A 54,746-nucleotide genomic window follows, 5' to 3' on the forward strand; every position below is an offset into this window, starting at 1 on the left:
TATGGCGGCGTGACTCACAACCAATGGCCTCCGGCAAACCCGGGGCGGTTCAGGTATCTCTGCATCGACCATTACCACGGAGTCTTTTGAGGCGGTCAGCCCCCAACCATCGCTCTGTCATTCACTTCACCCTGTTATTGGGCGCAGATGATACAGTGCAGTAACGATGCAGGGAAGCAATTGAGAACGAACCGGGTCCAGTGTCGCCGAAATGGGTGAAAAGCACCCCAACGGACCGAAGGGTCTCGTAACCCTCGACGTAGCCCCGAGAGCCGCCTGAAGGCGAGATTTATCGCGAAAACGTTGGAGCGGGCGAAGGGATTCGAACCCTCGACCCCAACCTTGGCAAGGTTGTGCTCTACCCCTGAGCTACGCCCGCTCTGGCGCTTCCGGCCGCGGTTGCCGCGGGCGGGTAAGCCGGGGCCTCTAGCATCGGCCCGTACGCATCGCAACCCGACAAAAAGCCTTGGCTTGGGCGGTGCCACACCCACATAAGGGCTTGGGCCGAGACGAAAGGACATGGCATTGGCGACCCTGGGCATGACCGCCGCCGAGAAGGAATCCGTCGAGGCATTCCGCCGCGACGTGGTCGAACCATCGATGACCGGCCTGGTCATCCTCGATTTCTGGGCCGAATGGTGCGGGCCATGCAAGGCGCTGGGCCCGGTCCTGGAAAAAGTCGCCGCCGATTATGCCGACAAGGGCGTCGTGCTGGTCAAGATCGATACCGACAAGAACCAGTTCATCGCCGCGCAGTTCCAGATCAGGTCGATTCCCACCGTCTATGCGATGTTCCAGGGCCAGCCGGTAGCCGACCTGACCAACGCGCGGACCGAAACGCAGCTGAAGACCGTTCTCGACCAGCTGCTCAAGCAATTGCCCGTCGGGTCTCCGGCGGCAGATGCCGCGGCAGAGATCGAGCCGTTGATCGCGATGGGCGAGCAGGTGCTGGCTGAAGGCGATGCCGACCGCGCCGCGTCGATCTTTGATCAGCTGGTCGAGATGGCGCCCGATCATCCGGCGATCCTGTCGGGGCTGATCCGCGCGCTGGTCGCGGCGGATCGCCTGGACCAGGCCGAAGCGGTGCTGGCGGCGCTGCCCGAGGCCATTGTCAAGGCCCCCGAGATTGGTCGCGCGCGTGCCGCGGTCGACCTCGCGCGCACCGCGCCGCCGGCCGACGACCTTGCCCCGCTGATCGCCGCGGTCGACGCGGCACCCGACGATCCCGAGCCGCGTTACGCGCTGGCCAACGCCCAGATGGCGGCGGGCGATCGCGATTCGGCGGCCGACAATCTGCTGGCGATCATCGCCCGGGATCGCGCCTGGCACGAGGGCGCGGCGCGCGCACAGCTCCTCAAGCTGTTCGAGGTGGTCGGGCTCGAAGATCCGTGGGTGTCCGCGCAACGCCGGCGGCTGTCGGCAATCCTGTTCACATGACCGGCCCTGTTCGCACGACCGGCATGCCGGCATGAGCGGGACGCGGCTGTCGGTATTCCCGCTGGCGGGGGCGTTGCTGTTCCCGCGCATGCACCTGCCGCTGCACATCTTCGAACCGCGCTACCGCGCGATGGTGTCCGACGCGATGGCGCGGGACCGGCGCATCGGCATGGTCCAGCCGCGCGGATCGGGCGCGACCCCGCCGCTGTTCGACATCGGCTGTGTCGGCCGCATCGCCGAGGTCGAGGCGCTCGACGACGGCCGCTACAACATCGTGCTGGAGGGGACGACCTTGTTCCGCATCCTGCGCGAGCTCGATGTCGCCACCCCCTTCCGCCAGGTCGAGGCCGAGCTGTCGCCGGCGGGCGATACGACGCCGACGCTGTCGCTGGGGCATCGCGCCGCGCTGGAAGACGAGGCGCGGCGGTTCGCCGATGCCCAGGGCTATGCGGTCGACTGGGAGTCTGTCTCGCGGCTCGACGACGAGGCGCTGGTCAACGGCATTGCCCAGATCGCGCCGTTCGATGCCGCCGCCAAGCAGGCGCTGCTGGAGGCGCCTGATCTCGCCGAGCGATCCGAACTGATCATCCAGCTCATGCAGTTCTTCGGCCGCCACGACGGTGAGGACAGCGTGACGTTGCAGTGACCTTGGGCAGTGACCGTTGGCAGTGACCGCAGGCAGTGACAGCACGGCCGGGAGCGCGGGCGCCGTGATCGACGACTGGTTGCTCGCGCGGCTGGTATGCCCGGTGACGCGCATGCCGCTCCGGTTCGACGCGGTCACGGGCGAGCTGGTCGCCGACCAGGCGGGCCTCGCCTATCCGATCCGCGATGGCGTGCCCATATTGCTGGTCGAAGCGGCGCGGCGGATTGGCGATGCTCCGCGCGACCTGGCGGCGCCGTCCACCCGGTAACGTGGCCGGAACGGCGATCCGTCTATCGGGTCTTTGCCTTCCTTGCCGGTTTCCCAGCCGCGGCCGACTTTGCCGCCGGCTTCCGCGCGGCCTTTTTCGCCGGCGCCCTGCCCGGCTTGACCGACGGCGTGGCGGCGCGGGCGTCGATCAATTGCGCGGCGTCGTCCAGCGTCAGCTGGTCTTTGTCGGCCGACTTGGGCAATGTCGCGTTCGTCTCGCCGTCGGTGACATAGGCGCCGTAGCGGCCTTCCATCAGCCTGATCTCGGCCTGGGTGCGGGGATGCGCGCCCAATAGTCGGAGCGGTTCGCGGCTGCCGCGCGCCGGGCGGCCGCCGTTCGCCGCCGCCTCGGCCAGCTTGACGACGGCGGCGTTCATCCCCGTCTCGAACACCTCGGCGGTCGATTGCAGCCGGGCATATTTGCCGTCATGCGCCAGATAGGGGCCATAGCGCCCGATCGAGGCCGTGATCGGCCTGGCCGTCTCGGGATGCACGCCGATCTCGCGCGGCAGGCTCAGAAGCTTCAACGCCCATTCCAGATCAAGCTCGGGAACGTCCTTGGGGATCGAGGCGCGCTTGGCCTCCTTTCCCTCGCCGAGCTGGATATAGGGTCCGAACCGTCCCGTCTTGCGCTCGACCTCCAGCCCGGTCGCGGGATCCTTGCCCAGGCTCTCCGGCCCGGTATCCTCGCTCTCGGCGCCGGCCTGGGCGAAGCGGCGGGTATATTTGCACTCGGGATAGTTGGAGCAGGCGATGAAGGCACCGAACTTGCCCCCGCGCAGCGCGAGCTGGCCCTGGCCGCAATTGGGACATAGCCGGGCGTCGCCGCCATCGGCCTTTTCCGGAAACAGATAGGGCGCGAGGAACTGGTCGAGCTGCGCGGTGACCTCGGACGGCTTGAACTCCATCACTTCGGTCGTGCGCGGCTTGAAATCCTTCCAGAACGTCTCGAGCACCTTTTGCCATTGCGCGCGCCCCCCCGATACCTCGTCGAGCTCGTCCTCGAGACCCGCGGTGAAGTCGAAGCTGACATATTTCTCGAAGAAACGCTCGAGGAACGCCGTCACCAGCCGGCCGCTCTCCTCGGCGAAGAAGCGGTTCTTCTCGATGCGGACATAGACGCGGTCCTTCAGCGTCTGGATGATCGATGCATAGGTAGAGGGGCGCCCGATGCCGAGCTCCTCGAGGCGCTTGACCAGCGACGCCTCCGAAAAACGCGGCGGCGGTTGGGTGAAATGCTGCTCGGCGGTCACCTCGCGGTTGGCCGGCACGTCGCCGTCGCGCAGGCGAGGGAGGCGGCGGCCGTCTTCGTCCTCACCGGTGTCGGCATTTTTGCCGGAGCCGCCAGCAAAAACGTCGTCGGTGCCTTCCTCGTACAAGGCGAGATAGCCGGGGAAGATCACCACCTGGCCCGTCGCGCGCAGCCCGTGGCGGCCGGTGCCGTCGGCCAGGTCGATCGTCGTGCGCTCCATCCGCGCCGACGCCATCTGGCTCGCCATCGCGCGCTTCCAGATCAGCTCGTACAGCCGCTTATGGTCGCCCGACCCGGCGCGGTCCCTGGCGAAATCGGTCGGGCGGATCGCCTCGTGCGCTTCCTGCGCGTTCTTGGCCTTGGTCTGGTACAGCCGCGGCTTGTCGGGGACGTAGCCGGCGTCATAGCGGTCGGTGATGGCGTGGCGGGCCGCCGAGATCGCCGAGCCGTCCATCTGGACGCCGTCGGTACGCATGTAGGTGATCGCGCCGTCCTCGTAGAGCCCTTGCGCGATCCGCATGGTGTGGCTGGCCGAGAAGCCCAGCTTGCGCGCCGCTTCCTGCTGCAGCGTCGAGGTGGTGAAGGGCGGCGGCGGGTTGCGTGTCGCGGGTTTGGTCTCGACCGAACGGACGGTAAAGCGCCCGTTCTCGACATCGGCCTTGGCGCGCATCGCATCGCCTTCCCTACCGATCGTCAGACGGTCGATCTTGTCCCCGTTCCATTTGACCAGCCGCGCGGTGAACGGCGTGCCGTCCTGTTCCAGGAGCGCTGCGACCGACCAATATTCCTGCGCGACGAATGCCTCGATCTCGCGCTCGCGACCGACGATCAGGCGCAGCGCGACCGATTGCACCCGTCCCGCCGACTTGGCGCCGGGCAGCTTGCGCCACAGCACCGGCGAAAGCGTGAAACCCACCAGATAGTCGAGCGCGCGGCGTGCGCGGTACGCGTCGATCAGATCCTCGTCGAGCGCGCGCGGATGCTTCATCGCCTCGGTAACGGTGGCCTTGGTGATCGCGTTGAACGTGACTCGCTCGACCGCCTTAGGCAGCGCCTTGCGCCCGCGCAGCACTTCCTGGACGTGCCACGAAATCGCTTCGCCCTCGCGGTCGGGGTCGGTCGCCAGGATCAGCCGATCGGCCTTCTTGGCCTCGTCGGTGATGGCCTTCAGCTGCTTGGCCTTGTCGGCATAATTCTCCCAATCCATCGCAAAACCGTCATCGGGATCGACCGACCCGTCCTTGGGCGGTAAATCGCGGACATGGCCATAGCTCGCGAGCACGCGATAATCGGCGCCGAGATATTTCTCGATGGTCTTGGCCTTGGCAGGCGATTCGACGATGACGAGTTGCATAAGCGGTCGGACTTGTCCCTACGTGTACGCGCGAGGGTGAAAAGGGGCGGGGGGCGTGTCAATCTCCGTGGTCGATTCAGGAGATGGGATGATGCGGCGGCAAGCGCTAGCGGTACTGGCGACGGCAATGGCGGCAACCGGGGCGACAGCGGCTGTCGGCGCTGCCGAATGGATCGTCGCGCCGATGCCGGCCGGCTTCATCGTCGGCTATCGTGCGATCCGCGGCGGCAATGCCGTCGAGGAACGCGTGCCGACCGGCGAGACCGTTGCCGACTGGACGCGGATGATCAGCGTCCAGCGATTTGCCGGCGCGGCGCCGCTCGGCGCGCGGGGGCTGCTGGAGCGGATGAAGACCGGGATCGTCCAGGATTGTCCCGGCGCCACCGCCAGCGCCATCATCGAGGGTGCCGAGCATAACCGTCGCACCGCGACGATGCGCGCCGACTGCCCGCTCAACGCCCAAACCGGCAAGCCCGAGACGTTCTTCGCGCGCGTCGTGCTGGGCGCCAACGACCTGCATTCGGTGCAATATGCCTTCCGCCACGTGCCGAGCGCGGCCGAGGCGGAGACCGCGCGCGCCTATCTGGCGACGGTCAGGCTGTGCCCGGCGATCGACCCCGCCTGCGCAAGGCAACCGTGAGCCGCGCCTCCTCCCCCCTCAACCCAGGCTGACCCGCCCTCCGGCATGGCGATCCAGCCGGCCGGCGAGTTCGAGTTCGAGCAAGGCCATGGCGACGATCGCCGGCGCCAGATCCGATTGGCGGATCAACTCGTCGATCGCCACCGGCGCCGGGCCGAGCAGTCCGATGATCGCGCGCCGGTCGCTTTCCTCGGGCTCCGCCGATCCTCCCGAGTCGAACCGCCCCGGATCGAACCGCCCCGGATCGAACCGCGATACCGGGCTGCGCACCATCCGTGTGTCGATGGGGCGGATCGCCTCGATCACGTCGGCGGCGGACTGGACCAATGTCGCGCCGTCACGGATCAGCTGGTTGCAGCCCTGCGTCCGCGGGTCGAGGGGGCTGCCCGGCACCGCCATGACGTCACGCCCTGCCTCACCCGCCAGCCGTGCGGTGATCAGCGATCCCGATCGGGGCGCCGCTTCGACGACCACGGTGCCGACCGCGAGCCCGGCGATCACGCGATTGCGGTGGGGGAAGTTGCGCGCCAGCGGCTCGGACCCGGGTGGTTGTTCGGCGATCAACAGGCCTTCATCGGCAACCCGCTCCTGCAACTCGCGATTCTCTGGCGGGAAGGCGATGTCGATGCCGCTGGCGATCACCCCGATCGTCCCGGTCGCCAGCGACCCCTGATGCGCTGCGGTATCCAGCCCGCGCGCCAGCCCTGATGCCACCACGATACCCTCGTGGCCCAGGTCCGCCGCCAGCCCGCGGGCGAAGCGGCAGGCGGCGGCCGACGCGTTGCGCGCGCCGACCATCGCCACCACCGTCCGCCCGGCCAGCGCCAGGTCGCCGCGCAGCGTCACCGCCACCGGCGCATTGTCGAGTTCGGCGAGGAGCGGTGGATAATCGGGATCGTCGATGAACAGATAGCGCGCGCCGAGCCGCTCGGTCGTGGCGATCTCGCGCTCGATCGCCCCGCGATCGGCGATGCGCGGCGCGCGCCCGCCGCCGCGCGCGGCCAGATCGGGAAGGGCATCGATCGCCGCCTGGGCGCTGCCGAACCGCGCGATCAGCGCGCACCAGGTGACCGGGCCGATTGTCGGCGTACGGATCAGGCGCAGCCGTGCGACGCGACCGTCGTCAGCCACTATCGGCGCCAATGCGCGGCTCGATGCCCTTGATCAACCGCTCGAGATTGGCGCGGTGCTTCCAGAGCACCAGCAACGCCAGCGCGAGCAGCAACAGGACATATTCGAACAGCCCGAACAGCGCCGCTGTAACCGGCGCCGAGATCGCCGCCGACGTCCCGGCGATCGACGAGATGTGGAACGCCGCCAGCAAGCCCAGCCAGACGATGGCGAACACCAATGCCAGCGGCCAGTAGAGGCCAAGCACGATGCCCATCAACGTCGCCACACCCTTGCCCCCCCGGAAACCGAGCCAGACCGGATAGAGGTGGCCGAGCAATACGGCGGCCGCGGCCGGGACAACATGTCCGCCGAACAGCCGGCCCGCCAGCCATACCGCCAGCCAGCCCTTGCCGAGATCGAGCAGGAGCGTGGCCGCCGCCAGCCCCTTGTGCCCGCTGCGCAGGACGTTGGTCGCACCGATATTGCCCGATCCGATGCTGCGCGGATCACCCGCGCCCGCCAAGCCGGTCAGGATGACGCCGAAAGGAAGCGATCCCAGCAAATAGCCTGCCATCGTCGCCCCCGCGGGCGCGGCCCACAAATGTTCGGTAGCCAATCAACCCCCCGTTCCGTTCGGAACATAGCCGATACGATTTTCCTGCGCTACTTGATCCGTGTTAGGGCGCACCCCGGTCGTTGCGCCGTGATCGCCCCGGCCCTACAGGTCCGGGCGATGGACGACCGGCCGCTGATGGTGTTCGATTCCGGGGTCGGCGGACTGTCGGTCCTGGGCGCCATCCGCCTGCTGCTGCCTCGGGCATCAATGGTCTATGTCGCCGATTCGGCCGGTTTTCCCTATGGCGTCCGCCCCGAAGCGGAAATCGCGGCGCGGGTGCCCGCCTTGCTCGGGCGGCTCGCCGAGCGGTATGATCCGCGACTCATCGTCGTGGCGTGCAACACCGCCTCGACCATCGCGCTGGCCGCGGTGCGCGCCGCGCTCGACGTCGCGGTGGTCGGGACGGTGCCCGCGATCAAGCCCGCCGCCGCGCTCAGCCGGACGCGGACGATCGGTGTGCTCGGGACGCAGGCGACGGTGCGCCAGCCCTATGTCGACGATCTCGCGGCGCGATTCGCCGCCGATTGCCAGGTGTTGCGGCACGGCTCGGCGGCGCTGGTCGAGCTGGCCGAGGCAAAGCTGCGCGGCGAGGCGATCGCGCTCGATTCCTATCGCTCGGCGGTCGCGGGGCTGTTTGACCAGCCGGGTGGTGACGCGATCGACGTGGTGGTCAACGCCTGCACTCACTTTCCCCTGGTGGCCGACGCGCTGGCCCGTGCCGCCCCGCATCCGGTGCGCTTTGTCGACGGCGCGGCGGGGATCGCGCGGCGCGTGGCGACGCTGACCCACGGACAGGAATGGCCGGCAACCCCATCGGGCCGCGCCGTGTTCACGCGTCGTGATGCCGCCAGCGATGCGTTGGCGCCGGCGCTGGCCGGCTATGGCCTCCTGCAGGTCGAGGCGCTTTAGGCCCATTTCGTCGTGGAAATCATCGGCTGCGCGCGCTATCGGGCGAAAATCATGAAGGCTACCGCCCCTGCGCGTGCGATCGACTATTCGCGGGTTTTCACCCAGGCAATCGACCGGCTTCATGCCGAGGGACGCTATCGGGTGTTCATCGACATCCTGCGCAACAAGGGCGTTTATCCAAATGCGCGCTGCTTCGCCGGCCACAACGGCCCCAAGCCGATCACCGTCTGGTGCTCGAACGACTATCTCGCGATGGGCCAGCATCCCAGGGTGATCGCGGCGATGGAGGATGCGCTGCACGATGTCGGCGCGGGATCGGGCGGCACACGCAACATCGGCGGCAACACGCATTACCATATCGACCTGGAACAGGAACTCGCCGACCTGCACGGCAAGCAGGGCGCGTTGTTGTTCACCAGCGGCTATGTCTCGAACGACGCGACGCTGTCGACGCTGGGCAAGGTCCTGCCTGGATGCGTGATCTTCTCCGACGTGCTGAACCATGCGTCGATGATCGCGGGCATCCGCAATTCGGGATGCGAGAAGCGCGTTTTCCGCCACAATGACCTTGATCATCTCGAGGAGTTGCTGGCGGCCGAAGACCCTTTGCTGCCCAAGCTGATCGCGTTCGAGAGCGTTTATTCAATGGAGGGCGATATTGCTCCCCTGGCCAGCATTTGCGACCTTGCCGACAAGTACAATGCGCTGACCTATCTCGACGAGGTGCACGCGGTCGGGATGTACGGCCCGCGCGGCGGCGGAATCAGTGAACGTGACGGCGTGGCGCATCGCCTGACCATCATCGAAGGCACGCTGGGCAAGGCGTTCGGCGTAATGGGCGGCTATGTCGCTGCCGACCAGACCATCATCGACGTCATCCGCAGTTATGCTCCGGGCTTCATCTTCACCACCAGCCTGTCGCCCGTATTGGTCGCCGGGGTGCTGGCCAGCGTTCGCCACTTGAAGGCATCGACCGCGGAACGCGACAGCCAGCAGGCCATGGCGGCGATGCTGAAAACGATGCTGACGGATGCCGGCCTGCCGATCATGTCGGGCAATACGCACATCGTGCCGGTGATGGTCGGCGATCCCGTCAAGGCAAAGCGGATCAGCGACATCCTGCTCGCCGAATACGGCATCTACGTCCAGCCGATCAACTATCCCACCGTGCCGCGCGGCACCGAACGTCTGCGCTTCACGCCAGGCCCGGCGCACACGCCCGCGATGATGCGCGACCTGACCGATGCGCTGGTCGAGATCTGGGGCCGACTTGAATTGCGCAAGGCGGCGTAGCCGTTTCTCTCCGTGTCAAGCAGGGGGCTAGGGTGCAGGCTTGCCGCCGATTTCACTCACGTTTCCGGCGAATTCCTCGAAATCCTTTGCTTCGCCGAAATCGCGATAGACGCTGGCGAATCGGATATAGGCCACTGAATCGAGGCTCTTCAGCCCCTCCATCACCATTTCACCGATCAGCTTCGACGATATTTCGGAATCGCCCAGTGTTTCGAGCTGGCGCTGGATGCCAGACGCCAGCTTCTCGATCCTCAGCGCTTCGATCGGGCGCTTGCGCGTGGCGATCGCGATGGACCGCATCAGCTTGTCGCGATCAAACGGCTCGCGGCGCAGCCCGCCCGATCCCTCGCTCTTGAGGACGACCAGCTCGCGCAGCTGGATGCGTTCGAACGTCGTGAAGCGCGCCGCGCAGCCTTCGCACTGGCGACGGCGGCGGATCGCGGCGCCATCGTCGGTCGGCCGCGAATCCTTTACCTGGCTGTCCTCATGGCCGCAAAAGGGGCACCGCATGCGTACCTATTGGTTCTTTCGCAGCGCGGCATAGCCCAAGCCGAGCAACGCACCGCCGAGCAGCGAGATCGGCAAAACAATCGCCGCCAGCGCGCCGACCGCCGCACCGCCGACCAGCTTGTTGCCGTTCTCGCCGCCGAGAAACTTCGCCGTATGGTCGACCGCGCTGTCCAGCAGATCGGTGACATCGTCGCCTACCGCGCGCACGGTGTCTTCAAAGGTGGTCTTTTTCGGCTGCTCGTCCATGTCACTTCTCCGGATAAATCGGGAACCGGTGACATAGCGTACTAACACGCTCACGCACAGTCTTTTCTACCTGGGCATCGCCTTGTTCACCATTTTTTGCCAGGCCGTCGAGCACGTCGGCGACCATGTGGCCGATCTCGCGAAACTCGCCGGGGCCAAAGCCGCGCGTGGTGCCGGCCGGGCTGCCGACGCGGATGCCGCTGGTCTTGACCGGGGGCAGCGGATCGTTGGGGATGCCGTTCTTGTTGCAGGTGATGCCGGCCCGCTCCAGCGCCTCGTCCGCATCCTTGCCGGTGACGCCGAGCGGGGTCAGATCGACCAGCGCCAAATGCGTGTCGGTGCCGCCGGAGACGAGATTGCAGCCGCGCTCCTTTAGAGTCGCCGCCAAGACCTTGGCATTGGCGATGATCGCCGCAGCATAGGATTTGAAGTCGGGCTGGAGCGCCTCGCCAAAAGCGACCGCCTTGGCGGCGATGACGTGCATCAGCGGCCCGCCCTGCAACCCGGGGAATACCGCCGAGTTGATCTTCTTGGCGATGGCCTCGTCATCGGTCATGACCATGCCGCCGCGCGGACCGCGCAGCGTCTTGTGCGTAGTGGTGGTGACGACGTGCGCGTGGCCGAACGGGGTGGGGTGGACGCCGCCCGCGACCAGCCCCGCGAAATGCGCCATGTCGACCATGAACAGCGCGCCGACCTCGTCGGCGATCGCACGGAAACGAGCGAAGTCGATTGCCCGCGGATAGGCCGATCCACCGGTGATAACCAGCTTGGGCCGATGCTCCCTGGCCAGCCGCTCGACCTGGTCGAAGTCGATCAGGTGGGTATCGGGGTCGACGCCATATTGGACCGCGTTGAACCACTTGCCGCTCATCGCCGCCTTCGCGCCATGCGTCAGGTGCCCGCCGGCATCCAGGCTCAGCCCCATGATCGTGTCGCCCGGCCTGGTCAGCGCGAGCATCACCGCGCCGTTCGCCTGCGCCCCCGAATGCGGCTGGACGTTGGCGAAGCCGCAATCGAACAGGCTCTTGGCCCGGTCGATTGCGAGCTGCTCGACCTCGTCAGAGGGGTGGCACCCTTGGTAATAACGTTTGCCGGGATACCCTTCTGCATATTTGTTGGTGAATACCGAACCCTGCGCAGCCAGAACCGCCTTCGACACGATGTTCTCGCTCGCGATCAGCTCGATCTGGTCCTGTTCGCGGGCCAGCTCGTGCGCGATGCCGGCAAATACGGCGGGGTCGGCTTCGGCCAGGTCACGAGTGAAGAAGCCGTCCGGCTGGACGTCATGGAGCGCGGCCGGGTTTGTACTCATGCGAGGTTCCTTGACTGGCTGGCGAGCACATCGATCCGATGCCGGAGGCGAGCCGCCGCGGCGTGGAGCGTCCGAACGCAAGGCTGCTCTCCCGGCGCTCTCCGCTTGTTCCTTACGCTCCATCAGGCGGTTGCGCTACCCTCACTGTGAGGCATCGGCGTGGCCAATCGCCGCGTCGGTGCCTGACCGACGCTAGACATTGCCGCGACACTGGTCGCCGGGCTAGGGTTGGACGATGACCAATCCTGCCGAGGCCCGCGCGCAACTGACCGAAGCGCTGATGCTTACCGGCAAGCAGGACCGTGTCGCGTTCCGGGACGTGTACCGGCTCACCTCGGCGAAGCTTTTCGGGATTTGCCTGCGTATCTGCGCGGACCGTCAAGCCGCAGAGGATGTGTTGCACGAAGTATATCTAATCGTCTGGCGCCGTGCCGGCGCTTTCGAGCCGGGTCGGGCTAGTCCGATCACCTGGCTGGCCACGATCGCACGCAACCGCGCGATCGACTGGCGGCGGGCCAATGGCCGTGCCTGGGTGGCGATGGACGACGTGCCCGAGATGGTCGACGCGTCGCCGCTGGCCAGCGACACGATCATCGCCGACCAGACCGCGCACCGGCTCGTCGATTGCCTGGATGAATTGGAAGAGCGGCCGCGCAGTGCGATCCGCAACGCCTTTTTCGACGGGGCGACTTATGCCGAGCTGGCAGTCAGGCAAGACGTGCCGCTGGGCACGCTGAAAAGCTGGGTGCGCCGCGGACTGATGAGACTGAAGGAGTGCCTCGATCGTGGCGACTAGCATCGACGATTCGTCGACTGTCGTCGCCGCTGAGCTCGCGCTGGGGCTGCTCGATGGCGCGGAGAGGGCGGAGGCGCAGCGGCGCGTGCTCGCCGACCCCGATTTCGCCCTGACCGTAGACGGCTGGCGCGTGCGCTTTGCCGACCTGTTCGCTTATTGGCCTGACCAGGCGGCGCCCGCCACCGCTTGGTCGCGCATCGTCGCTGCCATCGACGATGGGGGGCTGGGAGTCGCGGCGTTGTCGTCGCGCGCCGTCGCCCTGTGGCGCGGCGCGGCGCTGGCGGCGGCGCTGGTCGCGGCCAGCCTGCTGGTCGTCGTCGTCGCGCGGACGCCGTCAAAGTTGGTCCCGGCACCGACGCCCGCGTCAAGCTCGGCCCCGGCGCTGGTGGCGGTGATCGCGCCGACCGGCGGGGATGGCGCGCCGATCGCCGCCCTCTATGATCCCGGTGCCGGTACGCTGCGCCTGGCGGGCGTGGTCGCAATGGCCGGCGATCACGATGCCGAATTGTGGGTGATCCCGGTGGATGGCAAGCCGCGTTCCTTGGGATTGCTGGCACATGACCGCGCCACCGCTCTGGTCGTCGGGCGTACGCTCAGGGCCGACCTGGCACGCGGCGCGCAGCTGGCGGTGTCGCGTGAGCCGCTGGGTGGCTCGCCGACCGGCCAGCCGACCGGCGCGGTTGTTGCGGCCGGTACGCTGACCCGGATCTGAGGCAACAATCTCTGCTCATGCTGCATCCGGCGATGCTTTCGCCCCGTAGCTGCGGAGCTTGCTTGCAAAGGCGTCAGGGCGACCTATCCCCCCTCTAAACTAGGGCGTCCAGGTGCGGACCGTCGGCGTCTTGCGCGTCCGACGGGCCGCACCGACATGGCGTTCATGCTCGGTCCAGCGCGTTGCCCGCCGACGGTGTCGAAAACGGCACGGGAATGGCCTAGCGCGGAACGGCGCGGCACGGTAAGGCCCGCGCTTTCAGGACATCGATCCATGGCCGTTGCTGCCCGAACCGAAAAGAACAATGCCGTTCGCGCGGCGGTCCATCGTCACGAGCATCTGACCAAACAGGGCATCCTGGAACGCGCCTTCACCTTTGCCTTTCGCGGGCTGGTTTACGCCCAGATCTGGGAGGATCCGGCGGTCGACATGGAGGCGCTGGCCATCCAGCCCGACAACCATGTGATCACGATCGCGTCGGGCGGGTGCAATGCGCTGAGCTACCTGACGGCCAATCCCGCGAAGATTACGGCGGTGGACCTCAACACCGCGCACATCGCGCTGAACAAGCTCAAGCTGGCCGCGGCGCGTCACCTGCCCGATTACGAGCATTTCCACCGCTTCTTCGGGCAGGCCAATTCCAAGGCGAACCTGGCCGCGTACAAGGCCCATGTCCGGCCGCATCTCGACGAGCCGACCCGGCGTTACTGGGAAAGCCGGGATGTCATCGGCCGACGCCGCATCGGCGGTTTTGCGCGTGGTCTATACAAGCGCGGGCTGCTGGGTGGGTTCATCGGCGCGGCGCATGTCATCGCGCGTCTGCACGGCGTTGACCCCCGCGCCATCCTGAAGGCCGTGTCGGTCGAGGAGCAGCGAGAGATCTTCGATCGTGAATACGCACCGTTCTTCGACAAGGCGTTCGTTCGCTGGCTGACTGACCAGCCCGCCTCGCTGTTCGGGCTGGGCATCCCACCCGCGCAATATGAGGCGCTGGCCGGGGACGCCAAGATGGCGACGGTGCTGCGCGAGCGGCTGGAGAAGCTGGCCTGCGACTTCGACCTGAAGGACAATTATTTTGCGTGGCAGGCATTTGGCCGCGGTTATGGCGACGGGCCCGGGGCACCGCTGCCGCCTTATCTCCAGGCTGAAAATTACGCGCAAGTGGTCGACCGGCTCGATCGGATGGAGATCCTCCACGCCAATTACGCCGAGTATCTGCATGGCCGGCCCGACGCGTCGCTCGACCGCTACATCCTGCTCGACGCGCAGGACTGGATGACCGACGCGCAACTGACCGACCTGTGGCGCGAGATCACGCGCACCGCGCGTTCCGGCTCGCGCGTCCTGTTCCGCACCGCCGGCCAGCCCACCATCCTGCCCGGGCGGGTGCCCGACGCGATCCTCGGCCGGTGGCGGTACGAGGCGGCGGCGTCGCGCGACTATACCCGACGCGACCGATCGTCGATCTATGGCGGCGTCCATCTCTATGTGCTGGAGGACGCCGCCTGAGCGCCCAGCCCCATGCCGCGCAGATGGACGCGATCTATCGCACCCAGCGCCACTTCTATGATCTCACCCGCAAATATTACCTGCTGGGCCGTGACGCGCTGATCGCCGGGCTGGCGCCCCCGCCCGGCGGCAGCATGATCGAGATCGGCTGCGGCACCGGACGCAACCTGATCGCTGCCGCCATAAGGTGGCCCGATGCGCGCCTGTTCGGCATCGACATCTCCGAAGCGATGCTGGCGACGGCGCGCGCGAAGGTCGCCGCCGCCGGCCTGTCGGCGCGGATCGTGCTGGCGCAGGGTGACGCCACCGCCTTCGATGCTGCGGCGCTGTTCGGCCAGGCGACGTTCGACCGCGTATTCCAGAGCTATACATTGTCGATGATCCCCGACTGGCGCAGCGCGCTTCGCCAGGGCGCGCACAAGCTGGCGCCCGGCGGACGGCTCGACATCGTCGATTTCGGCCAGCAGGAGGCGTTGCCAGGCTGGTGGCGGACGCTGCTGTTTGCCTGGCTCGGCAAGTTCGACGTGACGCCGCACGCCAGCCTGTTCGTCGAGGTCGATGCGATTGCGGGTGCTGGCGGGCTGACCGCAGCGCATCGCGCGATGTATCGGGGCTATGCGTGGAGCGCGCAGCTGGCGCGTGGCTGAGAACCCCGTAATCGTGCTCGTCCGGCCGCAACTGGGTGAGAATATCGGCCAGGCGGCGCGTGCCATGCTCAATTTCGGGCTGGTCGACCTGCGGTTGGTGGCACCCAGGGACGGCTGGCCCAATCCGCAGGCGGGTCCGGCGGCATCGGGCGCGGACCGGGTGCTGGAACGCGCGGCGGTATTCGACTCGGTTGCCGCAGCGGTCGCCGATTGCCATCATGTCTTTGCCACCACCGTGCGCAAGCGCGGCGTGACCAAGCCGGTGCTGACGCCGGCGGCGGCGGCGCGCGCGATCCACGCCGCGCGGGGCTGTACCGCGATCCTGTTCGGGCCGGAGCGGTCGGGGTTGGAGACCGACGACGTCGCCTTGGCCCGCACGATCATCACCGTGCCGATCAACCCCGAATTCGGCAGCCTGAACCTCGCTCAGGCGGTGATCCTCGTCGCCTATGAATGGTCAAGGGGGCGAGCATTGGCGCAACCGCCCCAATCCGACCTGCCACTGCCCGCGCCGCAGGAGGAACTTGACGGCATGATCGCCCAGCTCGATGCGATGCTGGTCGCTGCCGGGTTCTTCCATCTTCCCGATCGCATGCCGGTGACGCGGCGAACCTTGCGTACGCTCCTGACCAAGCCCGGCTGGTCGAGCCAGGAGGTACGCACGCTGCGCGGCGTGCTGTCGGCACTCGCCGGCAAGCGGCCGAGAGCTTGATGCATCTTAGACAAACCATTATTGCATATGCGAAGAAAATGGGCCTGCGCCCGGTTTGTGATTCGGAGTATCTCAAGAAGCTTGCTTTAGCCGCCGCAGCGCTCGCGCTGGTCCCTCCCGCCGCCATTGCGCAGGATGCCCCGCCTGCGCCACCCAAGCCCGAGAAGAAGGTCTGCCGCGTCGAAGGGGCCACCGGCACCATCATGCCGCCGAAGCGCATCTGCCACACCAAGGATGAATGGGCGGCAATCGAGGCGGCGTCGGGCCGCTCCAACGATAACTTTCGCGATGACAAACGCGCCGGGGTGGTTTCGGGCGACCGCTGATCCGCTTGACCCCGCGCAGCCTATCTGCCAAAGGCCGCGCCTTCGCACGTCGGCCCCGCACTTTCCGGTGAAGCGGTGGCCCTGCCGGTCGCAGGACCCCAGCAGCGCGATGACCGGATAAACGTCGTCCCCAGGCGGCGTTGTCGTTGGCAACTGCAAGGAAAGATCATGTCGAAGCGCTCCAGCGCCAAGCACAAGCTCGATCGCCGCATGGGCGAGAACATCTGGGGACGGCCCAAATCCCCGGTGAACAAGCGTGAATACGGGCCCGGCCAGCATGGCCAGCGCCGCAAGGGCAAGATATCCGATTTCGGTATCCAGCTGCGCGCCAAGCAGAAGCTCAAAGGCTATTATGGCGACGTCACCGAGAAGCAGTTCCGCCACTGCTATGACGAAGCCGCGCGGATGAAGGGCGACACCGGTCAAAACCTGATTGGTCTGCTCGAGCAGCGGCTGGACATGATTGTCTATCGCGCCAAGTTCGCTCCGACGATCTTCGCCGCGCGCCAGCTGGTCAGTCACGGTCATATCCGGGTCAACGGCGTGAAGTGCAACATCGCATCGCGCCGCTGCTATGTCGGCGAGGAGATCACGTTGGGGGCAAAGGCGCAGGAAATGGCGCTGGTGATGGAAGCACAGGGTTTGGCCGAACGCGAAATCCCCGATTATGTCGCCCCCGACGGCACCGCCAAGGTGACTTTCACCCGCGTGCCCACGCTGGATGAAGTCCCCTATCCGGTGAAGATGGAACCGAACCTGGTGGTAGAGTTCTACAGCCGCTGACTCGAGGGTAGCGCGATTCAAACCGGCACCTGTCGGCGGCTTGGCCGGTAGCGCGCGTTTTTAGCGCCGACCGACACCGCCAGCTGATTGCACGTTCCATCAGCTATTCCCCCGCAGATCACGCCGACCGTTCGCTTGCGTCTGCGGCGAGCGAGTGCCAGACAGGCGAGGTCGATCACAAAGGGGCCCTGGATGCGCCGTTTTGCCTCGTCATTGCCGCTGTTCGCCGCGTCGTCGCGTGAACCGGCGACAGGATCGGCTCTGCCCTGCCATCCGGCCGTGCCATGCGGCGTGATGCGTCATTGCCGCCGCGCCGGGCAGTGACCGCGTTGTCGGCCGCGCCCGCCCCGCCCCCGCCCGAATGGGCACGGCACAAGGCGGTGTGGATCGGCTTTCCCAGCCACCCTGAATTATGGGAAGCCGATCTCGAGCCGGCACGGCGTGAAGTCGCCGCCTTTGTTCGCGCGGTCCATGCCGACGGGCGGGGCGAACAGGTGCTGCTGGTCGCCGCCGACGAGGAAGCTGCGACTGCCGCGCGCAGCCACGCCGGCGACGCCGCAAAGATCGTCGTCGCGCCGTTCGGCGACATCTGGCTCCGCGATACCGGACCGATCATCCGCGGCGACGGGATCGCCGCCGACTTTGCGTTCAACGGCTGGGGCGGCAAATACGATCTGGCCGACGACGACGATGTCGGCCAGCGGCTGGCCAAGGCGCGGGGCAAGCGGGTGGAGCGCTTCGACTGGGTGTTGGAAGGTGGCGCCATCGACGGCGACGGCACTGGGATGGCGGTGACAACCGAGCAATGCCTGCTCAACCGCAACCGCAACGGCGCGCTGTCGCGCAGCGAGATCGAGGATCTGCTGTACCGGGATCTCGGACTCGGCGAGCTGTTATGGCTGGGCGATGGGCTGCTCAATGACCATACCGACGGCCATGTCGACAATCTGGCGCGGTTCGTTGCGCCCCGTCGGCTGGCAATCCCCCAGGCGGCGGACAACGATCCTAACTGGCAGGTCTATCAGCGCGCCGTCGCACGAGCGCGTCAGCATCGCGACATCGAGGTCGTGACGGTGCCGTCACCAGGCCGCATCCTGCGCGGCGAGGAAATTGTGCCGGCGAGCTATATGAACTTCTATATCGGCAATGCCACAGTAATAGTGCCAATCTATGGTGCCGAGAATGACGAGGCGGCGGTGGCCGAAATCGGCGCCCTGTTCCCCGACCGCCGCACGGTCGGCCTGCGCGCCGATCACATCCTGACCGGCGGCGGCAGCTTTCACTGCATCAGCCAGCAGATTCCCGCCTGAAGACAGTCGGCCCCATCGGCGAGTTGGAGTCGGTCTTGTTCAGGTGGCACTGGCCGGTGCCGGTTTCCGTCAAGGACGGACAAAGCCTGGGGTGCAGACCCCAGCTTGGCGAAGGATCGACTTACTCGGTCAATTTGACGACCGCGACAATCCAGCGACCGGTGCGCCGAACGATCCGGCAATTGGTCCTTGACCTCATTCCTCCAAGGAAGCGCTCGTGAATGCCCCCCGCATGCTGGGCGAAGTCGTAATAGTCGATGCGGTGATGCGCGAGGACCAGCGTACCGCCGGGCCGCAGCGCGCGTGCGATCGCTTCCGCTACCGCACGCATGTCGCGAGGTGACAGATAGTAGAGCAGCTCCGCGATGACGACGACATCGTACAGCGGGCGGGGGAAAGGGGCCGGCAAAGCAAGACGAAGGGCGCGGGCCCGATGCCAGGGAGCGATCGCCTCCGCAGTCAATTGGGTTCCCTCTTGCGTTCCCTCGGTGGCATCGAGCCGCAAGGCGCGGGGCGCGATCGCTGCGCTGTTTGAGCCGTTGCCGGCCGCGAGTTCCAGCACGCGGCCGATCGGCCCCGGTCCCAGCGCGCGAAGGATGGCGCGCCTCTTCATTGCCTCGTCTCGATCCGTAAACGTCAGCCACGGATCGTCGGACTCGCTGAATTTCGTGGCGAACTGGTCCAGGCCCGCGGCGCTCATTGTTGCCCCGCCCGGAAATAGCGCTCGACGGGGTGCGTGAAGAGGACGGCTTCGTGCCTGGCGATGGCGAAGCCCTGGGGATCATCCGTGATCGCGCCGGTCTGCGTACGATAGACGCCCAGGACCGAGCGCTTCGCGGCGGCGCTTCGCCCGGTCGGCAGTGCCCAGCCATCGGTACGGTTTCGGGTGGTGGGCCAGACCCGGTACGCCAACCGACGAGCCGCACAGGGCGCCGCCATCAGCGCCGCCGCCACCGCCCGATGATCGGGATGGGCATCATCGGCGGCGGGCCCGACCAGCAGGTCGAGGTCGCCCCGGCGGGCGAGCGACCGGGCAATCGCGCGGTAACAATCACGTTGCCGGGCGACCAGTGCCCCATCAGGCAAATTCAGGAACTCGACTGCCGGGGCGGTCAGCCCCAGCCTCAAGAGCGCGCGGCGGCTTTCCTTGCGGCGGGCGGCCGCCAACCGGGCGCGGGGCCAACGCGCGCTCGACGGATGCGAGGCCGCGCCGTCGGTGACAACGACGACTCCTACGCTCGTCCCTTGCCGCAATAAGGTCTGGATCACGCCGAAAGCGCCGATAATCTCGTCATCGGCATGTGGTGCCACGACCAGCGCCGACCGCGGCCGGCCGAGGCGCAGTCTCAAAGTGCCGGTTCCAAGGCACCATCGGCAATTGCCTTGCCGACCCGCATGCGCTGCGCGTCAGGTGCTGGCTGGCACAGATAGACCGGCAGGTCGGCGAGTGTATGGGCCAAGGGGTGGCTGAGGAACATGCCCTGCAGCCCCACCGCCTCACGTGCGACCGACATCGCCTGGTTGGCCAGATCGGCCACTGCCAGCCTTGCCGCCGCGACGCGCGGCAGCCTGGCCGTGTCGGGCTCGTCGAACCAGCGCAAGGCAATTGCCCGTACGGTGTCGGCGGCGCTCTGCGCCATTGCGTACAGCGCCGCCAGGCGTGCTGCTTGGTGCGGATTGTCGGCACGACCGAGCTTTACCAGATGGTCCCGGCTTTGATCGAACAGCGTCGCCACGCCTCCCGCCTGGACCGCGACGAAGCGGAGCGCACCGCCGCTGAACCAGGGCTCTTGGGCATAGTCACCCGGACGGCCGATCATATCGCTTTCGCGGACCGGCACGTCCGACCAGGATACCAGGTGCGTCTCGGAGCGCTGCATGCCCGTCGTCCGCCACCACGTGCGATCGATCATGGGCACCAGGCCGGCCAGGTCGATAAGCAGCAGCTGCGGCCCCGCCGGCGTCGCCGCGGTCACCAGGGCGTGGGTAAGGACGCCGGCCCCGGAAGCATAGGATTTGCCGCCCGACAATCGGCCCGCTTCCAGCGACAGCGATCGACCCTGGAATTCGGCGTTCCAGACGCCCAGCATGGCCCCGCGATCAAGCGCGTCGCCGAGCGACGCCAGCTGCGCCGGCGTCCCATAACGGTGCATGATCTGGACTGCATCGACATGCCCTTCGAACAAACGGCCCAGCGGCAGGTCGCGGCGGCCCGTGGCGTACAGCAGGCGAAGCAGCGCGAGAAACGCATCGGCATCGGCTGGATCGCCCAGGTCTGATCCGGCGCCACGCAGCGACAATACTGCCGCTCGCAACAGGCCGGCAATCGGGGGTATTTCTGGCGAATCGTTCACGCGGCCTCATCGACCGTCATGGTCTCCATCGCCGCCAGCCGCCGTTCGGCTTCCGGCAGCGGAACGGACTGCTGCGCCCCGGGCGGCGCCGGCACGATCCGCATCGCGAACGCCTCCGCATTGGGGCAGTCGCGCGCGACGCCGCGGACATGATCTTCGCTCAAGCCGATCTTGCGGCCGAATTCGGTGGCCGCTCCACTCTGGTGGAACACGCGTCTTGCCTCTGCTTGCATGCGATATTGCCACAAGGCGGCGACCGGGTCGCCGACCATCGGCTCGATCCCGCGGTCCAGATCGCGCAGTACCGCCGCCAGGCCGCCGGGCACGCGCCCCGATCGGCGGGCCGAGGTGACGACCACCATGCGCGGATCGCGGCGGACGCGCAGGCCGGCACGGCTGGCATCGTCGAGCAGCCGCGCGTCTTCTCCTGCGACCAGCGGGGCGAACCCGCCCAATGAGATATATTCGGAGGCCCTGATCGCCAGGTTTGCACCCCCGCCAAAATGATGCGTGTCGGGAAGCTCCCACACCACCGGATCGACCCGTCGGCGCAGCGCATATAGACGATCGAGATAGTCTTCGAGGCGCGAAGCGAGCGATGGCCCGGCCGCATCGCGGCGGATGATTCGTCCCGCGGCGACCTCAACCTCGGCAAGCGAGGAAGCGGATCGTACGATCCAGTCCGGCTCGGGTGCACTATCGGCGTCGGTAGTAAGCAGCAGCGCGCCGCGATCCGCGCCGACTTTTCGTAGGCCCAGCGCCATAGCCGCGCCGCGGGCCCGGCCGGCATTGCTGCTGTCATTGGCATCGCTGCGCCCGATGAAGACCGGGAGCCCGGTCCGCTGCGCAAAATCGCCGATAACGCCATTACTGTTGTCGGTGCAATTATCGAGATAAACGCACAGGGAGAAAGGCATCCCACCGGTCTGGCGCTGCAACGCCGACAGCAGGATGGGAAGCTCTGCTTCCTCGTTGCGCACAGGCACGCATATGGCGATCGGCAATATGGTCGGTTCCTTTCGGGCAAAGATGTTTTATCAGCTTAAAGGCCGGCAAGCACCGCCGACTTGACCTCGATCAGTGCGTCATCTTCAGGATGGCCGTGAGATATGGCGGCCTTTTGCCTTGGAACACGGATTTGGTGGACAGGGCTGGATTCGAACCAGCGTACGCTTGCACGGGCAGATTTACAGTCTGCTGCCTTTAACCACTCGGCCACCTGTCCAGGGGAGGCGCTATTGAAAAGCGAGGGCGCCCAATGCCGAAGCGGGAAGCGCGTGTCAACGCACGGGTCCTGGCCTTGCGCCCCGGCTGACGCGGCAATAGCGTGCGCGCGTCATTGTTTCCTTCCGAAGGGCTCGTCATCATGCGCATGTCGATCGCCGTCGTTGCGATTATTTCGCCGGTCATGCCCGTAATTTGCCGATGACCACGGTCAGGTCACGCCGATGAAGCGGCGTGGGCATCGGCCGTCGCAGGCGCCAGGCAACCGGCCCCGCCTGTGGGGACGGCACGCCGTTACCGCCGCGCTGGCCAATCCCGAGCGCATTGTGCGCAAGCTGTGGGCGACGCGCGAGGGGATAGTCGGACTGGACATCCCGCCGGTGGTGCCGATCACCTTTGCCGATGTCGCCGATCTGGGTCGGCTGGTCCCTGCCGATGCGCCCCACCAGGGCCTGATCGCCGAGGTCGATCCGCTGGAGGAGGTTTGGCTGGGCGACCTGCTGGACCAGGGCGCCGCCGATCCGCCCGAGCGCCAGCGACCGCTTCTAGTGCTCGATCACGTCACCGATCCGCACAATGTCGGCGCGATCCTGCGGTCGGCAGCGGCGTTCGACGCGCTGGGCATCGTCACGCAGGACCGTCATGCCCCGCCCGAATCGGGGGCGCTGGCTCGTGCCGCTTCGGGTGCGCTGGAACTGGTGCCGTGGGTCCGCGTGGTCAACCTGGCGCGCGCGCTGGGCGAGATTGCCGAGGCCGGTTTCTGGCGGATCGGGCTGGCCGGGGAGGCGACCGACATCCTGGCCACGGCGATCGGCGGCGCGCGCGTGGCGCTGGTGCTGGGCGCCGAAGGCGAAGGAATTCGCCACAACACCGCGCAACATTGCGACCAGCTTGCGCGATTGCCGATATCGCCTAGGGTCGCAAGCCTTAACGTTTCGAATGCCGCGGCGATCGCGCTCTATGCGGTAGCGGCGCGGGACCGGGTGCAGACCAATTAACGTAAGGGGCCTCGTCATGATCGCTCGGTTGGTTCGCGTCGCGCTGCCGCTGCTGGCGCCGCTGGTGCTCGCTGCCTGCGTGCTGGCGCCCGGCAAGTTCACGTCCAGTCTGGTGATCAACGCCGATCGCACCTTCACCTATAGCTATACCGGCGAAGTCTATGCGTTCGACGCCGACAAGATGATGCAGGGCATGGGCAAGTCCGATGGCGGCGCGACCGATAGCTCCTCCAAGACCCGGATCGCCTGGTGGAGTGACGACAAGGCAGGCAATGCCGACGACAAGGCTACGGTCGAGGCCAAGAACAAGGCGCTCGCCGATGCGCTGTCGAAGGAGGCGGGATACCGCAAGGCGGAGTATCTGGGGAACGGCAAGTTCATGATCGACTATCAGGTCGGCGGTCGGCTCGACCATGCCTTCGTCTTTCCCTATAACCTGGACGCCGGGATCATCATTCCGTTCATCGTCGTCGAGGTTCGTGCCAACGGTACCGTCCGCGTCAAGGCGCCGGGCTTCGCCAATGACAGCAAGGACCAACTGGGCGGCGCGTCGGGGCCCAGCGATGGCGCCAAGACGATGTCGAAGCTGGACGGCACCTTCACGCTCGACACCGACGCCGAGATCATCAGCCAGAATAATGAGGCGGGGGTGCAGACCGTCGGTGGTCGCCGGACGATCGCCTGGAAGGCGACGCCGCTCGCCGACACCGCGCCGCTGGCGGTGCTCAAACTGACGTCGGTGAAGTGACTGGCCGGGTCAGTACCTGGGGCGGCTCAGTCCTCTTCGGCAATGCGGACGGTCATGCCGTCCAGCGCATCGTTCATCGGCAACTGGCACGACAGCCGGCTGTTCCCGTCGCGGAACGACGACGAATCCAGCAGGTCGTTCTCATCCTCGCTCATCGGCGGCAGTTTGGCGGCAAAATTCGGGTCGACATGGACATGGCAGGTGGCGCAGCTGCAGCAGCCGCCGCATAGGGCCAGCATTTCGTCAATCCCCGCGTCGCGAATGACTTCCATGATCGAAAGGCCGGTCTCGCCCGTGACTTCCTGTTCTTCCCCGTCGCGGGTCACGACGATAAGCTTGGGCATGACGATATCCTTCCAACTGGCTCCTCGTGCCCTAGCCGTGTCCCGGGCGATCGATCAAGTGCGGTCGCGATGGTGCTGACCACGCAATCGCTCAGTGCCGCGCTGGACGCTCTCGCGGCGATCGAGCCGGCATTCGGCGCGGCGCTGGACCGCGCCGGCTACCCTGCGCCACGCAAGCGCGATCCCGGCTATGCCACCTTGCTCCGCACGATCATCGGCCAGCAGGTCAGCGTGGCGGCGGCGACGTCGGTCTGGAACAAGCTGGAAGCCGCTCTGGGCGATCTGACCGACCCCGCCACCATCGTCGCGGCGGGCGACGGTCAATTGCGCGCTTGCGGCATGTCGCGCCAGAAATCGGGCTATGCCCGCAGCCTGGCCGAAGAGGTGAGCAGCGCCCGGCTGGACCTTCCTCATCTGCCCGACGACGACGAGGAGGCGATCGCCAAGCTCGTCACGATCAAGGGCATCGGGCGGTGGTCGGCCGAAATCTACCTGCTGTTCGCCGAGGGGCGGCCCGACATCTGGCCGGCGGGGGATCTAGCGGTTCAGATCGAGATCGGGCGCATCCTGGGACATGATGTTCGGCCCAGCGAAAAGGCGGTGCGGGCGCTGGCCGAAGCATGGCGCCCCCATCGCGGCGCCGCAGCGATATTGGCATGGCATCACTACAAGGTCGACCTGGCGGTGATTTGACGTCCGGCCCTATGGACCAACCCGATTTCGTCCCTGGCGGCGGTATCATCCTTGCCCAAATCCGGGATCGCCGCACCACCCAAACACCGCTTTGGCGGATCAGGTGCGAGGCGTCATCGCGTCGGCGTCCACACGACCGTCTGGCAAAGGATCGACAGGCAGCCCTTGACCCTGAGCTTGCCGTCGGCCGCCGTTGTCACCACCGCACGATAGGTCCGGCCGCTACGCGGGTCGTAGATGCGGCCGGTCCAGCCGTCGCCGTCCGCCGCCAGGTCGGTCAGGAGCGGCAGCCCGAGCAGCGGGCGGGTACGGAGCGTCGCGTCCGGGTTCTTGGCATCGACCTGCGGCCCGACGGGAGGCTTGAGGAAGCGTTCGATGCGCCCGCATATTTTGTTTCCGCAATCGGCGATTGCGACCACGGCACCGCCGTCATTGGTGATCCACCGCCCCTTGATCGGCGTCGCGGCAATGGCGGTGGCGGGCAGCATCGTGGCGAGCGCGAGTGCGGCAAATCGCTTAAGGATCGGTCGAATCATCGAAAAGGTTTGACGGAGGCGACATGAACGACAGCTGGACGATCGGCGTGATCGGGGGATCGGGGCTTTATGCGATCGACGGGTTGGACCAGGCCGAATGGCGGACGGTCGATACGCCGTGGGGAGCGCCGTCGGACCAGTTGCTGTTCGGGCGGATCGGCGACGTGCGGCTGGTGTTCCTGCCGCGCCATGGGCGTGGCCATGTCATCCCGCCGTCGGAATTGAACGTCCGCGCCAATATCGATGCACTGAAGCAGTCGGGATGCACCGACATTCTGGCAATCTCGTCCATCGGTTCCTTGCGCGAGGACTTGCCGCCCGGCCATTTCGTCGTCGTCGACCAGTTCATCGACCGTACATTTGCCCGCCCAACCAGCTTTTTCGGCACCGGCATGGTCGCGCATGTCAGCATGGCGCAGCCCGTCTGCGAGCGCCTGTCGGGCTATGCCGCAGCCGCGGTGACGGCGGCCGGCGGGGCGGTGGCCACGGGCAAGACCTATGTCGCGATGGAAGGTCCGCAATTCTCGACCCGCGCCGAAAGCCTGCTCTATCGGCAATGGGGTGCCGACGTGATCGGCATGACCGCCATGCCGGAGGCCAAGCTCGCCCGCGAGGCGGAACTGCCTTATGCGCTGATCGGGATGGTCACCGACTATGATTGCTGGCGCGACAGCGAGGCGCCGGTCGAGGTCAGCGAGGTGATCGGGCAGATGCAGCGCAACGGTGCGGTCGCGCGCGCCACCGTCGCCGCGTTCGTCAATGCCTTGCCGGCGGCCCGCGACCCTTCCCCGATCGATTCAGTGCTCGATTTTGCACTGATCACCGACCCCGCGCGATGCGACCCGACGATGCTCGCAAAACTCGACGCCGTGGCCGGCCGCGTGTTACGCACCATGGATCGGGCGCAACCCGCGTGAAAAGGGGTCTGGCGCAGCGCAACTAAAGAGGCAGCGACGCGTATCAGCCCTGGTAATCAGCAGACGGGATCACAGGTGACGCCACCGCCGAGCAGCGATGCGCTGATGCTGGATGTCCTGTTCCGGTCGCGTCGCCCGTCGCTCGACGAACATCATCGCAGCGTGGCGATCCCTCCCACCGGGTCGTGGTGGCGACGCGCGGGCGCCTTTGCCGGGCCCGGCTATCTCGTCGCGGTCGGTTATATGGACCCGGGCAATTGGGCGACCGATCTGGCCGGCGGATCGGCGTTCGGTTACACCCTTCTCTCGGTCATCCTTCTGTCCAGCCTGATGGCAATGCTGTTGCAGACGCTGTCGGCCCGGCTGGGCATCGCCGCCGGGCTGGACCTGGCGCAGGCGTGCCGCGGGCGGTTCGGGCAGAAGACCGTGATCGCCCTGTGGCTGTTGTGCGAACTCGCGATCATCGCCTGCGATTTGGCCGAAGTGTTGGGAACGGCGATCGCGCTGCAATTGCTGTTCGGCCTGCCGCTGCTCGTCGGCGTTGCGATCACCGCGTTCGATGTTTTCCTGATGCTGGCGCTGCAACGCTTCGGCTTCCGCAAGCTGGAGGCGTTTATCGCCACCTTGCTGGTCGCGATCGCCGGCTGCTTCATCTACGAACTCGTGCTGGCGCGGCCGGACGTCAGGGGAATATTGAGCGGGCTGGTGCCCAATCCGGGGATCGTCACCAACCCGGCGATGCTGTACATCGCCATCGGCATCCTGGGGGCAACGGTGATGCCGCACAATCTCTATCTCCATTCGTCGGTCGTCCAGACCCGCGCCTTCGCCACCCACGCTGCGGGCAAGCGCCAGGCGATCCGCCACGCTACGATCGACACGATAATTGCCCTCAGTCTGGCGTTGTTCATCAACGCCGCGATCCTGGTGCTGGCGGCGGCGACATTCCACGCCGCGGGGCGCAACGACGTCGCGGATATCGCGGATGCGCACCGGTTGCTGGCGCCGATGCTGGGCGCGGGCGCTGCGGGCGTCGTGTTCGCGCTGGCGCTGCTCGCCTCAGGGCAGAATTCCACCATTACCGGCACGTTGGCGGGGCAGATCGTTATGGAGGGATTCCTCGACTTGCGCCTGCCGGTGTGGGCGCGCCGGCTGGTAACCCGTCTGCTGGCGATCGTGCCTGCGGCAACCGTCATCGCGGTGGCGGGCGAACGCGCGACGACCGGCCTGCTGGTGCTCAGCCAGGTGGTGCTGAGCCTGCAACTGCCCTTTGCGGTGATCCCGCTGGTGATGTTCACTGGCGACAGGGCGCTGATGGGGCGATTTGCCAGCCCGTTCTGGCTGCGCGCGGTGGCCTGGACGGCCGCAGGGGTGATCCTGGCACTGAATATTACGCTGATCGTCGGGATCGCGACCCGCCAATAGCCCGCGGCGGAATGAAATCAGGTGAGCCGCAGTTCTGATCATCGCACAAGCCGGAAAGGACTGTCCTACATTGAACCTAAAGCGATAGATCGGCTGGTAATCCTTACCTTATTGGATGTAGCCGATGACCAATGATGCCATTGCCCCCGTCAGCGACGAAGCACCAGCGCCATCGGCGGTCCAGCCGGGTGCTCCCGATCGCTGGACAAGGCGTGCGCGACCGACCTTTCTCTATGTGATGTATGCGTTGCTGCTGTGGGCGATTCCGACTGGGCTGGTTGCCGCGGTAAGCCCGGCCACCGCACGGGCGATGGCAACCGGCATGGCGCTATACTTCAACGCCATGCCGGAGCCGCTCTATACGCTCTTCGGCACTGGTTATCTGGGCTATACGCTCGCGCGCCAATGGGGAAAGGCCAGCGGCAGCGAGCGCTGACCGCCGCGGCGTGCCGCACCGGGCTGCGTGATCTACTGGTGCTTCGTCAGGACGGCGCACGGCTTGCGAAGTAACGAATGCTCCCCACATCGCCGCAATGAGCAACGACATGGTGTGGCACGGCACCACGATATTGAGCGTGCGCAAGTCGGGCCGCGTGGTCATCGCCGGTGACGGCCAAGTCACTCAGGGCCAGACGGTGATGAAGCCAAACGCAAAGAAGGTCCGCCGGCTCGGAGCGGACGGCACTGTGATCGGCGGGTTCGCGGGTGCCACCGCGGACGCCTTTACCCTGTTCGAACGGCTGGAAACCAAGCTGGAGCGGGCCAACGGGCAGTTGCTGCGCGCCGCGGTCGAATTGGCCAAGGACTGGCGCACCGACAAGTATCTGCGCAACCTAGAGGCGATGATGATCGTCGCCGACAGCCAAGTGACGCTGATCCTGACCGGCAACGGCGACGTGCTGGAACCGGAGGCGGGGATCGCCGCGATCGGCTCGGGCGGGAACTATGCGCTCGCTGCGGCGCGTGCGCTGGTCGAGTACGAGACCGACGCCGAGACGATCTGCCGCAAGGCGATGGCGATCGCCGCCGACGTATGTGTCTATACCAACGGCCATTTAACGATCGAATCGATCGATCCCGCCGCCTGAACCTTCCGTCCGAAAGAATGTCCATGCTATATGCCAAACTCGGTCAGACCGGCCTGATCGTTTCGCGCCTCTCGCTCGGCACGATGACCTTCGCCCAGGACAAGACGAGCGCGGTCGCCAAGACTGGCCCCGCGGATGCCGAACGTATCGTAGGCCGCGCGATCGATGCCGGGATCAACTTTTTCGATACCGCCGACGTCTATTCGGGCGGCGAATCGGAGACGATGCTGGGCCAGGCGATCCGCGCGCGGCGCGACGAGGTGGTGCTCGCCACCAAGGCGGGCTGGCGCACCGGCCCTGCGCTCAACCAGTCAGGGCTGTCCGCGCAGCATCTCCACTGGTCAATCAAGCAAAGCCTGAAGCGGTTGGGCACCGACTATGTCGATGTGTACATCGCCCATCGCGACGATGCGAACACGCCGCTTGAGGAAACGCTGCAAGCGCTCGATACGATCGTCCGCCACGGCAAGGCGCGCTATATCGGCTTTTCCAACTGGTCGGCCTGGAAGGTCGCGGCGGCGCTGGAGCTGCAGCGCGCCAATGGCTGGGCGCCCTTTACGCATGGCCAGATGATGTATTCGCTGCTCGGCCGCGACATCGAGCCGGAGGTCGTGCCGATGATGCGCCGTTACGGCCTCGGGCTGACCGCGTGGAGCCCGCTCGCCAGCGGTTTTCTCAGCGGTAAATACGCGCGCGGGGCCGCCGGCGGCGCGGAAGACAGGCTGGCCGATCTCCAACAGGCCCAATTCAACGTCGAAGCCGGATTCGCGCTCGTCGACCAGTTGCGCCCGATCACCGCGACGCACGGCGCCAGCGTTGCGCAGGTGGCGATCGCGTGGCTGCTGGCGAGGGATGTGGTGTCGAGCGTGATCCTGGGCGCATCGAAGCTCGAACAGCTCGAGGAAAATCTCGGCGCGGCCGACCTTGCGCTGTCGGCGGACGAACTGGCGGTGCTTGATGCGGCGACCGCGCCAAAGCACGGCTATCCCGCTACGGTGGTCAACGTCCTTGATACGCCGATCGTCACGGCACTCGCCCGGCGGCCCGGCGAGCCACTGCAGAAAGCAAGCCCGCAGAAATGAACGACGCGCTTACTCCCAAGGCCATCGTTGCCGCGCTCGATGCGCATATCATCGGCCAGCAGGACGCCAAGCGCGCGGTCGCGGTGGCGCTGCGCAATCGCTGGCGCCGGCAGCGGCTCGGCGCCGATTTGCGCGATGAGGTCACGCCCAAGAACATCCTGATGATCGGGCCGACCGGTTGCGGCAAGACCGAGATCAGCCGGCGGCTGGCGAAGCTGGCCGATGCGCCCTTCATCAAGGTCGAGGCGACCAAGTTTACGGAGGTCGGCTATGTCGGCCGCGATGTCGAGCAGATCGCGCGCGACCTGGTCGAGGAAGCGATCCGGCTGGAGAAGGACCGCCGTCGCTCTGCGGTCAAGGACAAGGCCGAGGAAGCGGCGATGGCGCGCCTGCTCGATGCGCTGGTCGGCAAGGATTCGAGCCAGGCCACGCGCGAGAGCTTTAGGCAGCGTTTCCGGGATGGACATCTCGACCAGACCGAGATCGAGGTCGAGGTGGAAGCTCAGCCCCAGATGCCGTTCGAGATCCCCGGCGGCGGCCAGGTCGGCATGATCAACCTGGGCGAGATGATGGGCAAGGCGTTTGGCAGCGGCCAGAATTTGAAGCGGCGCAAGCTTGCCGTTCCCGCCGCCTGGACGAAGCTGGTCGAGGAGGAAGCCGATAAGCGGCTTGACCAGGACGAGGTCAGCCGCGTCGCGCTTGCAGATGCCGAGGACAACGGCATTGTCTTCCTCGACGAAATTGACAAGATCGCGGTCAGCGACGTGCGCGGCGGATCGGTCAGCCGCGAGGGCGTACAGCGTGACCTGCTGCCGCTGATCGAGGGGACCACGGTCGCGACAAAATACGGCCCGATGAAGACCGACCACATCCTGTTCATCGCCAGCGGCGCGTTCCATGTCGCCAAGCCCAGCGACCTGTTACCCGAACTTCAGGGCCGCCTGCCCATTAGGGTCGAGTTGAAGGGCCTGACCGAGGACGATTTCGTCGCGATCCTGTCCGATACCAAGGCATCGTTGCCCGAACAATATGGTGCACTGATCGGGACCGAGGGCGTGACTATCCATTTCACCGACGACGGTATCCGCGCAGTCGCGCGGATCGCCGCCGAAGTGAACAATGCGGTCGAGAATATCGGCGCGCGCCGGCTGCAGACGGTCATGGAGAAATTGCTCGAGGACGTCAGCTTCAATGCCGAGGATCGTGCGAGATCAACGCTGACGGTCGACGCCGCCTATGTCGACCAACAACTGGCGAGCATCGCCCGCAACACCGACCTCAGCCGCTTCGTGCTCTGACCGGCAGCGGCGCCGGGCCCGCAAAAGTCAGCCAGCCACCTCCTTGAGCAGCTTCTGTATATCCAGGGCAGGTGCGAAACTGAACCCTGCGTCGTCGTCCGCTACCCACCGGACATGGCCCGACAACGGCGATGGCGACGTGCCCAGCGTGAGTTGCGCTGGCCGGTTGGACGGGACACCGGTCATGCCGCGCAGCCGGACGCCGCCCACGCTGATATTGGCCACCTCGACGCGCAACCGTTTGCGGTCGATGCATAACTCGGCCTTGCGATTGATCGTGAAGCGCGGCCCCCGCGCGGTAATCCCCATGGCGTCCCGGCCGCGTTTGCACATCCGATCGATGTCCTGCGGCACGCTGAATGCCAGTCCGGCATGATGGTCGAGCCGCCAGACCACGCACGCGGCGCATGGGTTGAGTCCCAGCATCTCGACGATGACATAGCAGCCCGTGCCGGGTGGATCGGGCATCTCGATCTTGAGCCCGCTGTCGGAGATATCGCGGACCATGCAGATATGCTCTTGGCCGCCCGACACGATCTTGCCCAGCGCCAGTACGCTCTTGTTGCGTGCTTCTTCCCGCCGTTCGGCGAAATGGGTTTCAACACGGGTGGCCATGATCCCTTCCTCTTTTGGTCATTTGATCTTCACGCGGTAGCGAAGCTGGAACGAGCCGGTGGTGCTGAAGGTCGTGACCGGCTTCACCCGGATTGCCCGGACGTTTGCATCGTACCCATCGGCATCGGGCACCGGCACGTATGACCAGGTCGTCCCGTCGGTCGAAAATTCAATGCAATCGGTAATGCTCGATAGCGAGGTGAAGCCGCAGGTCAGCCCGCTGCTGCCCAATCCCAAGCCAAGCAGGTTGCCATCGACGAACTCGACGGGCCCCATGCCGGGTCCGGCAAGGTCGGTGACACGCAGGATGACATTGGCCGGAAGCACGTCCACCACCACGATTGCGCGGACCGGCTGGGCGGCGTTGGCCAGCGGATTGGTGAACAGCACCTTGTAATCGGCCACCGCTCCCGGCAGCGACTTGGGTGCCGCCGAGCCGACCGGATCCGATATGACGGCCACGGTCTTGGTCACGACGAGGTCCGCCGCCACCGCCGCCCGCGGCTGGAGCATTGCCGCGATCGCGCAGATCAGGATCGCGCGCTTCATCGTCCGCCTCCGAAGATCGCCCGCGTGGCGCCGCCAAGCGAGAGCTGGTCGAACTTCAACCGCAGCGTGACGTACGGGCCCGCGCGCGTATAGCGATCGTCGTCGAAATCGCGATCGCGATACCCCGACACGTTATAACCCGCGGTCAGCCACAGGTTCTTCGCGGGCGCCGTGCCGACCGAGGGACCGACGCTGAATGCGAACGCGCCGCGGCTCCACGCATGCTGGACGGTCCCCTGTACACCGAGATCGAAGCGCCGCCCGACATCCTTGCGCAACTCGAATCCGACCGCGTCGACATAGCCTTGATAATCGTCCGGGCCGAAGCTGCCGCGGACCCATTTCGCGCCATAATAGACGGTCGCCTGGAAGCCATGGCCATCGCCCTCGCCGCCGGTGCGGTAATTGATCGCAAGGTTGTTGATCACCCGCAGCGTCGCCTGGAAACCGTTGCCGTACGCAGAAACTCCGAGGATGTTGCTGCCGGTGAACCCCGTGTCGGCACTCTCGCGGCGCAGTTGCAAGCGTTCCAGTACTGACCAGCGGCTGTCGGGCGGACGAACCGCCAGCGCCATATCGGCGGCCAGCGAGGCGGCCTTGGCACCCTTTTTGTCGATCAGGTCGTAATATCTGATGCTGGCTGCAAGCGTCCGGCCCTGGCCGAGAGAACGCAGCGCATCGCTGGTGATCCCCCAGCGGGTGTTGGCGTCCGAGCGGCGATATTCGACACGCCCGTTCCACGACCAGCGATCGGCACGATAGCCGGCGGCGGTGGTTAGGGCTGTGTAGTTGCCGTTCAGGTAATTGCCGAGGGACGCGCCCGTCGCGGTGGTGGCAAATGCGTCGATAAACGCGCCCGCGGGGACGGTGCCGCGCATTGTGGTGCTGGCGTCAAGCGTGAAGTCGATCGTCCAGCGCCTGCCGAGCGGCAGCGACTGGCTCATGCCGTATTCGGCATAGGTGCGCTGGCCGTCTTCACCGATCGCCTGCCGGTTCATCGTCGCCATCAGCTTGGCGCCGGTCCAGGGCGCGACGTCGAAGCCGACCCGCGCGGTGCGCGCCGTGAAATCCTTGCCCTGCGCTATCTCGTACCCGCCGAGCAGGCGGATGCCATCCCGGACGCGCCAGGCCGCCATCAGCTGCTGGCGCGTCGGGAAGTCCACGCTGGCCTTGTCGCCGCCCGGCGCGACCTGCACCTGGCCCGACAGGGTCAAATTGCCCTTGAACAATGCCTGACTGCCGCCGATCGTCAGCAGGCGCGAGCCGCGCGGCTGGCCGTCAATTCCCTGGTCGTCGGCGAACTGACCGCCGATGAACACGGTCCCGCTCGGGCGGCGATATTCCAGGCGGACGTCGGCGGCGGTGCGCGAGCCGGGGCCGTCGAGCTGGCGCGAATTCCACGCCGTCAGGGTCATCGCCAATCTGTCGGTCAGCGCGGCGCGCGCGTCGATCCCGAACTTGCGCGTTCCCGCCTCGACCAGGTTCTGCTGGCCCAGCCCGAACGTCGTGTCCTGGCTGCGCGCATAGGCGATCAGGTCGATGCGCCGGTCGTGATGCTCGACTTCGGCCAGCCAGGCGCGGCCGGTGCCGAGGCCGAACTTGCCGCCGGTCGCCACCTCGCCGCGCAGCTCGGTGGTCGGGGTCGGCTTCACGCGGAGGTCGAGGCCCGCCACGGTGGCCTTGCCGACGCTCTCGTCGCGCAGCACGCTGGCGCCGAGCTGGGCCTTGCCGCCGGCGATCCTGACCGCGGCGCGCGCGCCGGCGACCAGTCGCCGGTCGGCGCCATAGGTTTCGTAATCGGCGACGATGAAGGTCGGGTTGAGATCGGCGTCGCGCCCCAGCACCGGCTCGCGAAAACGGATCGTGCCGGCGACCGGATCGATGTCATAGTCGACGTGTCGCGTCAGCTGGGTCGACGACAGGACGAGCTCGGGACGCAGGCGATCGCGCACCTCGATCCTGATCTTGTCGCTGTTGGGGACGATGTCGCGGCCGGTCAGCCGGTACGGCCCGGACAGGCCGTTACCCTGGATCTCGTCGCGCGCGAAGAGCTGGTCGGTGTTCGCGGCGAACGCGGTAAAGCCGACCCGGTTGCCCTGATATTCGGCCTTCACCCCGTTCAGCGTGCGGCTGTAGCGGGTCAGCTGGCTGTCGGTCAGCCCGGTCTCGAAATCGCCGAACAGCGCGTAGAAGTCGCGGCGTTCGAGCCGCAGGTAGAGCTTGCGATCGGTCGGCGCGTCATAGCTCTGCCGCGAGCCGTCGCCATAGACGGTATAATAACGGTCGGGGTCGATCGTGCCGAGCAACCCGCGCGTGCGATCCAGCTTGCGGTCGCTGTCATAGGCGATGGTCAGCAGCCACGATCCCTTGACGCGCCCCTTTGCGTAGAAGGCGAGCTGGCCGTCGGTGACGACGCCGCCCTTGACGCCGCGGGGCAACGCCGAACTGCGCGTCTTGAGCGTGTCATAGCCGACCGTGCCCGCGCCGAACCCGACGACGATCCAGTCGCGCCCCGCGCCCGACAGCCAGGCGCGGACCTCGCTGGTACGCGAGATCTTCTCGTCGGCGAGCGTGACGACGACGTGGACGTTCCCCGCCTGGGTGGTCGGCTGCAGCGCGATGAAGGCCATGCCGTCATCGCCGACGACCCGCGCCGTGGTCTGTGCACGATCGCGACCGGCGAGCTGGTTGCCCTGTTCGAGCTCGGCGTCGATCGCCGCCGAATAAGGCTGGTCGACGTGGAACGGGACGAGCGTGCCGGCGCGCACCGGACGGCCGTCGCGGTCGGTCACCCGCACCGCGACAAGCGGGCGCGCAAGCCCGTCGGCGATCAGCCGGCTCATCCCGGGCACGATCGTCGCGCGGGTGCCGATGCTCGACGAATGGACCAGGCGGGTCAGCACGGTGACCGTTGCGCCGTTCGCGTCCAAGACGCGCGCTTCGATGCGGTTGTCGCCCTCGTTTAGCGCGATCCCGGTCCAGCGCGACAGCGCGATCGTCTTTGCGTCGTTGACATCGATCGCATCGAAGGTGATCGGATCGACCGGGGCGCCGTTGACGAACAGCGCGACGCGCTGCCCGGGCCGGTGCTGGACGACGATCCGCGTCACCGGCGCGCGCGGATTATAGTCGGCGGTCGGAAACAGCAGCGCGATACCGGGCTCCCGGCCGGCGAACCAGTCCCGGTCGCCTGCCGCCTCTGCGTCGCTCACCGGGGTAATCGGCAAGGCAGTCGCGGTTGCCGGGGCCTTGCCCGTCGCGCGCAACTGGAAGTCGACCCGCTTGAGCAGGCCGCCATCGGCCTCGACAAAGCGCGAGATCGCGCTGCCTGCGCTACGTGTGTCGCTGTCGCAGGCGACCGGCTCGTACGAGGCGGGGATGCTGCCGGTATCGAGCTGGACGATATGACGGCCGGGGCGAATGCCCTCGACATGATAATAGCCGTCCTTGTCCGTCACGACGAAGGTGCCGTCCTCAAGCACCAGGCGGATGCCGGCGACTCCCTTGCGCCCGCGGCTGGGATCGCCGCAGCCCCCTTCGGTAACGCGGCCGATCAGCGTGAAGCCGTCGGTGAACAGCAGCGAGGTGATGCGCACCGACGCTGCCGCCTCGTTGCTGGTCACGCCACCGCCACCGGAGGCAAGCACGCGGTTGACCGCTTCGCCGGTCGGCGCTCCCGGCTTGACCGAAACGACATAGGTGAGGTCGAAAGCGCTGCCGGCGGCGATCGAGGGAAGCGAGAAATCGAGGTTGCGGCCGTCGGTCGACACCGTGGGCTCGGGCGCGCCCCGCGTCGAGCCGCGCTCGAAGCGCAACCCCACCGGCAGGATGTCGGTGAGGTGGACGTTGGCCGCCGTGCCGCCGCCGCGGTTGGTCAGCGTGACGCGGTATTGGACGAAATCGCCCGGCGATGCCTCGCGCACCGAGGCGACCTTGGTCAGCAGCAGCGACGTGTCGCCGGCGCGGTCGAGCGGCACGTCGGTATAGAAGGGATCGGTTTGCGACAGCGTAAAGCTGCCGCCGAACGACGCTCCGGTGATCAGGAAGGGCTTGCCTGTCGGATCCTTCAGCCGGGCGAGATCGGCCTCCGACCGGGTCGAGGGCGCGGTGTAATTGGGCGGCGGCTCGATGCGCAGGTGATATCGCCCGGCCGCGACCTGGGGGAACCGATAATTTCCTTGCGGAAGCAGATACGTACGGCCGCTGGCATCGGTTACGCCGCCGCCGCTGACGACGCTTGCCGGATAGCGGCTGATCCCGTCGTCGCCGAACACCACGGCCGGCTGGCCATTATTGTCAAGCAGCGTGATCCGCGCGCCGTTGACCAGCGCGCCGGTTTGCGAGTCGAAGATGAAACCGGCGGGATCGACCAGCATCACAGCCTCCGAGGCCAGGCTGTAATCGTCCTCGGCAAAGCTCAGCCGGAGCTGGTCGCCGCGCAGCAGGGCCGGATCGCAGGCGGCAAGCGCAGAATCGGCGCCGCTCTCGGGCAAGCCGCCGGCGAACACCCCGGTGTCGGGACCGGTTTCGAGCAGCGGCACGCGGATCGACGAACTTTCGACCGACACCGTGATAAAGGATGTTTCGCGAACCGCGGGATCGCGGTTGCCGCCCGGATTATCGAGCACGAGGATGATCGGTTGATTGCCGTCAAGCGCGCGGAGCGGCGGTGCCCGGGCCAGCGTGGCGGCGTCGATCGGCGACGGCGTGAACTGGCCTCCCGACGTCGCCCGGCAGCTCATGCCCGACAGTTCGTAGCCGACCGGCAGCAGGCGGAAGCTGAGCCGCGTCGGCAGCTTGACGCGATTGACGTCGAGCGTGACGGTATTCGAGGAAATCGTCCGGCGGCCGCCTGACGCGTCGAAGCCGAGCGTGGCCGTATTCGCAACCCGCACGTCATCGGCCGCCGCGGGGGCGACGGTCATCAGTCCGATCAGGGCGACCAGGAGCGCGAGGGGACGGAAAAAGGACATAGCGGGTCGCTGTCCGGCGCGCGGGGGCTGCCGCGCGCCGGAGCAAATGCTCCTTTCGAATGAGGGGAATGACCGTTAGTTGATTGTCACCCGGAAGGAGACCGCGGTGCTCGCCCCACCGGCCAGCGTGCCGATCGTGGCGGTAACCGTCTTGGTCGCGGCGTTGAACGACGTCGCGTCATCCTGCGGCGCACCGGCCAGCGTACAGGTGCCGCCCGGCAGGCCGATTGCGATCGATCCCGCCACATAGGTGGTATTGGCGGGGATCACGTCGGTCAGCGTGACGCCGGTGGCCGGCGTCAGCAGCGTCGCATTGTTGGCCAGGAGGCAATATTGGACCACCGCGCCCGGCAGCGCCTTTGGATTGATCGTATTGACGCCGTCCGACAGCACCAGCGCGGTCTTGGTGACGGTCAGCGCGACATTGTGCGTCGCGACCTCGAACGCGCCATAGGCGCGGCCCTGGCCGTTGCGGGCGACGTCGGCGCCGATATTGTCGTCGTCGTCGTCGGCGAACACCACGTCGACGACATTGTCGGCGTTGCCGAGGTTGAGGTCGGTCGGAACCAGCGCCGCGCCCTGCGTGCCCGCCTGACCGCCGGCCGCGACCGTCACGTGCAGGCTGACATTGGCCTGGGTCGCCGAAGCGGTGGTGGGGACATTGCCGACCAGGAACACCTCGACCGACGCATTGGGTGCCAGTTCGTCGACGAACTGCGCGGTATCGACACCCGGATCATAGACGCCGTTGCCGTTCGCATCGACATAGGCCCTGAGATTGAGCATGTCGAAATTGTCGGTGCCCGGAATCAGCCCGGTCGCGATCGTCGCCTGATCCGGGTCGAGCAGGAAATCCTGCGTCCCGTTGGTCGTGTTGGTCACCTTGAACGCCATCACCGCGCCGGTCTGGCCCAGATTGACCTGGGTGTTGCCGGGTTGGTCGCGGATCACCGTGAAATTGACCTTGCGGTCGACCACGAAGCTCGCGGTCGTCGAATTGGTCGTCTGCGGCGTGCCGTTGACGGTATAGCTCACCGCCGCGGTATTGTTGATGGTGGTGCCCGCGGTCGTGCCAGCTGTCTGGGCATGCGCGGTGCCGATGCTTGCGACTGCGGCCGTTCCCGACAGCAGCAGCAATCTTACCCTGTTCCCGATCATTACTGTTACTCCTGAACCAAAAGAGAGAGGGGGTGCCAAGTGCGGGGGATCCGCACGATCACTTCAGGACGGCCTGAAATGCCAACTGGCCCTGCGCGCCGGCCGCCAGGGGGCCTGCAAGGCGCCACCGCACGTTGGTGACATCGTCGGGGCTCGCCGCGCGCAGGGCGCCGGCAACGGTGCGAACGCGAAGGGCGGCGAGCGCGCCATAGGTCTTGCCGTCGACCGAAACGTCGGGCGCGGGCGAATTGGCGGCGGGGCCGCGATAGGCGATCCCGCGGGGCACCGGATTGTCCAGCACCAGGCCGCTGATCGGCTGGCGCCCGGTGTTGCGATAGGCCAGCACGAAAATGACGCGATCGCCGGGAACGACCTTTTTCGCCGGACCGAGGATCACGCTGGTGCTGCCGTCGGCGGCGCGGACGCGTTGCTCGGCCATGACCTTCGACACGACCTGCAACGGACCCGCCGCCATCGCCGCGGTCGAGACCGCCGCCGTGGCGAGCGCGGCGGCGCAGACAGACTTTATCATGGATGCACTCCTCATTGGATCTTGACGCTGAACTGGATGATGCGGGTCGATGCCGCGGCGGCATCGCCGAGCGCGACGTGAATGCCGGCCGGATCGATCGTGCCGGCATCGGTGTCTCGCGCGTCGCTGAGCGGCTGGTCGTCGAGGGACAGGCTGCCGGCGACATAATCGGTCCCCGCCGGGATCGGATCGTCGACCGCCACGCCGCGCGTCGCGGTCGGAAAGCTGGCGACCAGACGATAGGTCACGATGGCCCCGCGGACCGCGCGGCCATTGCCGTCGGGCGACACCACGCTCTGCGACTTGACCAGGCCGGGCTGGCCGGTCGCCGGGGTCAGCAACGTCGCCGCGCCGGCCGCGGCACCCGTCCCACCGACGACCGCATCGCCGCCGCCGTCGCCGGCGCCCGCAAAGACGGTGCCGGGCGCGCCGCTGCCGGTCGTGGCCGCGACCGCCGCCGAAATCCGTGTCGTTGTGGTCACCTGCGCGCCATCGACGATCACGAAGATACGCGTCTGCTGCCCCGGGGCGAGGGTCAACGCGGCGCCGGCGGCGATCGCCTGATCGCGGCTCGCATCATAGACGCCGTCATTGTCGGTATCGACGGCAATGCGGGTAATCGCGACATTGGCCTGGTCGCTGGCGACGGTCAGCGCAAAATCCTCGGCACCGTTGCCGGTATTGGTCACGACAAAGCCCACCGCCACAATAGCGCCGGGCGCAACCGCCATCTGCGCGCGCTCGGCGGCGATCGTGACGTCGAGGACCTCCGCGGCGGTAAGCGACACCGTATTCGACGGCACCGAGCGCGGCTGGCCGTTGTCCGACCAGCTCAGCGTCGCGATATTGGCTATGCTGGCGCCCGCCCGCGTGGCTGCGAACGCCGCGCCGGCGGGGGCAAGGGCATACAGGCACAGCGCCGCCGAGGCCAAGTATCTGGCCCTGCCTTCATCCGCTCCTGTCACCCGCATCGGTCTGCGCAAGTTCATGGGCAAAGCGAGCACGCTTGATCAGGTTAAGCGGTCATTACCTCGATCGGCGGTGCCTCGCGGATTGCGACCAAAGTCTAATGCCGGGATGATTTCCGGAGCAATGCCCAAGGCTCCAGCCCGGGTGCGACAAGGACGAGCCGCGCCGAGTCGCGGGCGGCTCAGCCGCGGTTCGCCGGGCTCCAGTCGCGGTCGATACAGGCGAGGGCGATGCGGGCATCGTGGCGGGCATCGTCGCAGGCGGACTCGTCCCCTTCGGACAAGCGCAGCCAGCTTGCGCTGACCTCGGCGAAACCGAGCGTCCCAGCCACGCCCGCCAGGCGATGCGCCAACGCATTGGCCGCACCGGCATCGAGCGCGCCCAGCGCTTCGGCCAGCTGATCGCGAAACCGCAAGACCAGCCGCGTCATCTCGTCCCTGCCGAACACGTCGATCAGTCGGTGGACGCCGGCCAGCCCGCCATCAGGGCGCCAGGGCGCGACCGCGGCAATCAATGAATCGGCAGTGGACGGCTTGGGCAAACGCCCGTTCATCCCACGCGCCAGTATCTCCGCATCGGTCAGCCGCATCGTCGTATAAGCGAGGATCGGCACGTTACTCAGCGGCGGTCCGGCGGCGCGGATGGCGGCGGTGGCCGACCAGCCGTCGAGCGAGAGCATGTCGATGTCCATGATGATCAGGTCGGGTGAGGCGCGGGTCGCCACGGCCATCACCGCGGCACCATCCTCGACTTCGACGACGTCCCATTGCGCGGCGGACAGGACATTGGCGACAAAGACGCGGTTCGCAGGCTCGTCATCCACGACCATAACTATGGGATTTCGCAAGGTTAGCAATCCGTTCCGCACCGAAATGGCCCTAAATTGATTGGACATGCCACGGGGAAGCGACAGGTTCTTAAACCAGGTGAGGACATGGTTCAGGTCCTAACAGGGGGAGTCAAGGCTGGTGAACGGCCGGCATGTGCTGATTGCTGATGATCATCCGCTATCACGCGAGGGCGTTGCGCTTGCCGTACGGGCTGCCCTGCCCGGCATCACGATCGACCATGCCGGATCGATCGGCGAAGCCGAACAGGCGATTGCCCGGCGCAAGACCGGCTATCGGCTGGTGCTTCTGGACCTGGTTCTTCCTGATGCGCACGGTTTTTCCGGATTCTTTCGGTTGCAGCATCTGCTTGGCGCCGTCCCGATCGTGATCGTATCGGCGCATCGCCACAAGAGGATTGTCGAGGCTGCCGGAGTCCTCGGCGCTGCCGGTTTTCTGCACAAGGTCATGCCGCTGGACGATCTGGCGGTGGCGTTGCGAGACATAATCGAGGGCAAGGCGATCTTCCCGCCGATGGATATGCCGGCGCTCGATGCACAATCCGCGCGCGACCGAATCACCACGCTGTCCGGTGCCCAGCTCAGGGTCATGCTGGCGCTCGCCGGCGGCCGTCTCAACAAACAGATCGCCAGCGACCTCGACATCACCGAGGCGACGGTCAAGGCGCACCTGACCTCGATCTTCCGTAAGCTCGGCGTGCACAACCGGGCGCAGGCGCTCCTCGCCATGCAGCCCCTGCTCGGCGACTCCGGGCCTCACCCAGCATGACGACCGGTCTCGACGCCATGGCGCCGCAGCGGCCCAGCATCCTGCGCTTTGTGCTGCTCGCCCTGGCCGTGCCGGTGATCCTGGGAGCGGTTTCGTCCTGGCTGGGATCGGAATATGCGACAATCGAGAAAATGCGGCTGCAAGCCCGCACGTCGTTCGATCGCGAAATCCAGACGATCATGCTCGTTGCACGGATTGTCGATGCGGAATCGAGCCAGCGCGGCTTCGTGATCACTGGCTATCTGCCGTTTCTGAACGGCTATGTTCGGGCGCGGGACGAGGTGATGCGCGCTTTCGAAAAGCTCCAACGCACACGCGCCGGCGTATCAGACCAGGAACGGCTGCGCGCCGAGTTGCGTGGCCTTGCCGTGCGGCAGTTCGCGAAGATGGACCGGGTCGCGGCGGTGCGTCGCGATCAGGGACTCGAGGCGGCCGTCCGGCTGGTTCAGGCGACGCGCGGCAGGAGCTTGATGGATGAAATGCGCGCGGTATCGGCCAGAATGCTGGCCCTTGCCGAACGCGAACGCGCCGCCCGGGTCGACGCCTATCGACGGCGCGTGGACGTCGACCGCCTGTATATGTGGATCGCTATCATGGTGGTAGGATTGCTGCTGCTTGCAGCCGCCATCATGCTCTGGCGGCAAAGCAACGCCCGATACCTCTTGCGCCTGGCAGCCCATGGCGTGGCCGAGCGCAACCGTTCGATCCTCGACAGCACGATCGACGCCATCGTCATCGTCAATCCCGACGGAACGATCGAGACAATCAACGCCGCAGCTTCCGCCATGCTGGGCTATCGACCCGAAGAACTTGAGCACCGCGATGTGTCGGTGCTCGTCCCGCGGTCTGCGGGCTCGACCGCGTTTCACGAACAGATCGGTCTGTTGGATGGTCGACTGGCCAATCGCTATCTTTCGGATTGCAAGATTGTTCATCGCGATGGCCATGAGATCCCGGTCGACATCGCGCTTGGTATCATGCGGCCTCCCGACGGCGATCATATCGTCGCTTCGGTCCGCGATATTTCGGATCGGAAGCGGATCGATCGCATGAAGGACGAATTGCTGTCGACTGTGAACCACGAATTGCGTACACCGCTGACCGCGGTCATCGGGGCGCTCGGTCTGCTGCGCGCAGGCACGGCGGGCACGATCCCGCCATCGGCGACCCGCCTGATCGAGATCACCGAGAACAATTCGCGACGGCTGATCCGGCTGATCAACGACATGCTCGACATCGACCGGATCCAGTCCGCCCGGCTGCACCTGGAACGGCATCCGATCGATCTGCGCGAGGTCGTGACGCAGGCATGCGGGGAAGGCCGGGGATTGGCCACCGCCGCGGGAGTCAAGATGGCCTGCATGGTGCCCGAAAGCGTTGTGACGGTAGCCGGTGACGCGGATCGCCTGCTCCAGGTAATCACCAATCTGGTTTCCAATGCCGTTCGCGTCTCTCCTCCTGGGGGCGTCGTTACGATTGGGCTGACCACCGCCCCGGCAGGAAGCGCGCTCGTCACGGTCGACGATGAAGGCCGCGGCGTTCCCATGGAATTCCGCGGCCGAATCTTCGGACGGTTCGAGCGCGCCGAAGGAGAACGGGGCGCCGGCAGTGGACTGGGCCTCGCCATTTCGCGCGAGATCGTCGATCGGCACGAAGGTTCGTTGTGGTTCGAAGACCGCCCGCAAGGCGGAACGCGCTTCGCCTTCACGCTCGATGTCGTCCGCGACCGGGAAGCCGATCTGTACGCGATGGAGGCCCGGCAATCTTGATCGCCGCGTCGATCAGATGAGCGCGGTCCTCAACCTCCTCTATGTCGATGACGATGCGGACATTCGCGTGATCGTCGAAATGGCGCTCGCGCTCGATCCCGCGATGGTCGTCCGGACCGCCCGATCCGGCAGCGCGGCGCTCGCTCTCGCCAGCGATCCGGCCTGGCGGCCCGACGTGCTGGTGCTCGATGTCATCATGCCCGAAATGGATGGGGTGGCGACGTTGCACGCGTTACGCCGGCTGCCCGGACTGGACAGGACCCCGGCCTTGTTCATGACCGCCAAGGGGCGCGCCGCCGACATCGCTTATTATCGCGAAGAAGGCGCGACCGGGGTCATCCTGAAGCCGTTCGACCCCGTCCATCTGGCGGCCGAAATCCGGACGCTGATCGCCCGCCCCTGAAGCCGGCCCTGAAGCCGGCCCTGAAGCCGGCCCTGAAGCCGGCCCTGAAGCCGGCACTGCCACCAAAATGAGACCTTAATCATCGACTCCCGTCCTTGCCGCAGTTTACTGATCGCCGGACATTGCCGTAACGTAGATGCGCGTACGCAATCGAGCCGAACGGACGGTGCCGCCGGAAGATCCAGGGAGCCGCCATGACGGATGAAGGAAGGTCCCGTTCCCCCAGGCGTTTTGGGGCAAAAGGCGCGGGTCGCCGACGCGCGACTGGGTTTGCCGGTGTCGATCGCAATGCGGGATCAGAATCCGGCGTGGCCGCGCGACTTTTCGGGCTTGGGCAGATGCTGGCGACGCGCGTCGAGACGCCATCGGTGGCAACGGCGGGCGAATTGCGGATCCTCCCGATCCACATCGATACGCCGATGGATCCGCGCCTGCAGCTGGCGATCGCCAATCGACGCAGCGGCAAGCCGGGCCTGACCCTGGCCTCTACCGACGCGGACGAGGTTGCGGTCGTCGCGCGCGTCACCGCGCCGCAGGCATGGGAGGCCATTCCCGACCTGTTGCCGGGCAGCATGCTGGGGCAGGTCGCGGACGGATCCTGGATCGTCACGGGCCGCGTGCCGATCATCCGGGCCGAGGCGATCCGCAACGATCCTTGCGTGATCAGCATGAAGGCCGCGCAACCGGTGCGGCCGACCCTCGGCGCAACGATCGCCGCGATGCATGTGGCCGCCGCCGACCTGGACGCGGGAACCGATGCGAAGGGCGGCAGGGACGTGATCGTGGGCATCGTCGATTTCGGATGCGACTATCTGCACGGCAATTTCCGCTCGGCGAGCGGGAAGACCCGGATCGAGAAGATCTGGGACCAGGCCGGTATCGCGAAGCCCGACAGCCCGTTCGGCTATGGCCGCGTCCATACCGCCGCCGATATCGACGCCGCGCTTGCCACCGACACTCCCTATGCGGCGCTCGGCTATTTTCCTGCGCCGGACAATGCGGCTCAGGTGGGGACGCACGGAACCCATGTCATGGACATTGCCGCCGGAAACGGTCTGGGCAGCGGGCAGGCGGGTGTCGCGCCCGAAGCGACGCTGATCTTCGTGGAGGCATCGACGAACGACATCAACTGGACCGGACCGGATGCCGTGAACCAGTCCTTCGGCGATTCGGTTCACCTGCTTGAAGCGGTCCGGTACATTTTCGATCAGGCGGGCGAGCGGCCCTGCGTGGTCAACCTGAGCCTCGGCACCAATGGCGGTCCGCACGATGGCAGTTCGCTGGTCGAACAGGGCCTCGATGCGCTGGTCGGCGAAAAGCCCGGCCGGGCGGTCGTGATTGCCGCCGGCAATTCCCAGGCCGATGATATCCACACGAGCGGCACGGTCGAACCGGGTGCCGATCATGACATTGCCTGGCTCCAGAACAGTGAAGGCGGCGGCGAGTTCGAGCTCTGGTATCCCGGCGCCAGGTCGCTGCAGGTGACGCTGGTCGCGCCGGACGGCACCCAATTCGGTCCGCTCTCGCACAACGACAATCTCCCGATCGGCGCCAACGGGCGGATTTCGATCTTCATCAGCAGCCGTCAGGACGATCCGAACAATCACGACAACATGATCGGCATCTACCTGGCCGAGCGCATGTCGACCGATCCATGGCTGGTGCGCCTGCGTTCGCTCGACGAGGCGGCGGTGGACTATCACGCCTGGATCGAGCGAATGGACGGCAGCCAGTCGGCTTTTGCCAATCCCGTCCCGACCCATAATCTGGGCTCGATCTCGACCGGGCATCAGAGCATCGTCGTCGGCTGCTATGACGCCCACAAGCCGAGCTTCCCGCTCTCGAGCTTCTCCAGCACCGGCCCGACGCGCGACGGCCGCGACAAGCCGGAGGTCTCGGCGCCCGGCCAGAATGTCGTCGCCGCCCGATCGCGCACCGGCAATGGCGTGACCCGCAAATCCGGGACGAGCATGGCCGCGCCGGCGGTGACGGGGCTGGTCGCGCTCATCTTGGCCGAAGCCGCGGGCAAGGGGCTCAGGATGACCGTCACAGAGCTGAGAGAGCGGCTGATCAAGACGACGCTCGGCAATCCGCCGCCTTCGGCTCCGGCGGCATGGGACGCGCGTTACGGCTTCGGCCGCGCCGATGGCGGCGCGATCGCATGATCGACGCGACCCGCAACGCGGCGCTGCTTGCGCACATCCGGGGCGAACCTTATGTTGATCGCCGGATCACGGGTGCGCGACGATGCCGACCGATTTCAATTCGCTCAAGAAGATGGACGTTCCGGCCGCCGCCCTGGCCGGCTTCAAGGATGCGATCGATCGCCGCGGTGCGATCGTCCGGCTGCACGACGGCGTGGCGGCGCCGCTTTATGTCGACCTGTCCAGGACGGCGGGTAACATCTATACGACCAGGGTCAACGCCGACCAATGGTCGCGCCTCAAGTCCGACCCGACCGTCGCGGACGTCAGGCTGGCGCAAGTCGAGCGTCTCATCGAATAGCCGCCCTGCCCATGTCGGGCTGGAGTTCGGGCTCGAGCTTCGCCCGTTGTCGGCCAAGCGCGACGCGTGTTGCGGCGGCGCCTAGGTAGGGTGGCAATGCGCATATTGGACGCGGCGAGCCGAGCGAAAGTTCAGCAGGCGATCGATCAGAACCATGCCGAGCTTGCCCAGACCGAAGGGTTCGTGAGCGCCGAGCCGGGCTTTCCGATCGTCGATGGGGCGATCCTGCGCGAACCCGCAGTCATCGTTTTCGTCCGCCACAGGAAACCGGCGGACAGCCTGCTCGCGGAGGATCGGGCGCCGCGCCAGATCGGATCCTACCGCGTCTGCGTCCTGCAGGCCGACCCGATGCAGCAGATCGCGGCGACGGACGGCCTGCCCGATGTCATGGCCATGGTCGAGGCGTCGGTCGACAACCTCACCTACGAGCCGATCGACGACAATCCGATCGATACATTGTTCGAGGTGAAAGGCAGCTTTCTCTGCCATGTCGGCCCCGATGCCGGCTGGCCGACGCTCAAGCCCTTTCTTGAAGGGACCAGGCATAGCCTGTCCGTGGCGATGTACGATTTCAACGCCGATTATATCGCCAAGACGTTCATCGACACCGTGCGCGGCAACGACATCACGGCCGTCTTGACGTGGGACGACGGCATGACCGCGCCGGAGACGGCGATCCGCACGAAGCTTCGCTCCAGCCTGCAGGGCCTGCTCGACGGATGGATCGTCCAATGCGGCGGCGGGCGACGGTTCGCGAGCGCGTATCACGAAAAGGTCGCGGTCCGCGATGCGGCCTCGTTCTGGCTGTCGAGCGGGAATTGGAGCCTGCGCAGCCAGCCGAACATTGATCCCATCGGCTTCCCCGCGCAAGCCCGCGGCATGTATTCCAAGGGCAACCGCGAATGGCACGTGATCGTGGACGACGCCGATCTCGCGCAATTGTTCGAACGCTACATCCGTCACGATCGCGACGGGTCGGAGCAGGAGAAGCGGGAGGGCGATGCCGGCGCGCAGCTCGACGTAGAGACGCCCGTCCGGCTCCCGGACGTGTTCGTGCCCATCGACCGGCTGGTCGACCTGCCCGATCTGGCGGCGGCGCCCGACCCGGTGGCGCCCCGGTCGCTGCCGTCCACCGCACGCGCAATCAAGGTCCAGCCGGTGCTCACGCCGGATAATTACCTGGGCAAGATCATGGATTTGCTGAAAGGAGCACGGAAGTCGATCTATCTCCAATACGCCTACATCACCTATAGCGCGGCCATCCAGGACAAGCGCTTCACCGAAATGCTCGAGCTGCTCGGCACGCTGTCCTATCGCCATGACCTGGATGTCCGGATCATCGTCGGCAGTACCGATGCCGCCAACAAGGTCCGCAAGCTGGTCGAATCGGGCTATCGCGACACCGTCTTCCGGATCCAGGGCAACATCCACAACAAGGGCATCATCGTCGACGGTGAGATCGTCCTGGTCAGCAGCGCCAACTGGTCCGGGGATGGCGTGCTGCGTAACCGCGATGCCGGTCTCATCCTCTACGATGCCGAGATTGCCGATTATTATCGGTCGGTATTTCTCGACGACTGGGACAATCGCGCCCGGGCCAACCTTGACGAGGACAAGCCCGTCCTGGTCGCGGGGGAAGGCGAGGCGCCGCCGGCCGGCATGGTCCGGATGAGCTGGCGCGATTATTACGGCTGATCGCCGGACCGGCGGTCCATCCCGCCGCGGGAGCGACCGGTCGCCCTCACCGATTGCCGACCGCCTTCCTATATGCACGATCGCGAATGGTCTCGCGGCGGATGAGGAAGGGCGGAGCGATGCAAAAGCGCATTCTGGGCGGCGGGCTCGAGGTTTCCGCGATCGGCTTCGGCTGCATGGGCCTGAACTCAAGCTATGGCCAGGCGCTGGACCGAAAGGACAGCATCGCCCTCCTGCGCGAGGCGGTGGACCGGGGCGAGACCTTTTTCGACACGGCCGAGGTCTATGGCCCCTATACCAACGAGGAAATCGTCGGCGAGGCGCTTAAGCCGGTGCGCGACCGCGTGGTGATCGCCACCAAGTTCGGGTTCGATATCGTCGACGGCACGCTGGCCGGCACGGACAGTCGCCCCGAGCATGTCCGGGCAGTGGCGGACGCCTCGCTGAAGCGGCTGGGCATCGAGCGGATCGACCTGTTCTACCAGCATCGCGTCGATCCGGCGGTGCCGATCGAGGACGTGGCGGGCGTCGTCGGCGATCTGGTCGCCGCGGGCAAGGTCAAGCATTTCGGGCTGTCGGAGGCCGCCGCCGACACGGTGCGCCGCGCGCATGCGGTGCACCCGGTGACCGCGCTCCAGAACGAATATTCGATGTGGACGCGCGACCCCGAAGCCAATGGCATCTTCGCGGCATGCGAAGAGCTCGGCATCGGGCTGGTCGCGTACAGCCCGCTCGGCCGCGGCTTCCTGACGGGGGCGATGGGCCGGGACACCAAGCTGGGTGACAAGGATTTCCGCAAGATGTTGCCGCGGTTCACGCCGGCGGCGATGGCGACGAACCAGGCGCTGGTCGACCTGCTTCGGCGGATCGCCGGGGACAGACGGATCACGCCGGCGCAGGTCGCGCTGGCCTGGATCCTGGCGCAGAAGCCGTGGATCGTACCGATTCCCGGCACCACCAAGCTCAGCCGTTTCGACGAGAATTTTGCCGCCGCCGATGTCGCGCTTGATTCAGCCGATCTGGCCGGGATCGAACGCGCGCTGGCGGAGATCGCGGTGGAGGGCGAACGCTATCCCGCGCCGCTGATGGCCGCCAACAACCGCTGATCGCCCGTCATTTGCGATAGGTGGTGAACGATCCCAGCGCGCAGCTGCCGGTCGGGAAATGGCCGGTCTGGTCCACCGTCCGGGCTATGTCGCCACGGCACAGCCGGCCGCTATTGGATATCGTGACCAGGACGTCGCCCCGCGCTACGCCCTCGCATCCGCCGGTGGTGGCATTGACGTATTTCAGCCGGTCGCTGACGCGATAGACCAGGCTGTCGCCATAGGCCTTCAGGCCCGAGGTCGCGCTCCGGTCCTGCAGGCAGTCGGACGTCGATACCGCTCTCAAGCCCGTCAGTTCGCCGGCCAGCGCCTGCTGGCTGGCGGCTGCCGCGGCTTGGGCGCGCGCCGTCTGGGCGGGGGTCTGGGCACAGCCGGCCAGGCCGGCGGTGGCGATCAGGGAAAGGGCCAGCATTCTCATCATATGCTCCATCATCCACCCCCCTCCTTATATAACGCATCAGCCTGGAAAAGCATCCTTCGCCGCGCGGCGTTCGGCGAATTGCGCGACGGAGACGGCGCGCATGAAGGGATTGGTCGCGCATTCCTCGCCGATCGTGGTCGGAATCGTCGGCAGACCGTTCATCCGCGCGAGTTCGACCTCGCTCAGCCGGTCGGCGATCGCCGCATTGCCGGGCTCGGTGCTCAGGGCATAGCGCGCGTTGGCCAATGTATATTCATGCGCGCAATAGACCATCGTCTCCGGCGGCAGCGCGGCGAGCCGCTGCAGATTGGCATGCATCTGTCCGGCGCTGCCCTCGAACAGCCGTCCGCAGCCCATGGCGAACAGCGTGTCGCCGGGGAACAACAGCGCCCCGTCGGCGAAATGATAGGTGACATGCCCGGCGGTATGCGCCGGCGTTTCGAGCACCGTCGCGGCATGATCGCCCAGCATCACCGTATCGCCTTCGGCGACCAGGCGGTCGGCGGTGGGAATGCGGTCGGCCTCGGCGGCGGGCGCGGTGATCGTCGCTGCCGTCGCCTCCTTGATCGCGGCGTTCCCGCCGGTGTGATCGGGGTGCCAGTGGGTGTTCCAGATCTGCCCGATCCGCCAGCCGCGCGCCGCCGCCTCGGCCAGCACCGGATCGGCCTCGCCCGGGTCGACGACGACCGTATCGCCGCTGGCCGGATCGTGGACCAGCCAGATGTAATTATCGGTCAAGGCGGGGATGCGGATTATCTCGAGCGGCATGGGCGGCCTCACCATTCGCCGCTATTGGGCATCGATGCCCAGGGTTCGGCCGGCGCCAGCCTGCCGTCCTGGAGCAGCTCGATCGAGATGTTGTCGGGGGTGCGCACGAACGCCATGTGGCCATCGCGCGGCGGGCGGTTGATCACGTGGCCGGCGTCCATTATCCGCCGGCACGTCGCATAGATGTCGTCGACGCGATAGGCGAGATGACCGAAATTGCGCCCGCCGGCATAGTCCTGCGCATCCCAATTGTGCGTCAGCTCGACCTCGGCGCGGCCTTCGTCGCCGGGCGCCGCCATGAAGATCAGCGTGAAGCGGCCCTGGTCGTTGTCGACGCGGCGCACTTCCTTCAGCCCGACCAGGCCGAGGAACGCGATCGTCGCCTCTGGATCGGTAACGCGGATCATCGTGTGGAGGTATCTCATGACGCTGGCTCCGGCATATCGGGGGCAAGATAGGAAGCGCCCGGCGGCGATGCCAGCGCCACCAAATCCTCGACCGCGCGGATCAGGAGCGCGATGTCGGCGTCGCGCGACAGGCGGTGGTCGCCGTCCTCGACCAGCAACGTCTGCACGTCGGCCGCGTCGAGCAGCCCGGCGACGTGCGCGCTGCGGACCCAGGGCACGTGGGGATCGGCCATGCCGTGGATCAGGCGGACCGGCTGGCCGATCGCGATCCGCCCGAACGTCATCCGCGATGCTTCGCCCGAACTCCAGAAGGCACGGGTATAGACGGTGGGGTCGGGGCCGTAAGGCGACGCCCGTTCCAATTGCCCTTCGGTAAGCAGGCGCATCTTCTCGTCGGTGGTGAAGCCCCAGTCGGTAAAGTCGGGCGCGATCGCGATGCCGACCAGGCCGGCGACGAGATCGGGATGGTCGCGCGCCAGCATCAGCATCAGCCAGCCGCCCATCGACGACCCGACCAGGATAGCGGGCCGCCCGAGCAGGCCCAGCATCGCCAGCGCATCGTCACGCCAGCCGGTCAGCGTCTGCTCCGCGAACACGCCCTCGCTCTGGCCGCAGCCGGCATAGTCGAACCGCAGGAAACCATGGCCGGCGCCTCGTGCCCAGGCCTCCAGCGCCAGCGCCTTGGTCCCCGTCATGTCGGAGGCATAGCCGGGCAGGAACAGGAGCGGCGTCCCCGCTCCCTCGGTCAGGTGATAAGCGAGTGCGGGGCGCGGGGAGTGGGTCATGGCCGGTATCTACGATGCTCCTGTCGCCTGCAACAGACGCTCCGGACGCCGGGAGAAATGCGCGGCCTGCCCCAGGACGATGGGTTCACGTCAGCTCCCCCTGGACGGGCCGGTGAAGATGTCTTCGACCGCGGGGGATCGCTGTTCCCGCCCGCCCGCCCCGGTCGCGGCGGCGCTCGCCAGGCGGTCGGCGCGTTCGTTGTCGGGGTGGCCGGCATGGCCCTTGACCCATTGCCACTCGATGCGGTGCGGCTCGGCCGCCGCGAGCAGCGCCTGCCACAGATCGGCGTTCTTGACCGGTTTCCGGTCGGCGGTGCGCCAGCCGTTGCGGCGCCAGCCATGGATCCACTTGGTGAGGCCATCCATCACGTAACGACTGTCGGTCGACAGCGTCACGCGGCACGGCCGCTTGAGCGCGTTCAGCCCCGCAATCGCGGCGGCCAGTTCCATGCGATTGTTGGTGGTAAGCTTCTCGCCCCCCGACATCTCCCGCTCCGTACCGCCCATTCGCAGCACCACGCCCCAGCCGCCCGGCCCCGGATTGCCCTTGCACGCGCCGTCGGTCGCTATCTCGACATGGTCAAGCTCGGTCATGCGAACAGATCGGCCCCCGTGCGCCGGTAGAATTCCAGCCGGCGGACATAGGCCATCGGGTCCTTGCGCGTCACCAGCGCATCGGCGGGGGTGTTGAGCCAATCCCAGGCACGCGTAAGCGCGAACCGGATCGAGGCGCCCATGCACAGCAACCGGAGCTGGCCGCGCTCGGCGTCGGACAGCCCGAAGCCGTTCCGATATCCGACCAGGAGCGCATCGCCGATGGCGCGGTCGAATGTCCGGCCGTCGGCATCGAACGACCACGCGCTGTGCATCACCGCCAGGTCGTACAGCCTGAGGTCGGTGCAAGCGAAATAGAAATCGATCAGCCCGCTCACCTCGTCGCCGCGCATCAGCACGTTGTCGGGAAACAGATCGGCATGGATCGCGCAGCGGTCTCCATCGTCGTTCCAGAACGGCAGCGTGCCGTCCAGGCCGCGTGCCAGCGTGCGGCGCAGGCCGGGGTCGATGGCATCGAGTCCCGCGCCGCATCGCTCGAACAGTGGCAGCCAGGCATCCATGCCGAGCGTGTTGGGCCGTTCCAGCGGGAAATCGGCCAAAGCGGCGTGCATCCTGCCCATCGCGCGGCCGGCGGCTTCGGCCTGGACCGGGGTCGGATGCGACAGCGACAGGCCGGGCAGGAACCGGATGAGGCAGGCCGGGCGCCCCTCCAGCTGCTGGATCTCGACGCCCCTGCGATCCTTGATTGCCGGCGGGACCGGCAGGCCCCTGGCGGCGAGATGATCGAGCAGGGCCATGAAGAACGGCAGGTCGGCGGCCGCGACGCGTTTTTCATACAGCGTCAGGATGAAGCGGCCGGTCGTCGTGTCGACCAGGTAATTCGAGTTCTCGACACCCTCGGCGATACCCTTGGCCGATACCAGGTCGCCGACGTCATAGCGCGCCAGGAAGGCCGTAAGCGCTTCGGCCGAGACATGCGTGTAGACGGCCAAGCGCTATCTCGGCCCCTAAGCGGCCGCGTCCAGCTCGCGGGGCAGCTTGAAGGCGATCGTCTCGCGCGTCGTTTCCTCCTCGCGTTCGATGACTTCATAGCGCTCCGCCAGCCGCTCGACCAGTTCGCGGACCAGCATTTCGGGCGCCGACGCGCCCGCGGTGATGCCCAACGTGCCGATGCCGACCAGCCAGTCCAGATCGAGGTCGGCGGCGCGCTGGATCAGCAGCGCGGGAACGCCCTGGCGCTCGGCGACCTCGACCAGGCGCAGCGAATTGGACGAATTGGGCGCGCCGATCACCAGCAGCGCGTCGCACGAACTGGCAATCGCCTTGACCGCCGCCTGGCGGTTCGACGTGGCGTAGCAGATGTCCTCGCCGCGCGGCGCCTGGATTGCCGGAAAGCGCCGCCGGAGGGCGGCGACCACCGCGGCGGTGTCGTCGACCGACAAGGTGGTCTGGGTCAGGAACGACAGAGTGTCGGGATCGGCCGGCACCAGCGTCTCGGCGTCGGCGATCGTCTCGACCAGGGTCATCGATCCCGGCGGCACCTGGCCGAACGTGCCGACCACTTCGGGATGGCCGGCATGGCCGATGAAGACGATGTGCCGCCCGGCCGCGACCAGCCGCTCGGCCTGGCGATGGACCTTGCTGACCAGAGGACAGGTGGCGTCGAGATAGGACAGGCCGCGCGCCGCGGCCGCCGCCGGCACCGACTTGGGAACGCCGTGGGCGGAAAACACCACCGGCAGGCCGTCGGGCACCTGGTCCAGCTCCTCGACGAACACCGCCCCCTTGGCCTTCAGCGTGTCGACCACGAATTTATTGTGGACGATCTCGTGCCGGACATAGACGGGCGCACCGTGCTTCTCGATCGCCAGCTCGACGATGCGGATCGCGCGGTCGACCCCCGCGCAGAAGCCGCGCGGCGCCGCGATCAGCAGTTCCAGCACCGGTTTCAGCTCGTCGGCCATCGGCGGAAGCTCTACGCGATTGCTTGCGCGAGGCAAAGCCGGTTCCTATGGTATCGGCCGCGCAACCAGGGGCCCTGGCCGGAAGGCTGCGGCCCCTGCCCGTTTCGAAGAGGTATGCCGGCCGTGTCAGTACGTTTAGCCGTGTCAGTACGTTTACTTGCCGCCCCGATCGCCGTCGCGCTGGTGCTGGGCGGGTGCGCCGGAAAGGGCGACCTGGACGTGTCGGAGGCCGGCGCCGGGGTCACCGCGGTGCGCACCGCCTGTCCGTCGGTGGCGATCCCCGCCGCGACCGGCGACGTCACGTTGTTCGACCCCGTGGCCAGTCGCGAGGCGACGGCGATCGACGTCGTCGCGGCGATGACCGAATTGCGTTCGACCTGTGGCGATGTCGGTGCCGACGTCGTCACCAACGTCACCTTCACCGTGCTCGCGCGCCGCAGCCGGGCGGAGGGTGCGCGCGACGTGACCCTGCCCTATTTCATCACCATGGTGCAGGGCGGGACCGCGGTCGTCGCCAAGCGCGTCGGCCGCGTCGTCGTCCATTTCGACGCGGGCCAGACGCGCGCCTCGGCCGGCGGCTCGGCCAGCACCTCGGTCACGCGCGACGCCGCGACGCTGTCCGACGACGTCAAGCGCCGCATTACCCAGCGGCGCAAGGCGGGCCGCGAGGAGGCCGCGATCGATCCGCTGAGCGCGCCCGACGTGCGCGCCGCGGTGCTGCGCGCGACGTTCGAGGCGCTGGTCGGCTTCCAGCTGAGCGACGAGCAGCTCAAGTACAACGCCACGCGATGACCCTGATACGATGATCCCCGTGCCGGCACTTGCCCTGCTGACGGGCAAGGTCCGGCCGTTCGCG

Annotated in this window: 58 protein-coding genes and 2 tRNA genes (1 of these 60 running past the window's edge); 32 read left to right on the forward strand and 28 right to left on the reverse strand. The window is 66.7% G+C overall.

The features are described from left to right. Window positions 1-304 precede the first annotated feature (304 nt). A tRNA-Gly gene (locus ACFE7K_RS04040) sits at window positions 305-379 on the reverse strand. 161 nt (window positions 380-540) lie between these two features. Here ACFE7K_RS04040 and ACFE7K_RS04045 point away from each other — a divergent pair. The 3 genes from ACFE7K_RS04045 (at window position 541) to ACFE7K_RS04055 (ending at window position 2,351) form a co-directional block, all read left to right on the forward strand. Beyond that, window positions 541-1,437 (forward strand): tetratricopeptide repeat protein, encoded by an 897-nt coding sequence (locus ACFE7K_RS04045; RefSeq protein ID WP_375396985.1) that lies wholly within the window; start codon window positions 541-543, stop codon window positions 1,435-1,437. Between the two features lie 31 nt (window positions 1,438-1,468). Continuing rightward, a complete protein-coding gene (locus ACFE7K_RS04050; RefSeq protein ID WP_375396883.1) occupies window positions 1,469-2,083 on the forward strand; it encodes an LON peptidase substrate-binding domain-containing protein in 615 nt (204 codons plus the stop codon). A gap of 64 nt (window positions 2,084-2,147) precedes the next feature. After that, a complete protein-coding gene (locus ACFE7K_RS04055) occupies window positions 2,148-2,351 on the forward strand; it encodes a Trm112 family protein (RefSeq protein ID WP_375396884.1) in 204 nt (67 codons plus the stop codon). A gap of 22 nt (window positions 2,352-2,373) precedes the next feature. Here ACFE7K_RS04055 and topA read toward each other — a convergent pair whose 3' ends face one another. Then, window positions 2,374-4,956 carry a type I DNA topoisomerase gene (topA, locus tag ACFE7K_RS04060; protein WP_375396885.1) on the reverse strand — a complete coding sequence of 861 codons (2,583 nt, stop codon included), beginning with the start codon at window positions 4,954-4,956 and terminating at the stop codon, window positions 2,374-2,376. An 88-nt stretch (window positions 4,957-5,044) separates the two neighbouring features. On the opposite strand from topA, the gene ACFE7K_RS04065 reads away from it, so the two are divergent. Continuing rightward, a complete protein-coding gene (locus ACFE7K_RS04065) occupies window positions 5,045-5,596 on the forward strand; it encodes a hypothetical protein (protein WP_375396886.1) in 552 nt (183 codons plus the stop codon). A gap of 18 nt (window positions 5,597-5,614) precedes the next feature. On the opposite strand, the gene dprA is transcribed toward ACFE7K_RS04065, so the two are convergent. After that, window positions 5,615-6,727, reverse strand: coding sequence for a DNA-processing protein DprA (gene dprA, locus ACFE7K_RS04070; protein ID WP_375396887.1), 1,113 nt, complete (start codon window positions 6,725-6,727; stop codon window positions 5,615-5,617). Further along, the gene (plsY, locus tag ACFE7K_RS04075) at window positions 6,720-7,283 is read right to left on the reverse strand and encodes a glycerol-3-phosphate 1-O-acyltransferase PlsY (protein WP_375396888.1); all 564 of its coding nucleotides are present in this window, start codon (window positions 7,281-7,283) and stop codon (window positions 6,720-6,722) included. The genes dprA and plsY overlap by 8 nt, the downstream gene beginning before the upstream one ends. A 159-nt stretch (window positions 7,284-7,442) precedes the next feature. On the opposite strand from plsY, the gene murI reads away from it, so the two are divergent. Together murI and hemA are read left to right on the forward strand one after the other, a co-directional pair. Further along, on the forward strand, window positions 7,443-8,234 hold the full coding sequence (gene murI, locus ACFE7K_RS04080) for a glutamate racemase (protein ID WP_375396986.1): 792 nt from the start codon (window positions 7,443-7,445) through the stop codon (window positions 8,232-8,234). A gap of 51 nt (window positions 8,235-8,285) precedes the next feature. Next, window positions 8,286-9,527 (forward strand): 5-aminolevulinate synthase, encoded by a 1,242-nt coding sequence (gene hemA / locus ACFE7K_RS04085; RefSeq protein ID WP_375396889.1) that lies wholly within the window; start codon window positions 8,286-8,288, stop codon window positions 9,525-9,527. 27 nt (window positions 9,528-9,554) lie between these two features. Here the strand turns inward: hemA and nrdR are convergent, their stop codons facing one another. Genes nrdR through glyA form a run of 3 tightly spaced genes read right to left on the reverse strand, consistent with a single transcriptional unit; the run spans window position 9,555 to window position 11,598 of the window. Continuing rightward, window positions 9,555-10,037, reverse strand: a complete 483-nt coding sequence (gene nrdR, locus ACFE7K_RS04090; protein WP_375396890.1) for a transcriptional regulator NrdR — start codon at window positions 10,035-10,037, stop codon at window positions 9,555-9,557. Between the two features lie 6 nt (window positions 10,038-10,043). After that, window positions 10,044-10,283 (reverse strand): hypothetical protein, encoded by a 240-nt coding sequence (locus tag ACFE7K_RS04095; RefSeq protein WP_375396891.1) that lies wholly within the window; start codon window positions 10,281-10,283, stop codon window positions 10,044-10,046. A gap of 1 nt (window position 10,284) precedes the next feature. Beyond that, window positions 10,285-11,598, reverse strand: coding sequence for a serine hydroxymethyltransferase (glyA, locus tag ACFE7K_RS04100; RefSeq protein ID WP_375396892.1), 1,314 nt, complete (start codon window positions 11,596-11,598; stop codon window positions 10,285-10,287). A gap of 235 nt (window positions 11,599-11,833) precedes the next feature. On the opposite strand from glyA, the gene ACFE7K_RS04105 reads away from it, so the two are divergent. From ACFE7K_RS04105 to ACFE7K_RS04140, 8 genes are all read left to right on the forward strand, one after another. Continuing rightward, window positions 11,834-12,394: a sigma-70 family RNA polymerase sigma factor gene (locus tag ACFE7K_RS04105; protein WP_375396893.1), complete on the forward strand. Its 561-nt coding sequence runs from the start codon at window positions 11,834-11,836 to the stop codon at window positions 12,392-12,394. Further along, window positions 12,384-13,106 carry an anti-sigma factor domain-containing protein gene (locus ACFE7K_RS04110; protein WP_375396894.1) on the forward strand — a complete coding sequence of 241 codons (723 nt, stop codon included), beginning with the start codon at window positions 12,384-12,386 and terminating at the stop codon, window positions 13,104-13,106. Before ACFE7K_RS04105 ends, ACFE7K_RS04110 begins: the two co-directional genes overlap by 11 nt. A 273-nt stretch (window positions 13,107-13,379) precedes the next feature. Continuing rightward, window positions 13,380-14,615: a DUF3419 family protein gene (locus ACFE7K_RS04115; protein WP_375396895.1), complete on the forward strand. Its 1,236-nt coding sequence runs from the start codon at window positions 13,380-13,382 to the stop codon at window positions 14,613-14,615. A gap of 23 nt (window positions 14,616-14,638) precedes the next feature. Next, window positions 14,639-15,262 (forward strand): class I SAM-dependent methyltransferase, encoded by a 624-nt coding sequence (locus tag ACFE7K_RS04120; RefSeq protein ID WP_375396896.1) that lies wholly within the window; start codon window positions 14,639-14,641, stop codon window positions 15,260-15,262. Further along, a complete protein-coding gene (locus ACFE7K_RS04125; RefSeq protein WP_375396897.1) occupies window positions 15,255-15,974 on the forward strand; it encodes an RNA methyltransferase in 720 nt (239 codons plus the stop codon). Before ACFE7K_RS04120 ends, ACFE7K_RS04125 begins: the two co-directional genes overlap by 8 nt. 38 nt (window positions 15,975-16,012) lie before the next feature. Further along, window positions 16,013-16,300, forward strand: coding sequence for a hypothetical protein (locus ACFE7K_RS04130; protein WP_375396898.1), 288 nt, complete (start codon window positions 16,013-16,015; stop codon window positions 16,298-16,300). A 168-nt stretch (window positions 16,301-16,468) separates the two neighbouring features. Further along, window positions 16,469-17,083 carry a 30S ribosomal protein S4 gene (gene rpsD / locus ACFE7K_RS04135; protein ID WP_375396987.1) on the forward strand — a complete coding sequence of 205 codons (615 nt, stop codon included), beginning with the start codon at window positions 16,469-16,471 and terminating at the stop codon, window positions 17,081-17,083. Between the two features lie 320 nt (window positions 17,084-17,403). Next, window positions 17,404-18,393 (forward strand): agmatine deiminase family protein, encoded by a 990-nt coding sequence (locus tag ACFE7K_RS04140; protein ID WP_375396899.1) that lies wholly within the window; start codon window positions 17,404-17,406, stop codon window positions 18,391-18,393. A gap of 121 nt (window positions 18,394-18,514) precedes the next feature. Here ACFE7K_RS04140 and ACFE7K_RS04145 read toward each other — a convergent pair whose 3' ends face one another. The 5 genes from ACFE7K_RS04145 to ACFE7K_RS04165 all read right to left on the reverse strand — a co-directional run bounded on the left by ACFE7K_RS04145 (window position 18,515) and on the right by ACFE7K_RS04165 (window position 21,972). Further along, window positions 18,515-19,093: a class I SAM-dependent methyltransferase gene (locus ACFE7K_RS04145; protein WP_375396900.1), complete on the reverse strand. Its 579-nt coding sequence runs from the start codon at window positions 19,091-19,093 to the stop codon at window positions 18,515-18,517. Further along, window positions 19,090-19,704, reverse strand: a complete 615-nt coding sequence (locus ACFE7K_RS04150) for a PIG-L deacetylase family protein (RefSeq protein ID WP_375396901.1) — start codon at window positions 19,702-19,704, stop codon at window positions 19,090-19,092. Before ACFE7K_RS04150 ends, ACFE7K_RS04145 begins: the two co-directional genes overlap by 4 nt. 35 nt (window positions 19,705-19,739) lie before the next feature. Beyond that, window positions 19,740-20,747, reverse strand: a complete 1,008-nt coding sequence (locus tag ACFE7K_RS04155; RefSeq protein WP_375396902.1) for an acyl-CoA dehydrogenase — start codon at window positions 20,745-20,747, stop codon at window positions 19,740-19,742. Next, window positions 20,744-21,733, reverse strand: coding sequence for a glycosyltransferase (locus tag ACFE7K_RS04160; protein ID WP_375396903.1), 990 nt, complete (start codon window positions 21,731-21,733; stop codon window positions 20,744-20,746). Before ACFE7K_RS04160 ends, ACFE7K_RS04155 begins: the two co-directional genes overlap by 4 nt. Before the next feature lie 153 nt (window positions 21,734-21,886). Beyond that, window positions 21,887-21,972, reverse strand: a tRNA-Tyr gene (locus ACFE7K_RS04165). Window positions 21,973-22,195: 223 nt separating this feature from the next. Here ACFE7K_RS04165 and rlmB point away from each other — a divergent pair. Then, entirely contained in the window at window positions 22,196-22,969 is a 774-nt protein-coding gene (rlmB, locus tag ACFE7K_RS04170) for a 23S rRNA (guanosine(2251)-2'-O)-methyltransferase RlmB (RefSeq protein WP_375396904.1), read from the forward strand. Window positions 22,970-22,985: 16 nt separating this feature from the next. After that, window positions 22,986-23,717 carry a hypothetical protein gene (locus ACFE7K_RS04175; RefSeq protein ID WP_375396905.1) on the forward strand — a complete coding sequence of 244 codons (732 nt, stop codon included), beginning with the start codon at window positions 22,986-22,988 and terminating at the stop codon, window positions 23,715-23,717. Window positions 23,718-23,743: 26 nt separating this feature from the next. Here the strand turns inward: ACFE7K_RS04175 and ACFE7K_RS04180 are convergent, their stop codons facing one another. Further along, a complete protein-coding gene (locus ACFE7K_RS04180; RefSeq protein WP_375396906.1) occupies window positions 23,744-24,061 on the reverse strand; it encodes a 2Fe-2S iron-sulfur cluster-binding protein in 318 nt (105 codons plus the stop codon). Window positions 24,062-24,130: 69 nt separating this feature from the next. Here ACFE7K_RS04180 and ACFE7K_RS04185 point away from each other — a divergent pair, with 69 nt between their 5' ends. Beyond that, window positions 24,131-24,754 carry a DNA-3-methyladenine glycosylase family protein gene (locus tag ACFE7K_RS04185; protein ID WP_375396907.1) on the forward strand — a complete coding sequence of 208 codons (624 nt, stop codon included), beginning with the start codon at window positions 24,131-24,133 and terminating at the stop codon, window positions 24,752-24,754. 113 nt (window positions 24,755-24,867) lie between these two features. Here ACFE7K_RS04185 and ACFE7K_RS04190 read toward each other — a convergent pair whose 3' ends face one another. Beyond that, a complete protein-coding gene (locus ACFE7K_RS04190) occupies window positions 24,868-25,242 on the reverse strand; it encodes a DUF2147 domain-containing protein (protein ID WP_375396908.1) in 375 nt (124 codons plus the stop codon). A 71-nt stretch (window positions 25,243-25,313) separates the two neighbouring features. Between ACFE7K_RS04190 and mtnP the strand changes: the two genes are divergently transcribed. The 6 genes from mtnP (at window position 25,314) to hslU (ending at window position 31,100) form a co-directional block, all read left to right on the forward strand. Further along, window positions 25,314-26,207: an S-methyl-5'-thioadenosine phosphorylase gene (gene mtnP, locus ACFE7K_RS04195; protein ID WP_375396909.1), complete on the forward strand. Its 894-nt coding sequence runs from the start codon at window positions 25,314-25,316 to the stop codon at window positions 26,205-26,207. 75 nt (window positions 26,208-26,282) lie between these two features. Next, window positions 26,283-27,632 carry an Nramp family divalent metal transporter gene (locus ACFE7K_RS04200; RefSeq protein WP_375396910.1) on the forward strand — a complete coding sequence of 450 codons (1,350 nt, stop codon included), beginning with the start codon at window positions 26,283-26,285 and terminating at the stop codon, window positions 27,630-27,632. A 124-nt stretch (window positions 27,633-27,756) separates the two neighbouring features. Then, window positions 27,757-28,068: a 3TM-type holin gene (locus tag ACFE7K_RS04205; protein WP_375396911.1), complete on the forward strand. Its 312-nt coding sequence runs from the start codon at window positions 27,757-27,759 to the stop codon at window positions 28,066-28,068. Window positions 28,069-28,165: 97 nt separating this feature from the next. Beyond that, window positions 28,166-28,720 carry an ATP-dependent protease subunit HslV gene (gene hslV / locus ACFE7K_RS04210; protein ID WP_375396912.1) on the forward strand — a complete coding sequence of 185 codons (555 nt, stop codon included), beginning with the start codon at window positions 28,166-28,168 and terminating at the stop codon, window positions 28,718-28,720. Window positions 28,721-28,743: 23 nt separating this feature from the next. Further along, window positions 28,744-29,802, forward strand: coding sequence for an aldo/keto reductase (locus ACFE7K_RS04215; protein ID WP_375396913.1), 1,059 nt, complete (start codon window positions 28,744-28,746; stop codon window positions 29,800-29,802). Beyond that, window positions 29,799-31,100, forward strand: a complete 1,302-nt coding sequence (gene hslU / locus ACFE7K_RS04220; protein WP_375396914.1) for an ATP-dependent protease ATPase subunit HslU — start codon at window positions 29,799-29,801, stop codon at window positions 31,098-31,100. Before ACFE7K_RS04215 ends, hslU begins: the two co-directional genes overlap by 4 nt. A gap of 27 nt (window positions 31,101-31,127) precedes the next feature. On the opposite strand, the gene ACFE7K_RS04225 is transcribed toward hslU, so the two are convergent. The 7 genes from ACFE7K_RS04225 to ACFE7K_RS04255 all read right to left on the reverse strand — a co-directional run bounded on the left by ACFE7K_RS04225 (window position 31,128) and on the right by ACFE7K_RS04255 (window position 40,725). After that, window positions 31,128-31,715: a PilZ domain-containing protein gene (locus ACFE7K_RS04225; protein WP_375396915.1), complete on the reverse strand. Its 588-nt coding sequence runs from the start codon at window positions 31,713-31,715 to the stop codon at window positions 31,128-31,130. An 18-nt stretch (window positions 31,716-31,733) separates the two neighbouring features. Further along, complete coding sequence (locus ACFE7K_RS04230; RefSeq protein ID WP_375396916.1) at window positions 31,734-32,264, reverse strand: hypothetical protein; 531 nt, start codon at window positions 32,262-32,264, stop codon at window positions 31,734-31,736. Next, window positions 32,261-37,189, reverse strand: a complete 4,929-nt coding sequence (locus tag ACFE7K_RS04235; protein ID WP_375396917.1) for a hypothetical protein — start codon at window positions 37,187-37,189, stop codon at window positions 32,261-32,263. The genes ACFE7K_RS04230 and ACFE7K_RS04235 overlap by 4 nt, the downstream gene beginning before the upstream one ends. A 123-nt stretch (window positions 37,190-37,312) precedes the next feature. Further along, the gene (locus tag ACFE7K_RS04240; protein WP_375396918.1) at window positions 37,313-38,395 is read right to left on the reverse strand and encodes a hypothetical protein; all 1,083 of its coding nucleotides are present in this window, start codon (window positions 38,393-38,395) and stop codon (window positions 37,313-37,315) included. A gap of 58 nt (window positions 38,396-38,453) precedes the next feature. Continuing rightward, entirely contained in the window at window positions 38,454-38,927 is a 474-nt protein-coding gene (locus tag ACFE7K_RS04245) for a hypothetical protein (protein WP_375396919.1), read from the reverse strand. 11 nt (window positions 38,928-38,938) lie between these two features. Then, a complete protein-coding gene (locus tag ACFE7K_RS04250; RefSeq protein ID WP_375396920.1) occupies window positions 38,939-39,916 on the reverse strand; it encodes a hypothetical protein in 978 nt (325 codons plus the stop codon). A gap of 161 nt (window positions 39,917-40,077) precedes the next feature. Then, window positions 40,078-40,725 (reverse strand): response regulator, encoded by a 648-nt coding sequence (locus ACFE7K_RS04255; RefSeq protein WP_375396921.1) that lies wholly within the window; start codon window positions 40,723-40,725, stop codon window positions 40,078-40,080. 139 nt (window positions 40,726-40,864) lie between these two features. Here ACFE7K_RS04255 and ACFE7K_RS04260 point away from each other — a divergent pair, with 139 nt between their 5' ends. From ACFE7K_RS04260 to ACFE7K_RS04290, 7 genes are all read left to right on the forward strand, one after another. Continuing rightward, window positions 40,865-41,512 carry a LuxR family transcriptional regulator gene (locus ACFE7K_RS04260; protein ID WP_375396922.1) on the forward strand — a complete coding sequence of 216 codons (648 nt, stop codon included), beginning with the start codon at window positions 40,865-40,867 and terminating at the stop codon, window positions 41,510-41,512. Further along, entirely contained in the window at window positions 41,509-43,281 is a 1,773-nt protein-coding gene (locus ACFE7K_RS04265; protein ID WP_375396923.1) for an ATP-binding protein, read from the forward strand. The genes ACFE7K_RS04260 and ACFE7K_RS04265 overlap by 4 nt, the downstream gene beginning before the upstream one ends. A gap of 16 nt (window positions 43,282-43,297) precedes the next feature. Then, window positions 43,298-43,684, forward strand: coding sequence for a response regulator (locus ACFE7K_RS04270; RefSeq protein ID WP_375396924.1), 387 nt, complete (start codon window positions 43,298-43,300; stop codon window positions 43,682-43,684). Between the two features lie 308 nt (window positions 43,685-43,992). After that, window positions 43,993-45,849: a S8 family serine peptidase gene (locus ACFE7K_RS04275; RefSeq protein WP_375396925.1), complete on the forward strand. Its 1,857-nt coding sequence runs from the start codon at window positions 43,993-43,995 to the stop codon at window positions 45,847-45,849. An 82-nt stretch (window positions 45,850-45,931) separates the two neighbouring features. After that, on the forward strand, window positions 45,932-46,189 hold the full coding sequence (locus ACFE7K_RS04280) for a hypothetical protein (RefSeq protein WP_375396926.1): 258 nt from the start codon (window positions 45,932-45,934) through the stop codon (window positions 46,187-46,189). 96 nt (window positions 46,190-46,285) lie between these two features. Further along, complete coding sequence (locus ACFE7K_RS04285; protein WP_375396927.1) at window positions 46,286-47,884, forward strand: phospholipase D-like domain-containing protein; 1,599 nt, start codon at window positions 46,286-46,288, stop codon at window positions 47,882-47,884. A gap of 119 nt (window positions 47,885-48,003) precedes the next feature. Then, window positions 48,004-48,990, forward strand: a complete 987-nt coding sequence (locus tag ACFE7K_RS04290; protein ID WP_375396928.1) for an aldo/keto reductase — start codon at window positions 48,004-48,006, stop codon at window positions 48,988-48,990. 7 nt (window positions 48,991-48,997) lie between these two features. Here the strand turns inward: ACFE7K_RS04290 and ACFE7K_RS04295 are convergent, their stop codons facing one another. From ACFE7K_RS04295 to ispH, 7 genes are all read right to left on the reverse strand, one after another. Continuing rightward, entirely contained in the window at window positions 48,998-49,408 is a 411-nt protein-coding gene (locus ACFE7K_RS04295; RefSeq protein ID WP_375396929.1) for a hypothetical protein, read from the reverse strand. Window positions 49,409-49,447: 39 nt separating this feature from the next. After that, window positions 49,448-50,179 (reverse strand): hydroxyacylglutathione hydrolase, encoded by a 732-nt coding sequence (gene gloB / locus ACFE7K_RS04300; RefSeq protein ID WP_375396930.1) that lies wholly within the window; start codon window positions 50,177-50,179, stop codon window positions 49,448-49,450. Between the two features lie 8 nt (window positions 50,180-50,187). After that, complete coding sequence (locus ACFE7K_RS04305; protein ID WP_375396931.1) at window positions 50,188-50,604, reverse strand: VOC family protein; 417 nt, start codon at window positions 50,602-50,604, stop codon at window positions 50,188-50,190. Beyond that, the gene (locus ACFE7K_RS04310; RefSeq protein WP_375396932.1) at window positions 50,601-51,371 is read right to left on the reverse strand and encodes an alpha/beta hydrolase; all 771 of its coding nucleotides are present in this window, start codon (window positions 51,369-51,371) and stop codon (window positions 50,601-50,603) included. Before ACFE7K_RS04310 ends, ACFE7K_RS04305 begins: the two co-directional genes overlap by 4 nt. A gap of 90 nt (window positions 51,372-51,461) precedes the next feature. Next, window positions 51,462-51,965 carry a ribonuclease HI gene (rnhA, locus tag ACFE7K_RS04315; protein WP_375396933.1) on the reverse strand — a complete coding sequence of 168 codons (504 nt, stop codon included), beginning with the start codon at window positions 51,963-51,965 and terminating at the stop codon, window positions 51,462-51,464. Beyond that, entirely contained in the window at window positions 51,962-52,918 is a 957-nt protein-coding gene (thrB, locus tag ACFE7K_RS04320) for a homoserine kinase (protein ID WP_375396934.1), read from the reverse strand. Before thrB ends, rnhA begins: the two co-directional genes overlap by 4 nt. Window positions 52,919-52,933: 15 nt before the next feature. Further along, window positions 52,934-53,890 (reverse strand): 4-hydroxy-3-methylbut-2-enyl diphosphate reductase, encoded by a 957-nt coding sequence (ispH, locus tag ACFE7K_RS04325; RefSeq protein WP_375396935.1) that lies wholly within the window; start codon window positions 53,888-53,890, stop codon window positions 52,934-52,936. A gap of 114 nt (window positions 53,891-54,004) precedes the next feature. Between ispH and ACFE7K_RS04330 the strand changes: the two genes are divergently transcribed. After that, window positions 54,005-54,682, forward strand: a complete 678-nt coding sequence (locus ACFE7K_RS04330) for a hypothetical protein (RefSeq protein WP_375396936.1) — start codon at window positions 54,005-54,007, stop codon at window positions 54,680-54,682. Window positions 54,683-54,692: 10 nt separating this feature from the next. After that, window positions 54,693-54,746, forward strand: partial view of an MOSC domain-containing protein gene (locus ACFE7K_RS04335; RefSeq protein WP_375396937.1) — the start only. 600 nt of this gene lie beyond the right edge of the window; 54 of the gene's 654 nt are visible here — the first part of the coding sequence; it begins with the start codon at window positions 54,693-54,695; the stop codon falls past the right edge of the window.

The organism is uncultured Sphingomonas sp., assembly GCF_964244265.1.
In the GTDB taxonomy this organism is placed as follows: domain Bacteria; phylum Pseudomonadota; class Alphaproteobacteria; order Sphingomonadales; family Sphingomonadaceae; genus Sphingomonas.

What these genes read in the sequence shown, in the direction of transcription:
- ACFE7K_RS04245 (WP_375396919.1), bottom strand. Translation starts at nt 38,927, where the DNA reads ATGATAAAGTCTGTCTGCGCCGCCGCGCTCGCCACGGCGGCGGTCTCG.
- hslU (WP_375396914.1), top strand. Translation starts at nt 29,799, where the DNA reads ATGAACGACGCGCTTACTCCCAAGGCCATCGTTGCCGCGCTCGATGCG.
- ACFE7K_RS04255 (WP_375396921.1), bottom strand. Translation starts at nt 40,725, where the DNA reads ATGGTCGTGGATGACGAGCCTGCGAACCGCGTCTTTGTCGCCAATGTC.
- ACFE7K_RS04105 (WP_375396893.1), top strand. Translation starts at nt 11,834, where the DNA reads ATGACCAATCCTGCCGAGGCCCGCGCGCAACTGACCGAAGCGCTGATG.
- ACFE7K_RS04240 (WP_375396918.1), bottom strand. Translation starts at nt 38,395, where the DNA reads ATGATCGGGAACAGGGTAAGATTGCTGCTGCTGTCGGGAACGGCCGCA.
- ACFE7K_RS04230 (WP_375396916.1), bottom strand. Translation starts at nt 32,264, where the DNA reads ATGAAGCGCGCGATCCTGATCTGCGCGATCGCGGCAATGCTCCAGCCG.
- ACFE7K_RS04305 (WP_375396931.1), bottom strand. Translation starts at nt 50,604, where the DNA reads ATGAGATACCTCCACACGATGATCCGCGTTACCGATCCAGAGGCGACG.
- rlmB (WP_375396904.1), top strand. Translation starts at nt 22,196, where the DNA reads ATGAAGCGGCGTGGGCATCGGCCGTCGCAGGCGCCAGGCAACCGGCCC.
- ACFE7K_RS04180 (WP_375396906.1), bottom strand. Translation starts at nt 24,061, where the DNA reads ATGCCCAAGCTTATCGTCGTGACCCGCGACGGGGAAGAACAGGAAGTC.
- ACFE7K_RS04130 (WP_375396898.1), top strand. Translation starts at nt 16,013, where the DNA reads ATGGGCCTGCGCCCGGTTTGTGATTCGGAGTATCTCAAGAAGCTTGCT.
- nrdR (WP_375396890.1), bottom strand. Translation starts at nt 10,037, where the DNA reads ATGCGGTGCCCCTTTTGCGGCCATGAGGACAGCCAGGTAAAGGATTCG.
- ACFE7K_RS04270 (WP_375396924.1), top strand. Translation starts at nt 43,298, where the DNA reads ATGAGCGCGGTCCTCAACCTCCTCTATGTCGATGACGATGCGGACATT.
- ACFE7K_RS04145 (WP_375396900.1), bottom strand. Translation starts at nt 19,093, where the DNA reads ATGAGCGCCGCGGGCCTGGACCAGTTCGCCACGAAATTCAGCGAGTCC.
- ACFE7K_RS04120 (WP_375396896.1), top strand. Translation starts at nt 14,639, where the DNA reads ATGGACGCGATCTATCGCACCCAGCGCCACTTCTATGATCTCACCCGC.
- hslV (WP_375396912.1), top strand. Translation starts at nt 28,166, where the DNA reads ATGAGCAACGACATGGTGTGGCACGGCACCACGATATTGAGCGTGCGC.
- ACFE7K_RS04095 (WP_375396891.1), bottom strand. Translation starts at nt 10,283, where the DNA reads ATGGACGAGCAGCCGAAAAAGACCACCTTTGAAGACACCGTGCGCGCG.
- ispH (WP_375396935.1), bottom strand. Translation starts at nt 53,890, where the DNA reads ATGGCCGACGAGCTGAAACCGGTGCTGGAACTGCTGATCGCGGCGCCG.
- ACFE7K_RS04045 (WP_375396985.1), top strand. Translation starts at nt 541, where the DNA reads ATGACCGCCGCCGAGAAGGAATCCGTCGAGGCATTCCGCCGCGACGTG.
- ACFE7K_RS04050 (WP_375396883.1), top strand. Translation starts at nt 1,469, where the DNA reads ATGAGCGGGACGCGGCTGTCGGTATTCCCGCTGGCGGGGGCGTTGCTG.
- ACFE7K_RS04310 (WP_375396932.1), bottom strand. Translation starts at nt 51,371, where the DNA reads ATGACCCACTCCCCGCGCCCCGCACTCGCTTATCACCTGACCGAGGGA.
- ACFE7K_RS04115 (WP_375396895.1), top strand. Translation starts at nt 13,380, where the DNA reads ATGGCCGTTGCTGCCCGAACCGAAAAGAACAATGCCGTTCGCGCGGCG.
- ACFE7K_RS04250 (WP_375396920.1), bottom strand. Translation starts at nt 39,916, where the DNA reads ATGAACTTGCGCAGACCGATGCGGGTGACAGGAGCGGATGAAGGCAGG.
- ACFE7K_RS04175 (WP_375396905.1), top strand. Translation starts at nt 22,986, where the DNA reads ATGATCGCTCGGTTGGTTCGCGTCGCGCTGCCGCTGCTGGCGCCGCTG.
- ACFE7K_RS04190 (WP_375396908.1), bottom strand. Translation starts at nt 25,242, where the DNA reads ATGCTGCCCGCCACCGCCATTGCCGCGACGCCGATCAAGGGGCGGTGG.
- ACFE7K_RS04205 (WP_375396911.1), top strand. Translation starts at nt 27,757, where the DNA reads ATGACCAATGATGCCATTGCCCCCGTCAGCGACGAAGCACCAGCGCCA.
- rpsD (WP_375396987.1), top strand. Translation starts at nt 16,469, where the DNA reads ATGTCGAAGCGCTCCAGCGCCAAGCACAAGCTCGATCGCCGCATGGGC.
- ACFE7K_RS04285 (WP_375396927.1), top strand. Translation starts at nt 46,286, where the DNA reads ATGCGCATATTGGACGCGGCGAGCCGAGCGAAAGTTCAGCAGGCGATC.
- plsY (WP_375396888.1), bottom strand. Translation starts at nt 7,283, where the DNA reads ATGGCAGGCTATTTGCTGGGATCGCTTCCTTTCGGCGTCATCCTGACC.
- murI (WP_375396986.1), top strand. Translation starts at nt 7,443, where the DNA reads ATGGACGACCGGCCGCTGATGGTGTTCGATTCCGGGGTCGGCGGACTG.
- ACFE7K_RS04265 (WP_375396923.1), top strand. Translation starts at nt 41,509, where the DNA reads ATGACGACCGGTCTCGACGCCATGGCGCCGCAGCGGCCCAGCATCCTG.
- ACFE7K_RS04225 (WP_375396915.1), bottom strand. Translation starts at nt 31,715, where the DNA reads ATGGCCACCCGTGTTGAAACCCATTTCGCCGAACGGCGGGAAGAAGCA.
- rnhA (WP_375396933.1), bottom strand. Translation starts at nt 51,965, where the DNA reads ATGACCGAGCTTGACCATGTCGAGATAGCGACCGACGGCGCGTGCAAG.
- ACFE7K_RS04330 (WP_375396936.1), top strand. Translation starts at nt 54,005, where the DNA reads ATGCCGGCCGTGTCAGTACGTTTAGCCGTGTCAGTACGTTTACTTGCC.
- mtnP (WP_375396909.1), top strand. Translation starts at nt 25,314, where the DNA reads ATGAACGACAGCTGGACGATCGGCGTGATCGGGGGATCGGGGCTTTAT.
- gloB (WP_375396930.1), bottom strand. Translation starts at nt 50,179, where the DNA reads ATGCCGCTCGAGATAATCCGCATCCCCGCCTTGACCGATAATTACATC.
- hemA (WP_375396889.1), top strand. Translation starts at nt 8,286, where the DNA reads ATGAAGGCTACCGCCCCTGCGCGTGCGATCGACTATTCGCGGGTTTTC.
- glyA (WP_375396892.1), bottom strand. Translation starts at nt 11,598, where the DNA reads ATGAGTACAAACCCGGCCGCGCTCCATGACGTCCAGCCGGACGGCTTC.
- ACFE7K_RS04065 (WP_375396886.1), top strand. Translation starts at nt 5,045, where the DNA reads ATGATGCGGCGGCAAGCGCTAGCGGTACTGGCGACGGCAATGGCGGCA.
- ACFE7K_RS04295 (WP_375396929.1), bottom strand. Translation starts at nt 49,408, where the DNA reads ATGAGAATGCTGGCCCTTTCCCTGATCGCCACCGCCGGCCTGGCCGGC.
- ACFE7K_RS04185 (WP_375396907.1), top strand. Translation starts at nt 24,131, where the DNA reads ATGGTGCTGACCACGCAATCGCTCAGTGCCGCGCTGGACGCTCTCGCG.
- ACFE7K_RS04215 (WP_375396913.1), top strand. Translation starts at nt 28,744, where the DNA reads ATGCTATATGCCAAACTCGGTCAGACCGGCCTGATCGTTTCGCGCCTC.
- ACFE7K_RS04280 (WP_375396926.1), top strand. Translation starts at nt 45,932, where the DNA reads ATGCCGACCGATTTCAATTCGCTCAAGAAGATGGACGTTCCGGCCGCC.
- ACFE7K_RS04235 (WP_375396917.1), bottom strand. Translation starts at nt 37,189, where the DNA reads ATGACCGTCGCCCCCGCGGCGGCCGATGACGTGCGGGTTGCGAATACG.
- topA (WP_375396885.1), bottom strand. Translation starts at nt 4,956, where the DNA reads ATGCAACTCGTCATCGTCGAATCGCCTGCCAAGGCCAAGACCATCGAG.
- ACFE7K_RS04290 (WP_375396928.1), top strand. Translation starts at nt 48,004, where the DNA reads ATGCAAAAGCGCATTCTGGGCGGCGGGCTCGAGGTTTCCGCGATCGGC.